We start from the raw sequence: 57,671 nt of genomic DNA, 5'->3' as shown, positions 1-57,671 counted from the left end.
TATCTTGGGCACCGCGCACATCCTGGTGCCTGTCCCCCACCATGACTGCGGCGGACCCGGCGCCATCTGCAAGATCGCCCAGTTCTGAGAGTTCAGTCAATGCGGCAGCAATGATCTCGCTCTTCCCTGCACGGTAGCCAGGCGCACCGGGCATCAGGGTCTCGTCCGCGTGGGAGCCCTTGATCACGGTAAACAGCTGGTCAATCTCATGCAGTGCCAACAGTTTCTTGGCCAGTGGTTCGGGCTTCTGTGTGGCAACAGCCAGTGGAACCCCTGCCGCTTTCAGCTGAGTCAGCAGATCCTTGATGCCCGGATACAGCACAGACATGGCCATACCCTGACGGCCATACCAAACCCTGTATGCGGCAATGACCGCCGGCACGGTGTCCAGCGGTACACCGGCAAAAGTGACCAGCGCGTCAGCGAGCTTGGGCCCGACCATCGCATTGAGGGCGTCCAGTCCGGGACTGGGCAAGTCCATGGTCCTCAGGGCATATTCAATGCCTTGGGTGATCCCTCCGGCCGGGTCAACAAGGGTCCCATCGAGGTCGAAAAGGACTGCGGTGGCAGTTTTGCCACGATTGACGGGCGTAGCGGCGATATTCACGTCCATAGTTTCTCACGACATGCCCCACTACCAACTCATCCATGCACCGGCAGGCATATCTTGAGCGAAGAATTCAACAGCCACCCAGCCCCCGCCCTCCCATCTGTGACGCAGTTGTTGCGGTGGAAAGCGCTTTCTGAGGCGATTTTGGAGCAACAACTGCGTCACAGTTGGGAAGGGGTGACGGGGCTAGACGTTCAGGGCTTCGCGCAGGAACGTGGCGGTGTAACTTTGTTCACTCTTGGCCACCTTCTCCGGGGTTCCCGTGGCAATCACCTGGCCGCCACCGGTGCCGCCGTCGGGCCCCAAGTCCACAATCCAGTCGGCACTCTTGATCACATCAAGGTTGTGCTCAATGACGATGACGGTGTTGCCCTTGTCCACGAGCCCCTGCAGCACCAACAGCAGCTTGCGAATGTCCTCAAAGTGCAGGCCCGTGGTGGGCTCGTCCAGGACGTAAATGCTGCGCCCGTTGGAGCGCTTCTGCAGTTCGGCGGCGAGCTTGACGCGCTGCGCCTCACCACCGGACAAGGTGGTGGAGGCCTGCCCCAAGCGCACGTAGCCGAGTCCGACGTCGACCAGCGTGCGCAGGTGCCGGGCAATGGGGGTGAAGGCTGCGAAGAAGTCGGCGCCTTCCTCGATGGGCATGTTCAGCACGTCGGCAATGGACTTGCCCTTGTAGTGGACTTCCAGGGTTTCGCGGTTGTAGCGGGCGCCGTGGCAGACCTCGCACGGCACGTAAACATCCGGCAGGAAGTTCATTTCAATCTTCAGCGTGCCGTCACCGGTGCACGCCTCGCAGCGCCCGCCCTTGACGTTGAAGGAGAAACGTCCCGGCTGGTAGCCGCGCATTTTTGATTCGTTGGTCTCGGCAAAAAGTTTCCGAATGTTGTCAAAAACGCCAGTGTAGGTGGCCGGGTTGGAGCGCGGCGTGCGACCAATGGGGCTCTGGTCCACGTGCACCACCTTGTCCAGGTGCTCCAAACCATCCACGCGCAGGTGGCGGCCGGCAACCTGCTTGGCGCCGTTGAGCTTGTTCGCCAGCACCTTGTACAGGATCTCGTTGACCAGGGTGGACTTGCCGGAGCCGCTGACGCCGGTCACGGCCGTCAACACGCCCAGCGGGAACTTCACGTCAACGTTTTGGAGGTTGTTCTCCTTGGCCCCGACCACCGTGAGTTCACGCTTTTTGTCGTACTTGCGCCGGGTGGCCGGCATGGCGATGGACTTGCGCCCGGACAGGTAGTCGCCCGTCAGGGAGCGGGTGTTGGCCAGCAAGTCCTCCAAGGATCCTGAGTGCACCACTTCGCCGCCGTGCTCACCGGCGCCGGGGCCAATGTCCACAATCCAGTCGGCTTCCTTGATGGTGTCTTCATCGTGTTCGACCACAATGAGGGTGTTGCCAAGATCGCGCAGGCGGGTGAGCGTTTCAATCAGGCGGCGGTTGTCCCGCTGGTGCAGACCGATGGACGGCTCATCAAGCACGTACAGCACGCCCACCAGGCCGGAGCCGATCTGCGTGGCCAGGCGAATACGCTGGGCTTCGCCGCCGGAGAGGGTGGCCGAGGCGCGTTCCAGGTTCAGGTACTCAAGTCCGACGTCGAGCAGGAACCGCAGGCGGGCCTGGATCTCCTTCAGGACCTGACTGGCAATCTGGGCTTCGCGCCCCGTCAGCACCAGGTTGGAGAGGAAGTCGAAGCAGTCGCGCATGGACAGGGCGGCAACAGCGGAAATGGACTTGCCGTTGATCAGCACGGACAGTGAGGCCGGGTTAAGCCGGGCTCCCCCACACGCGGGACACGGAATCTGGCGCATGTATTCTTCGTAACGGTCACGGGCGGAGTCCGATTCCGTCTCGATGTGCTTGCGCTGGATGTACTGCACGGCGCCTTCAAAGCCTGTGCTGTACTTGCGTTCGCGGCCAAAACGGTTCTTGTACTGCACCACCACCTTGTGGTCCTTGCCGTACAGGATGGCCGTGCGCACTGGGGTGTCCAGCTTGTTCCACGGGGTGTCAAGGTCGAAGTCGAGTTCGGCCGACAGCCCTTCCAGGAGGCGGTTCCAGTACTCAGTGGTGGCGGTGCCCAGCGACCACGGGGCAATGGCGCCCTCACGCAGCGAGAGGAACGGGTTGGGGATGACGAGCTCTTCATCAACTTCAAGCTTGGTGCCAATACCGCTACAAGCGCTGCAGGCCCCGAAGGGGTTGTTGAAGGAGAAGGAGCGCGGCTCAATCTCGTCAATGGCCAGCGGGTGCTCGTTGGGGCAGGCCAAGTTCTCGGAGAAGGAGCGGATACGTCCGGAATCCTGCTCCGGCAGGTCAACCAGCTCGGCCAGCACGCGGCCGTCAGCCAGCCCCAGGGCTGTTTCGACGGAGTCGGTGAGGCGCTGCTGGATGCCGTCCTTGACCACGAGCCGGTCCACCACTACTTCAATGGTGTGCTTGAACGTCTTCTTCAGCTTGGGTGGATCGCTGAGCTGAATCTGCTCACCGTCCACCTTGGCGCGGGAATAGCCCTTGGCGGTGAGTTCCTTGAACAGTTCAACAAACTCGCCCTTGCGGTCGCGGACCACGGGGGCCAGGATCTGGAAGCGGGTGCCCTCAGGCATCTCCAGCAGCTGGTCCACGATTTGCTGCGGGGTCTGCTTGGCAATGGGCTCGCCGCAGGTGGGGCAATGGGGAGTTCCCACCCTGGCCCACAGCAGGCGCATGTAGTCATAAATCTCGGTGATGGTGCCCACCGTGGAGCGGGGGTTCTTGCTGGTGGACTTCTGGTCAATGGAAACCGCCGGGGACAGGCCCTCAATGAAGTCAACATCAGGCTTGTCCACCTGGCCCAGGAACTGCCGGGCATAGGCGGAGAGGGATTCCACATAGCGGCGCTGGCCTTCGGCGAAGATGGTGTCAAAGGCTAGGGAGGACTTCCCCGAACCAGACAATCCCGTGAACACGATCATGGCGTCACGGGGCAGGTCAAGGTCAACGTTGCGCAGATTGTGCTCGCGGGCGCCCTTGACTATCAAACGCGACAAGTCGGGGCGCTGCGGATCGGTTGACGAGTTGTGCAACTGGGCCATTGTTTCCTTCACATTGCTGTCCACTGTGTGGGCGCGGAACGGCCAGAACTCGGCCGGGCTCGCGCGCATTCACTGCTAAGTATAATCGAAAGTTCGTTCGAACGCGCGCCGTTGTTGCCGCACGTCAGCCGCTGACGGCGCGATCCAGGGCGGCGCCCACAATGCGCAGCGCCTGGCTATGGGGCACACCCAAATCACGCGCGACGGCGGCAAAGGCGTCAGCCGCCGCTGCAACTTGGGCCGAAATGGCGTCGCCGCCGGATGCCACGGCGGTGCCGCTGCGTCCAGCCGTCACCACAATGCCTGCCTGCTCCAGTTCCCTGTACGCCCTGGCCACCGTGTTGGCTGCCACGCTCAAATCCGCCGCGAGTGCACGCACCGACGGAAGTTTGCTGCCCACGGCCAGCTCACCCGAGGCTGCCAGGTCCAGGATCCGCAAGCGGATCTGCTCATAGGGCGGCACTGTGGACTCCGAGTCCAGATGCCAGCGGCGCATTAAAATATCCATGGTGTTCATAACTGACTCACCTCTTCCACCAGCGGATCTCCAAACTGGCTCATGTATAGCTCGAAGTAGAAACCCTTGCGTTCAAGGAGCACGTGATGGTTGCCCTGTTCAATGATCTCACCGTTATTCATCACCAGTATCAAATCTGCGTCACGAATCGTGGAGAGTCTGTGCGCAATGACAAAACTGGTCCTGTTGTGGCGGAGTTTGTTCATGGCCGTGCGAATCATGACTTCGGTGCGGGTGTCCACGGAACTGGTGGCCTCGTCCAGGATCAGAATGCCGGGGTTGGCAACCCACGCGCGGGCAATCGTCATGAGCTGGCGTTGCCCCTGACTCAGCCCGCCGCCGTCGTCGCTGAGGACTGTTTCATAGCCGTCGGGGAGCGACATCACAAAGTGGTCCACATGCGTGGCCACGGCAGCCTCGATGATCTCCTCCTCGGTGGCGTCCAGCTTGCCGTACCTCAAGTTGTCCTTGATGGTCCCACCAAACAGCCAGGCATCCTGGAGCACCATGCCCAATTGGCTGCGCAGGTCATCACGGGTCAGGTGGGCCGTGTTGACGCCGTCAATGGTGATGGTGCCCGAATCGATCTCGTAGAACCGCATGAGCAGATTGACCAGGGTGGTCTTGCCAGCGCCGGTGGGCCCCACAATGGCAACCGTCTGGCCAGGTTCGGCCACCAGGGACAGGTCCTTGATGAGCGGCTCCCCCGGCTTGTAGCCGAAGTTGACGTGGTCAAAGACCACCCGCCCCTTAGGTTCGGCCAACACCGCCGGCGGGGTGTGGTCCGGGGTTTGCTCCTCGGCATCCAGCAGCTCAAAGACACGCTCTGCCGAGGCCACCCCGGATTGCAGCAGGTTGATCATGCTGGCCAGCTGGGCCATGGGCTGGCTGAACTGGCGGGAGTACTGAATAAACGCCTGGACACTGCCGATAGTCAGGGCACCCTGGGCCACCTGAATGCCGCCGAGCACCGCCACCACCACATAGTTCAGGTTGGAGATGAAGTTGGTGCTGGGCATGATGATGCCGGAAATAAACTGGGCCTTGGCGCTGGATTCGTAAAGGCTGTCATTGGAGACCCGGAACTTCTCAATGGCTGCCTGCTGCTGGCCAAAGGCCTTGACAATCTCATGGCCGGTGAACATTTCCTCCACATGGCCGTTCAGCTCGCCCGTGCTCTTCCATTGCGCCGCAAACTGCACTTGGGAGCGTTTGGCAATCATCACGGTGATGACGGCAACGATCGGCACCGTGAGCAGGGAGATACCGGCAAGCATGGGCGAGATGGAGAACATCATGCCCAGCACGCCGCACACTGTGAGGACGGCGATGAGAATTTGGGTCAGTGTCTGGTTCAGCGTCTGGGAGAAATTGTCAATGTCATTGGTGACACGGGAGAGCACGTCCCCGCGGGATTCCTGCTGGAAGTGTGACATGGGCAGCTTGTCCAGCTTGGCTTCAATCTCTGTCCTGAGCCGGTACATGGAACGCTGCACAATGCCCGTGGTGATGTAGCCCTGGGACCAGTTGAAGAAGAACGCCACCACATACAGACCCAAAACAATCACCAAGACGCCGCCCAGAGCCTGCAGATCCAGGCCCTGCCCTGGCACCACGTTCATGGCGTTGAGCATGTCAGCAAGTTGGCCCTGGCCGCTGGCACGCAGCGCCGCCACCGCCTGTTCCTTGGTGGTTCCGGCCGGGAATGTGTCCAGCATCTGGCCTACGACGCCGTCGAAAATAATGTCTGTTGCGTGGCCCAAAACCTTCGGGGCTAGCACCGACAAGCCAACGGAGACGGCAGCCATGGCAACCACCGCTGCTATCCGGATTCTGTCGGCCGCCATCAAGGCGAGGATTCGTTTGAGGCTGGGGCCAAAGGCGATGGCTTTTTGTGGCGGGCCGCCAGCGCGGGCCCCTCGCATCATGGTCATTCCGCACCTCCCTTGTTGTCTGACAGCTCGTTGTCTGAAAGCTGGTCATCGGCGCTCATCTGGGATGTCACGATTTCTTGGTAGGTGGGGCAGCTCTCAAGCAACTGCTCATGGGTTCCCTGGCCCACCAACGCCCCTTCATCAAGCACCAGAATATTGTCGGCGTCCTTGATGGTGCCGACGCGTTGAGCCACCACCAACACTGCCGCGTCGCGGGTGACAGGCCTCAAGGCCGCCCGCAATTTCGCGTCCGTGGCGTAGTCCAGTGCGGAGAAGCTGTCGTCAAAAAGATAGAGCGACGGCTGTGCTGCAATGGCGCGGGCAATGCACAGCCGTTGCCGCTGGCCGCCGGACACATTGGATCCACCTTGCTCAATGGGAGACTCCAGCCCGTGGGGCATGCCCCTGACAAAGTCGGCAGCCTGGGCCGTTTCCAGTGCCTCCCAGACTTGATCGTCCGATGCCTGTGGGTTTCCCATGCGGATGTTGCTGGCCACGGTGCCGGTGAACAGGTAGGCCTTCTGCGGCACCAGGCCGATGGAGCCGCGCAGCGCAGCCAGCGTCACACCCTTGACGTTGTGGCCGCCCAGCTCGATCGAGCCTGCGGTGCTGTCCAGCAGCCGGGGTATGAGGTTCAACAGCGTTGACTTGCCACTGCCCGTGGAGCCGATGATCGCCGTCGTGGTACCCGGAGTGGCCGTAAAACTCACCCCCGACAGGACAGGAGCCTGGGCACCGGGATAACTGAAGGCGGCGTCGGTGACCTGCAGTACGCCGTCGAGCTGCTTGACGGAAACAGCGTCGGGAGCATCCACCACGCTGGCTTCGGTGTCCAGGACCTCCATGATGCGTTCGGCGCTAACAGCTGCGCGCGGAATCATCATGAACATGAACATGGCCATCATGACCGACATCAGGATTTGCATGATGTAGCTCAGGAACGCCGTCAACGCGCCAATCTGCATGTCTCCGGCGTCGATGCGCTGCCCGCCAAACCACAGCACGCCAACACTTGTCACATTCACCACAAAGAAGATGGTGGGGAACATGAGCGAGAGCAGCCGCCCGGCCCGCAGCTGGGAGGAGGTCAGGGCGCCGTTGGCCGTGGCGAACCGGTCAGCCTCATAGTCGCGGCGACCAAAGGCGCGGATCACGCTGATGCCGGTGATTTGTTCGCGCAGCACGCCGTTGATGTCGTCAAGCTGCTTCTGAACCTTGCGGAAGGTGGGGACCAAAACGCGCACAATCAGGCCAATGGCCACGATCAGCACGGGCAGGATCACCAGCAGCAGCCCGGACAGGGGGACGTCCTGGGCCATGGCCAGCACGATCCCGCCAATGCACATGATGGGTGCCATGACCATCATGGTGAACGACATCAGGGTCAGCATCTGCACCTGTTGGACGTCGTTGGTGGTGCGCGTGATCAGCGACGGCGCGCCAATGATGCCCACCTCCTGGGAGGAAAACGTCTCCACCTTATCGAAGAGGTCACGCCGGATTTGCCGCCCCACGCCCATGGCCAGCTTGGCGCTGAGATAGGTGGCCGCGATGGCGCACACCACCTGGCCCGCCGTGATGGCAAGCATCCAGCCGCCCAGGTTCATGATCAGGGCGATGTTGCCCTTGACCACGCCGTCGTCGATGATGTCGGCATTGAGCGTGGGCAGGTACAGCGTGGCCAGCGTGGAGAGGAACTGCAGCACCACAATCATGATCAGCTGCGCCCTGTGCGGTGCCACATTGCGGGCTATCAAGCGAAACAGCACGTCAAACTCCTAGGTGCGCATCAAAATTTGGTTCGAACTGGTAACAACTTACTCCTGGGCAGGCGTCTTGTCAGTGTGAACTTCCTGTGGGTTTCCCGTGGCGTTGCTGTCCGGTGAGTGTGCAGATAATGCCCCCTAAATCGATTTAGGGGGCATTATCTGCACACTCACCGGCGGGTCAGGCCGCGCCTTGCTCAGCTATATAGTTCAAAGGCCACTACTCCGCCGGCGGTCACCATCTCGATCTGCCGCCGGGCCTGCGTCTCAACGGGTTCGGGGCTCAAGGCGCGCAGATACTCCTTGTGTTCCGCCAGCGAGGCAACTGCCTTCTCGATATTCTCCGGGTTGACCTTCACAAAATGTGTTGGCTGAGGTGAGCTGATGCCCACCCAGCGAACCTTGTGGCGGCCCAAACCCTCATCGAGGAGTTCGGGGAAAATCCAGTCATTGTCGGCATCGGAAACCGCGTCCAGTACGCTGCGGCCAACAGCCCTGTGGTCGGCGCTGTTCCACCGGCCCGGACCCCAATGATCACAGTGGTTGAGCGTCAGCACAACATCCGGTTTCACCAGGCGCATGTGCCGGGCAAAGTCACGGCGCAGTGCCACACCTTCCTCGATTCGCCCATCCGGGTGGTCCAGGATAGTCAAATTTTCAACGCCCACCTGCCCGCACGCGTTGAGTTGTTCCACGGCACGCAACGGCCCGCTCAGCTCGGGAGTCATCGTGGCAATGCCAGCCTCCCCGTGAGAAGCCAGTAAATAGTGGACTTCCTTCCCGTCTTCAACCCACTGGGCCACTGCCGCAGCCATGCCATATTCGGGGTCGTCGGGGTGGGCAACTATGACCAGGGCGCGCTGCCAGTCTTGCGGAAATGCCTGCAAATCACTCATTGCTTTTCTCCCACCATAAAGATGCGCCGGAACTCAAAGTTGGTACCAAACTCCGTTGCCGGATACGCCTGCCGCAGCAATGCTGCATATTGCTGCTCGAACTCAACTCTATCCACGGGACCCAGGGCAGCCAGAACGGGGCGCAACCCCGTCCCGCGAACCCACTCCAGCACGGGGTTCTCCCCCTGCAGGAGCTGGCTGTACGTGGTTTCCCACACATCGACCCGGGCTCCACCGCGCAGGAACAGCTCCTGATACTCCGCCGGCTCCCCCACCGCATCCCCATGCCGCAGTACACCGTCCAGCTGGTCCCGCCAACGCGTGCTTGCGGCCAATTCACGCATGATGGTGTGCGACGGCGCCCCAAAGTTCCCCGGCACCTGGACGCCCAGCCACCCGCCCGGGCGAAGGGCCGCCAACCAGCCAGCCATCAGTTCTTGATGCCCGGGCACCCATTGCAGGGCGGCATTGGAAACAATCACGTCGGTCTCGCTGGTGGGTGCCCAGCCGGCAATGTCCCCTACGGCGAAGCTCAGCCGCGCACCCGGGTGAGGCTGGACACCTGGCTGGGTGTCGGCGTCGAACATTTCCACCTGTTTAAGCGCGACGGCGATCATGTCGACTGAACTGTCGATCCCCGCAACGCAAGCGGACGGCCAGCGTTGGGCCAGCGTGGCGGTGAGATTGCCCGGCCCGCACCCCAGATCAACCACCCTGGCAGGCGCCGCGGCGCTTATGCGCGCCGTCAGGTCAAAGAACGGGCGGTCGCGAAAATCGCCAAATTCCACGTACTTGACCGGTTCCCATAAAAACGTTTGATCACCCATGGCGTTATCCTGCCACAGCCTTGAGCGCATAAGCTGGGAACACCATGAATCTTCTTGAACAGCTTGCCACCCTGAACCCGCAAACCTCCTCCGATGACGACGTTCTCGACGCGTTTTTGGAATGGACCATGGACAAGGGCATCGAGCTGTACCCCGCCCAGGAAGAGGCGGCGCTGGAGCTGGTCAGCGGCAACAACGTCATCCTGTCCACACCCACGGGCTCCGGCAAGTCGATGGTGGCCATTGCGGCGCACTTCAACGCCATGGCCAGGGGTGCAGCCAGCTACTACACGGCCCCCATCAAGGCCCTGGTGTCCGAGAAATTCTTCGCCCTGTGCGACATATTTGGGGCCGAGAACGTTGGCATGATCACCGGCGATTCCTCGGTCAATCAGGACGCGCCCATCATTTGCTGCACCGCTGAAATCCTGGCCAACATTGCCCTGCGCGAAGGTGAGAATGCCGACGTCGGCGTGGTCATCATGGACGAGTTCCACTACTACTCCGACCCGCAGCGCGGCTGGGCCTGGCAGCTGCCACTCTTGGAGCTGCCCCAGTCCCAGTTCCTGCTCATGAGCGCCACCCTGGGTGATGTCAGCCGCTTTGAGCGCGAATTGACCGAGCTGACCAACCGCGACACCACCACCGTTTCCTCCACTGAGCGCCCCATCCCGCTGCACTACTACTACGTGCAAACCGGTGTGCACGAAACCCTGGAGGAGTTGCTCGCCACCAAGCAGGTCCCCGTCTACGTGGTGCACTTCAGCCAGGCCGAGGCCATCGACAGGGCCCAAAACCTGATGAGCATCAACGTCTGCACCCGCGAGGAGAAAGACAAAATTAACGACCTCATTGCCGGCTTCCGCTTCTCCGCGGGCTTCGGCAAGACCCTCAACCGCCTGGTCCGTCATGGCATCGGCGTGCACCACGCAGGCATGCTGCCCAAGTACCGTCGCCTGGTGGAGCAGCTGGCCCAGGCCGGCCTGCTCAAGGTCATCTGCGGCACCGACACCCTGGGCGTTGGCATCAACGTGCCCATCCGCACCGTGCTCCTGACAGCCCTGAGCAAGTACGACGGCGTCCGCACTCGCGTTTTGCAGGTGCGTGAGTTCCAACAGATTGCCGGCCGCGCAGGCCGCGCGGGCTACGACACCGCCGGAACCGTCATGGTGCAGGCACCGGACCACGTCATTGAAAACACCAAAGCCATGACCAAGGCCGTGGCAAAGTTTGGCGACGACCAAAAGAAGCTGCGCCAGGTGGTCAAGAAGAAGCCCATGGCGGGCTTTGTCAGCTGGGGCGAGCCCACGTTCACCCGTCTGGTGGAATCCGTTCCGGAACCGCTGACGTCGAGCTTCACCATCACCCACGCCATGTTGCTGAACCTACTGGAACGCCCCGGGGATCCCTTCCTGGCCGCCAAAACCCTGCTCACCGACAATCACGAATCGCCGTCCAAGCAGCGCGCCCTGATCCGCAAGGCCATTGGCATGTACCGCGAACTGCTGGGCGCTGGCGTGGTGGAGCGGATTCCTGAGGATGAGCTGGAGGCCGACGGCCGTACGGTGCGCCTGACGGTTCACCTGCAAATGAACTTTGCGCTGAACCAGCCCCTCTCCCCCTTTGCGCTTGCCGCCCTGGACCTGCTGGACCCCGCATCCCCCAGCTACGCCCTCGATGTTATCTCCGTCATCGAAGCCACCTTGGAGAAGCCGCGCCAAATCCTGGCCGCCCAGCTCAAACGTGAACGCACCGAAAAGGTTGCCGCCATGAAGAGCGAGGGCATCGAGTATGACGAACGCATGGCCATCCTCGATGAAGTCACGTACCCCATGCCGCTCTCGGAGCTGCTGTTCGGCGCCTTTGAGCTGTACCGCAAGGCCTCCCCGTGGGTGGGTGACTTTGAGCTGAGCCCCAAGTCGATCATCCGCGACATGTACGAGCGAGCCATGAACTTTGGCGAATACGTCCAGTACTACTCGCTGGCCCGCTCCGAGGGCATCGTGCTGCGCTACCTCACCGACGCCTACAAGGCGCTGCGCCAAACCGTCCCCCAGGACGCCCTGCGCGAAGACCTTGAAGACATCATCTCCTGGCTGGGCGAGCTGGTCCGCCAGGTTGACTCCAGCCTGCTGGACGAGTGGGAAAAAATGACCTCCGGGGACGGCTCCGACGTCGTGACGTTGGCTGAGGAAACGTCCCTCCCGCCCGTCCCGCCCAAGCTCACGGACAACCAGCGCGCCTTCCGGGTCATGGTCCGCAATGAAATGTTCCGCCGGGTGGAGCTCGCGGCTGACGATGACTTCGAGGCCTTGGGGGCGCTCGACGCCGAGCACGGCTGGGATTCGGATCGCTGGGCCGACGCCTTGGACACGTACTGGGACGAACACGAATACATCGAGTCCGGCCCGGCCGCCCGCGGACCTGCCCTGCTGAGCATCACCACGGGTGACGACAGCTGGACGGTGCGCCAAACCATTGTTGACCCCGAGGCCAACCACGACTGGTCAATGACGGCCACCGTGGACCTTGACGCGTCGAACGAGGCCGGGTCCGCCGTCGTAATCTTCAAGGACTTTAGCCGCATGTAAGGTGCGCGCTAAGCTCAATGCATGAGTTTGATACGCACAGCTGCGCCCTCCGATGTCCCCGCAATCCTTGGCATGATTCACGATCTGGCTGTTTATGAAAAAGAGCCGGATGCTGTAAAGAACACCGTGGAGATGCTGCACGCCAACCTCTTTGGCAGTAATCCGCAGATCTTTGCGCACGTGGTGGATTCCGAGACGCCCGGCGAACCCATTGTTGGCTTCGCCCTGTGGTTCCTGAACTACTCCACGTGGGAGGGCACCCTGGGCATCCACCTCGAGGATTTGTATGTGCGCCCGGGGACCCGCGGCGGCGGCCACGGCAAGGCGCTGCTGCGAACCCTGGCCCAGATTGCTGTGGAGCGCGGCTACGCCAGGGTTGAGTGGAGCGTGCTGGATTGGAATGCACCTGCCATCAACTTCTACAAGTCCCTGGGCGCGACGCCGATGGACGGCTGGCACGTCTTCCGGCTGGACGGTCCCGAATTGGACGCCTTCGGTGAGGCGCAGCTGGTGCCGGCGCAGGTGCAGGCATGACCGGCGCTGAGCCTTACTCCATCCGAGGCGTGCGCATCCGCGACCACTGGTTTACGGCACCTGTGGACCACGCCAACCCATCGGGTCCAAGCATTGAACTCTTTGCCCGGGAACTCAGTGACGACCGGGTGAAGTCGGAAGAACTGCCCTGGCTGCTGTTCCTGCAGGGCGGACCGGGCGGGCGTGGCAACAGGCCCACGGCCCTGGGTGGCTGGCTGGCCGAGGCCACCAAGCACTTCCGCGTGTTGATGCTTGACCAGCGCGGCACGGGCCTGTCCACCCCGGCTACGCGGCAAACACTCCCTTTAGTCGGAGATGTTGCCGCCCAGGCCGACTACCTGGCCCACTTCCGGGCCACGGACATCGTCGCCGATGCCGAGCTGATTCGTGCAGCGCTGGGTTCCGGGCCGTGGAGCCTGTTTGGCCAAAGCTATGGCGGCTTTTGCGCGCTGACATACCTTTCTTTCGCCCCCGACGGCGTGAAGGAAGCCCTCATCGCGGGCGGTCTGGGCCCCCTGGATGGGCCGGCCGATCAGGTATATCAGGCTACCTTTGAGCGTTTGCGCCGCCGCAACGCCGAGTACTTCGCCAAGTATCCGCAGGACCGGGCCGTAGTCACCCGGATCATGCGCCACGTGGTGGCCGTGTCCGAGTACCTGCCCACGGGCGAGCGGCTCACCCCGGAACGGGTGCAGATGCTGGGTAACTACCTGGGCGGCAACACACGCTTTGACGGCCTGCACTATCTGCTCGAGGACGCCTTCGTGCCCACGGTGGATGGGGAACGGCTCTCCGATAATTTCCTGGCCCAAGTATCCGCGCAGGTCAGCCGCGCTAGCCAGCCACTGTACGCGCTCATGCATGAGTCCATCTACGTTCAGGATGAAGCCAGTGATTGGGCCGCCGCAAGGGTTCTGGGCGAGCACCCCGACTTCCACCCGGACGTGGCTGAGCCCCTGCTCACCGGCGAAGCTGTGTACCCCTGGTACTTCGAGCAGGACCCAGCCTTGGTCCCCCTGGGCGAGCTTGCCGAGGTGCTGGCGCAGCGCATCGAGGGTTGGGGCCGGTTGTACTCCCGGGAGCAACTGTCTAACAACACCGTGCCGGTGGCGGCCGCCGTCTACACGAACGACATCTATGTGGACCGGGAAATCTCGCTGGCCACGGCTGCCTCCGTCAAGGGTTTGCAGGTCTGGGAGTCAGCCCAGTTCCACCATGACGGCATAGCCGACGACGGCGAGGGCATCTTCGCGAAGCTTCTCGCCTTGGTGCGTGGCCCGCAAGCGTAAAGGCTTTTCGCTCTCCGCCACCGGTTGCTACTGCTTAGGCGTGGCCGGCCTCGCGCATTTGGCGAAGTTCCTTCTTCAGGTCCCCCACCTCGTCACGCAAGCGGGCTGCCAGTTCAAAGTGGAGGTCGGCGGCCGCGCCGTGCATCTGCGCCGTCAACTCTTCGATGAGGCTGATCAGCTCGGCTGCGGGGCGGGAAGCGAGCCCGTCCTTGCGGACAGCCTTCTTGCCGGCCCCGGCTTTTTTGAGCCGCGCCTCCTCCAACAGGGCGGCCGTGTCGGCATCTTCACGCGCCAGCTGGTCGGTGATGTCGGCAATCTTTTTCCGCAACGGCTGCGGATCAATGCCGTGCTTGGTGTTGTAGGCGACCTGAATTTCCCGGCGCCTGTTGGTCTCGTCAATGGCGAACTGCATGGATGCCGTGACCCTGTCCGCATACATGTGGACCTCACCGGACACGTTGCGGGCGGCACGTCCAATGGTCTGGATCAATGACGTGGAGGAGCGCAGGAAGCCTTCCTTGTCCGCGTCAAGGATACTCACCAGGGACACCTCGGGCAGGTCCAAACCTTCCCGCAACAGGTTGATGCCCACCAGCACATCAAAAACACCCATCCGCAGCTCACGCAGCAACTCCACCCGGCGCAACGTGTCAACATCCGAGTGCAGATACTCAACCTTGATGCCGTTGCCCAGGAGATAGTCGGTCAAATCCTCGGACATGCGCTTGGTCAAGGTGGTGACCAGAACACGCTCGTTCTTGGCTGTACGCTTGCGGATCTCACCGAGCAGGTCATTGATCTGGTCCTGGGACGGTTTAACAATGATCTCGGGGTCAATCAGGCCCGTGGGGCGGATGATCTGCTGAACGTAGCCGTCCGACTTGCCCAGCTCATATTTGCCAGGGGTTGCCGACAGGTACACGGTCTGGCCCACGCGCTCCAGGAACTCGTCCCATTTCAGCGGCCTGTTGTCCATGGCTGAGGGCAGCCGGAATCCGTGGTCCACGAGTGTGCGCTTGCGGGACATGTCGCCCTCATACATGGCACCAATCTGCGGCACCGTTACGTGCGATTCGTCAATGACCATGAGGAAGTCGTCCGGGAAGTAGTCGATCAGACAGTGCGGGGCGCTGCCCTGTTCACGGCCGTCAATGTGCCGCGAATAGTTTTCAATGCCGTTGCAGAAGCCCATCTGCTCCATCATTTCCAGGTCATAGGTGGTTCGCATGCGCAACCGCTGGGCTTCTAGCAATTTGTTCTGGCTTTCCAGCTCCTTGGTGCGGCTGGCCAGTTCATCTTCGATCTGCTTCACGGCCCGGGCCATGCGGTCGGGGCCAGCAACATAGTGCGACGCCGGGAAAACGTACATCTCGTTTTCCTCCCGGATGATTTCTCCCGTGAGCGGATGCAGCGTGTAGATGTTCTCTACTTCGTCACCAAAGAACTCCACCCTGATGGCCTGCTCTTCATACATGGGAATGATTTCCACGGTGTCCCCGCGCACCCGGAAGGTGCCGCGGTGGAAATCAATGTCGTTGCGCGTGTACTGCATACTGACGAACTTGCGCAGCAGGTCATCACGGTTCATCTGGTCCCCTCGGGTGAGGGTAACCATGCCGGCCACATACTCCTCCGGAGTGCCCAAACCGTAGATGCAGGACACGGTGGCCACCACAATGACATCCCTGCGGGTCAACAGCGCGTTGGTGGCGGAGTGGCGCAGGCGTTCCACCTCCTCGTTGACAGAGGAATCCTTCTCGATAAAGGTGTCTGACTGCGGCACGTACGCCTCAGGCTGGTAGTAGTCGTAGTAGGAGACAAAGTACTCCACGGCGTTGTTGGGCAGCAGTTCCCTGAACTCGTTGGCCAGCTGGGCCGCAAGGGTCTTGTTTTGCACAAGAACCAAGGTGGGCCGCTGGACCTGTTCAATGAGCCACGCCGTGGTGGCCGACTTGCCCGTTCCCGTGGCACCCAGCAACACCACGTCCTTTTCACCATTGTTGATGCGTTCGGTGAGTTCCTTGATGGCGGCCGGCTGGTCCCCGGCGGGCTGGAATTCACTGATGACTTCGAAGGGGGCCACAACACGATTGATCTCTTGCGCAAGACTCATAGTCTTAACGCTACCCCTGTTGGTGGCGGTACGGGCACGTAGTGAAATAAGTCATGGGTAGGACTCCCCATGAAACATGCACGGTAATTGCCTCACCCCGTGCAAAACTATTATCAGTTAGTCACATCATTCGCCCTTGAGAGGACATCATGACGCAGAACAACCCCGAAGAAAAGAATTCCTACGGCCAGCAGCCCCAGCAGTACGGCCAGCCCGCCTACGGAACCGCACCGTATGGAGCCCCCGCCGAAGATCCGGGCAAGACCTTGGGTATCATCGGCCTGGTCCTGTGCTTTGTCTTCTCCCTGGCAGGACTGATTGTGTCCATCATCGCCAAGAAGAAGTCCACCGAGGCCGGCTTCACCAACACTCCGGCCAACGTTGGCGTCATCCTGGGCTGGATCTTCACCATCCTCGGTGTCATCGGCATCATCATCTACATCATTGCCATCATTGCCTTGGTCAACAGCGGCACCATGACCACCACGTACTAGGCACTGCATATAGACAGCGGGCCCCTTCCCAGGACGGAAGGGGCCCGCTGCGTTTAAGTCGCCCCTAGCCAGTTGTGTCATGCCTCGGGGCCTGCACCACGACAGCGAGGGTGGCTGCCCTGCCGGGATCTGCCGAAACATGCAGCGACCCTCCCCCGCTGGTCCGCCCGGACAGGGGAAATCCCGCAGCAGCCAGGGGCGCCATGGCGGCCAGCAGGTCCTCTGCAGTGCGCACCTGAACTTGCAGTTCCAAAACATCCGGGGCCGGCTGTCCCGGAACGGACGTTGCGCCTATGTGGTCAACGCTCACGGCCAGCTCTCCTACGGCCGTCTTCACCCGTGCCGCCAAGCGCGCCGCCTGGACCGGCCAGCTGGGATCGGCCGGAACATTTTGGGGCGTCAGCGGCCCGGCTGATGGCAGGCCGGCAACAAGATTCGCCACAAAGGGCAGCAGTCTGCCATGCCACAACTCATCAAGGGCAGCGATGGCCTGCTGGGGATCGCCGTCATTGGCAATGACCACGTCGGCGGCCGCCGCCCGTTCGGCGTCGCTGGCCTGCGCATCCATCCGGGCCTGCGCATCCTCCCTGGACATGCCCCTGGTGGCCATCATGCGTGCCACCCTGGTCTCGGCGGAGGCTTGGACCACCACCACCAGATGGAAAGCGGCTCCCTGCCCCGTCTCCACGAGCAGCGGGATGTCTTGGACCACGATGGCACCAGGGCCGGCTTGGTCCTTCATTGATTGCGCTGCGGCCCTGACTCGCGGGTGGATGATGGCGTTGAGCGCCTGCCGTTGGGATGGGTCGGCAAACACCAATGAGCCGAGCCTGGGCCTGTCCAGCGAACCGTCGGGCAGCAGGAAGTTCTGGCCAAACTGCGCCACCACCTGGGCCAGGCCCGGCGTGCCGGGGGCCACCACCTCACGGGCCAGCTGGTCGGCGTCAATGACCACTGCGCCCAGTTCACGGAAACGGGTTGACAGAAGCGATTTTCCGGCAGCAATGCCGCCGGTGAGTCCCAAGGAAAGCATGTCTCCACACTAGACTGAAATGGTGAGCCAAACACCCGAACCCCAGTTGGCCACTCCCGGCGCGAACAGTTACACCACCTTCGCCGCCGGCCAGGACTACCGCCACGAACTGAGCATCAAACGCTCACGGTTCATCACAGTGCTGCGCCGGGTTGAGGACGAGACCGCCGCCCGGGAACTGGTGGCCGAGCTGCGGCGGGAGTTTTACGACGCCCGGCACCATTGCAGCGCCTTTGTCATTGGCCCCGACCGTGGCGTGCAACGCTCCAACGACGACGGCGAACCCTCCGGCACCGCCGGCACCCCCATGCTGGAGGCCCTCCTGAAACGCGAGACCCGCGCCGCGTCCGAAACGGGCGCGGGCAGCGACGGTACCGCCGACCTCAGCGACGTGTGCGCCGTCGTCGTACGCTATTTTGGCGGGATCCTGCTGGGCGCCGGCGGCCTGGTCCGCGCCTACTCCGAATCCGTGAGCTCTGCCATCAACGCCGCGCCCCTGGTGCGGCGCAACAGACTGCGGCTGTTTACGGTGGCGGTTCCCCACGCGCAGGCGGGCCGCCTGGAGAATGATCTACGCAGCTCCGGGTACGTCATGACGGGCAATACGTACGACGCCGAGAACACTCACGTGGGGCTGGCCATGGCCGACGACACGGACGTTATTGTCGCCGCCGTTGAACGATTGGCCGCGCTCACCGCTGGCAGCGCCCGTTTGAGTGTTGTTGGCACTGACTGGGTGGACTCGCCTCGCTAAGCCGAGCCCGTTGCTGGATTGCCGACACAGCAAAAGGCGGGCCCCCACCAAAGTGGGGACCCGCCTTTTATTCACCTAAGCGAGTGAAATGCTTAGCGGAAATTAGTTTCCGGTCAGCTTTTCGCGCAGTGCGGCGAGGGCTTCATCAGAAGCCAAGGTGCCGGCACCGGCGTCGGTTGCAGCAGGCTCGGAGGAGTAGGAAGTCCCTGCGGACTCGCCACCTTCACCGGCGCCATCGGCAGCTGCATCTTCTGCGGCGTGCTCAGCAACCTGCTTCTTGTGTGCTTCCCAGCGAGTCTGGGCGTCAGCGTACTGCTGCTCCCAAACGGCGCGCTGGGACTCGTAGCCTTCAAGCCACTCGTTGGACTCGGAATCGAAGCCCTCCGGGTACTTGTAGTTGCCCTCTTCGTCGTACTCAGCAACCATGCCGTAGAGTGCGGGGTCGAACTCGGTGGAGTCGACGTCAACACCCTCGTTGGCCTGCTTGAGGGACAGTGAGATGCGGCGGCGTTCCAGGTCGATGTCGATGACCTTGACGAACAGCTCGTCACCAACGGAGACAACCTGCTCGGCCAGCTCAACGTGGCGAACTGCCAGCTCGGAGATGTGAACCAAGCCTTCGATGCCGTCTTCAACGCGAACGAACGCGCCGAACGGAACCAGCTTGGTGACCTTACCCGGTACAACCTGCCCGAGGGCGTGGGTGCGGGCGAAGGTCTGCCACGGGTCTTCCTGCGTAGCCTTGAGCGAGAGCGAAACACGCTCGCGGTCCAGATCCACTTCGAGAACCTCGACGGTGACTTCCTGGCCAACTTCGACAACCTCGGACGGGTGGTCGATGTGCTTCCAGGACAGCTCGGAAACGTGGACGAGACCGTCTACGCCGCCAAGGTCCACGAATGCACCGAAGTTGACGATGGAGGAAACAACGCCGGGACGAACCTGGCCCTTTTCCAGCTTGTTGAGGAACGTGGAGCGAACCTCGGACTGGGTCTGCTCGAGCCAGGCACGGCGGGACAGAACAACGTTGTTGCGGTTCTTGTCCAGCTCGATGATCTTGGCTTCGATCTGCTGACCGATGTAGGGAGCCAGGTCGCGCACACGGCGCATCTCGACCAGCGATGCGGGCAAGAAGCCGCGCAGGCCGATGTCGAGGATAAGACCACCCTTGACCACCTCGATGACGGTACCGGTAACGACACCATCTTCTTCCTTGACCTTCTCGATGTCGCCCCAGGCGCGCTCGTACTGTGCGCGCTTCTTGGAGAGAATCAGACGGCCTTCTTTGTCTTCCTTCGTGAGGACCAAAGCTTCAACCTGATCGCCAACGGAGACAACGTCTCCGGGATCAACGTCGTGCTTGATGGAAAGCTCGCGGGAGGGGATGACGCCTTCGGTCTTGTAACCGATGTCGAGCAGAACTTCGTCGCGATCAACCTTAACAACGATACCTTCGACGAGGTCTCCGTCGTTGAAGTACTTGATGGTTGCATCTACTGCGGCGAGGAATTCTTCAGCAGTACCAATGTCGTTGATGGCAACAACGGGAGTGGTACTAGTCTTCTCGGGGGTCGTGATGGTCATGTAGTAGGGGCTCCGATGTGGATAGTTGGTTTCGCCGAACCCTAGCAAATGCACGCATGGGGCGCCTCTTGCTGGACAGGGTCCGGAATTATTATGGTTGCAGGGGTTCCTGCGGATAATTCATGCACATCATGAGTAATTTCTTTGCGGTTGTAACCACTCGAATCCACGCATGACATGCCCATTTAGTCTAGTTGCTTGGGCCATGGAGCGCAAAACCCGTGTTCGACGGCGATAATTGCGTTTGTGGACAATTCAACCCTTTTGCGGCTGGGCCCCAGCACGTGGGTTCTGTTGGCGGTTTTCCTGCTTCTAGCCGCGGTTCTTTGGCGCACGGCGCTGGACCGCTCCCCCGCCCAGATGCTCGTTGCCGGCGTTCGGGCCCTGGTTCAGCTGGCTGCCGTGGCACTGGTGATCGCGTGGTTATCCAACGCGGGTGCGTGGGCTTTTGCGTTCGTTGCCCTCATGTTTCTCGTTGCTGTCTGGACTTCGGGGCGGCGGGTTGCTGCCGACGGGCGGTGGTGGATGGCCGCGATTCCCTTGGCAGTAGGGGTGATTCCACCGGCGGCGCTGATGTTTGCCGTTGGCGTGCTGCCGTTCAATGCGCTGGCCATCATTGCCATCCTGGGCCAACAAATTGGCGGTGCCATGTCCACGGTGACCCTCAGTGGGCGGCGGATCCGTGACGAACTGGTCCTTCGGCACGGTGAGGTGGAGGCGGCCGTTGCGCTGGGTTTCGAGTGGCACGCGGCCCGTGCCCTGGTGGCCAAACCAGTCGCCGGAGAGGCTGTGTTGCCCAGTTTGGACCAAACCCGGACGGCAGGGCTTGTCACGTTGCCGGGTGCTTTTGTGGGCATGATCATAGGCGGCGCCACTCCCCTGGACGCCGGCCTCATCCAATTGCTGGTCCTGGTCTCCCTGCTCCTGGTCACTTCCAGTGCAGCGGCCGCCACATTGTGGCTGGGCTGCCGGGGCGCCTGGACCCGGCCGGCCCGATCTCACTGACGGTTTATATCTGCGGTTTCCCGGCTTGTCGGCGTTGCAGCGGCTTGTCAGCGGTTCGGGAACCGCCGACAAGCTGCCCGGGCGCATTTATGCGAAGAATGTTGTCCGGCGGGCCGGCAATGTGGCGCCCGCACGGAGCAATGCAGCCCGAATTCTTGCTTCCAGGGCTGCGGGATCATTCAAATCGGACCAACTAATGCGAATAAAGCTCCAGCCCAGTTCCATGAGGTCCTTTTCGCGCTGGCGCTCCAGGGCAATCGCCTCGGCGGTGGGCCGGTAGTCGAAATACTTGCCCCAGCCGTCAAACTCCAGGATCAACCGGAACTCCCGCCACGCAAAATCCGCCCGGTGCACCCCATGCCGGGTGGTGATGGTGACTTGCAGTTCCGGCATGGGCAATTTTGTGGCGGCCAGGAACACCCGCATGCGGGACTCCCCTGCCGATTCACTGAGTGGATCCAAGAAGTCAAGTGTCCGTTTGGCCCGGGCCGAGCCCCGCTTGACCTCACTGGCCTCAAGGAGCCGCTGCAAGTCAGGAATCAAGAGGCCCTTCCTGACCGCATGGTCACCGATGATGACAGCGTGCTCGAGGCGGAACAGACGTGCGCAATCGAGGACGGTTTGGGCCATGGATGTCACGGGGACTTGAACAGGCCCGATTCGCTTCATGACCACGTGCCCGGCATCGAGCGCCTGCTGGTGCACGGAAGTACGGGCCCCGCCGTTTGCATGGCCGGGGGTTTGTCCATGGGTGACATGGACAGTGGCTCCACAACCCCATGTCCGTAGACCGTGAAGCCGGGCGGCGCTCGAATGGCTGTATACACCACTGCTGAGTGACGCCAGTACGTGTGCAATGAGTGCAACATCGTCCCGCGCCCACGGTGTCAAGTTCCACCATTCGGTGCCTTGGACGTAGGCGCCCCGGTGGAGACGGACAACAAGCTGCCGGGCAACAGCTGCCGTCAAAACCTTGTGTGTCAGACCCGCCGCTTCCAACATCCTGTTGGTTGCCACGCCACGAACAGCCTTAGCCGGCCACCGTGAGGCCACCATGTGTGCAAGTTGATTGTTGTCCATGCCCCATCGTTGCGCGGTCCGGGCGGTATTGCGCGGGTGAAAACAGGGATTGTGGACAACTTCCGGCCCTAGGAGCCGTGTGGGGGAAAGAATAGTGCACACTGTCCGGTGGCTCACTTCACTGCAACTGCGGCTGGGCGGCTTGTGGGCGGTTTGCGAACCGCCCACAAGCCGCCGAACCGCAGGCAAGCCGCTAGGGCGCAGCAATGTTTCTGGGTGGCTAGAAGCTGGTCATGCAGTGGGCGGATTCCGGCGCCGCGAACAAGGCGTCGAAGACCGCCACGGAACCGCTTTGCATTTCCCGCACACGGCCGGCGGCCAACAACACCCTGGCGGTTACGCCGCCCAGATACAGGCTGGACAGTTCACTGACGCCCATGCTGAGCTCCGCTTCCACGGATCCGTCCTCGGGGCAGCGGGTCACGGTGGCTTTCCCATGGACAACCTCTATGCGGAAGATCCCGGAGGCATGGCCCAGGGGATCACCAACATGGATCACCAGGGAGCCGTCACTGGCGTATTCACGGGCGGCCAAGGAGCCGGGGGTGTCCAGGATGCGCAACCAAAGATGGTCCTCGGTGGCCGTGCGCTTGTAGTGGCGCTTGGCTGCAATGGCCCATTCCAGCGGATCCACCACGGGGGCCATGTCCCAGGTGATGACGTCAATGAGGTCCAGCGAACCCAGGTAGTTCCACAGGGCCAAATAAGCTGCATCCGTGACGGCGAGGAGGTCAACAATCTCAACGGCCGAGCGGTTCTTGTCGTCGCTGGGCTTGTAGGTGACGTAGCCATCCACCGCCCCGCTGGCATCATAGTGGAGCGCCGCACGAACATTCTTCAGCGGCTCGACGGCGCCGTAATTTCCCAGCCCTGTGGCGGCCAGCCGGTACATGTCGTGGCGGCCAATGGAGCCGTAGGACGTGGCATGGACGCGTTCAAAGATCTCATTGTGCAGGTCCCGCACGGTGCCCACGGGAGCTATTTCCACCACGCCAACCGACGCCGCGGCAGGCACAAGGAAGTCCAACCCGCCCTTGACGGTCACCTCGATGGTGCTGGTGTGGGTTGCCACACCGAAGCCGAACCGCCCGTAAATGGTGGCTTCCGACGCCGTCAGCGCAGCCATGGGGATGCCCGCGGCTTTCGCCTGGGCAAGGTCGGAGTCCATCATGGCCCGCAAGAGACCACGACGGCGGTGGCTGGGGCGCACTGTCACGGCAGTGATCTGGTGGACAGGCATTAGCGTCCCGGCACCCACGTTCAGGTTCTTGCGATGGTACGCATAGGTGGATACGGGGTACTGCGCATCCCACGCACCCACCGGCGCCTGGGCATCGCTCAAGTAGGCGCCGGTGACCATCCGGCCATCGACTTCCTCGCAAGCAATGTAGAACGCCAGCGCATCCTCGGTCATGGCGTCGCCGTGGAATCCCAGCGCAACAGCCTCGGCCCACTTGCTCAGTTCCGGGGAGATCTTTCCGTCAACACGGCGCACCGGAAAAGTGCGCAGCTCATAGGGGAATGACCGGGTTGCCCGGCTGATGGCGGGTTCATAACTCTGTGGCACGGCGATACCTTTCGTAAACGAACAACGGCTGTGTGGGGCCCCTCGGGCGTGTGGTTAGTGCCCGGCGTCGTTCCAGCTGGCGCCCAGGCCCAGCTGGACTTCCAGCGGAACCAGCAGATCCGCTGCGGATCCCATCTGCTCCACGACCAGGGCCTTGACGGTCTCCAGTTCCCCGGGCCAGATTTCCAGGATCAATTCATCGTGGACCTGCAGCAGCATGCGGGATTTGAGGTCCTGGCGCTGCAGCTCTCCCGCCACACCCAGCATGGCGTGCTTGATGATGTCTGCCGCGGATCCCTGAATGGGTGAGTTCAAGGCGATGCGTTCGGCCAGCTCGCGCAGCTGGCGGTCGGCGCTGGAGAGATCGGGCAGGTAGCGGCGACGGCCCTCGATGGTGGAGGTGTAGCCGTCAACGCGGGCTTGCTCCACTACGCCGCGGAGGTAATCGCGAACCCCTCCGAACCTGTCAAAGTAGTCCTTGACCAGTGTCCGGGCTTCATCCACGGAGATTTCCAGCTGCTTGGACAGGCCAAAGCTGGTCAGTCCATAAGCCAGGCCGTAGGACATGGCCTTGACCTTGGAACGCATGGCGGAGGTGACGTCCGCAGGTGCCACACCAAACACGTGGGAGCCCACGTAGCGGTGCAGATCCTCGCCCTCGGCATAGGCCTGGATGAGTCCGGCGTCGCCGGAGAGGTGGGCCATGATGCGCATTTCAATCTGGGAGTAGTCGGCGGCGAGCAGGCATTCGTAGCCTTCGCTGACAACAAAGATGTCCCGGACGCGGCGCCCCTCTTCGGTCCTGACGGGGATGTTCTGCAGATTGGGGTTGTTGGAGGACAAACGGCCCGTGGCTGCCACGTTTTGTGCGTAGGTGGTGTGGATGCGGCCGTCCTCGGCCACCGACTTCTTCAGTGTCTCCACCATTTGCTTCAGCTTGGACGCTTCACGGTGCGCCATGAGCTGGGCCAGGAACTCATGACCGGTTTTCTCCAGCAATGCCTTCAGGGAGGCGGCGTCGGTGGTGTAGCCGGTCTTGATCTTCTTGGTCTTGGGCAGACCCAGTTCCTCAAACAAGACTTCCTGGAGCTGCTTGGGCGAGCCAAGGTTCACCTCGTGGCCGATGGCTGCAAAGGCGGCTGCCTGGGCGGCGTTCATGGCTGCCGTGAAATCGGCCAGCAGGACTGCAAGACGTTCCTGCGAAATGGCAATGCCCGTCAGTTCCATCTGTGCCAACACAGCTGCAAGCGGCAGCTCCAACTCGCGCAACAGCACCGCAGCGCCACGCTCAACCAGCAGCGGGGCAAAGTGCTCACTGAGCAGCAGCGCCACGTAGCCGCGCTGTACGGCATCAGCGAAGGAAGTGTCCTCGCTCAAACCCAAATCAAGCTGGCCGCTGGACTCCTGCACGCTGTCTTCGAAGCCGACCTTCAGGTGGACCTTGCTTAGTTCAGCCAGTTCGTAGCTGCGGCGATCGGGCTGGATCAGGTAGCCGGACAAGGAGGTGTCGTCCTGGACTCCAGCCAGGGACAAGCCACGCACGGACAACGCCTTCAGGGCTTCCTTGTACTCGTGGACAACCTTCGTGGCGTCGGAAGCGAGCCAGCTAGCCAACGCCGATTCCAGCGCTTCGTCGGCCGTGCGCAAATCCACCACAACAGCAGAATCCGCACGGACCAGCGCCACGCCGACCGCCTCGTGCGCCAGGCCCAGCTTTTCGCTCAACACATCCACGGCGCATACGCCGTCAACGGCAAGCCACGCCTGCAGCGCTGCGGCCTCGGTGACAACACGGTGGGCGGGCACCTGGTGGGCCTCACCGGCGTCGTCCGTCTCAGCCTCCCCAAAGAGGTCAAACAGGCGTTTGCGCAGCTGGTTGAATTCCAGCGAGTCGAACAATTCCTCCACGGCGTCCCGATCCGGGGCTTGCAGCAGGGTCTGCTCCAGCGGAACGGGCAGCTCCATGTCACGCAGCAGGTGGTTCAGGCGGCGGTTGCGCTTGACGTCATCCACGTGCGCCCGCAGGGACTCGCCCACCTTGCCGCCAATGGCGTCCAGGTTCTCCAGGATGCCCTCGAGTCCGCCGTACTGGTTGATCCACTTGGCGGCCGTCTTGGGCCCGACGCCGGGTACCCCGGGAAGGTTGTCCGCTGTTTCACCCACCAGGGCCGCAAGGTCGGAGTACCTGTTGGGTGGCACAAAGTACTTGGCCTCCACGGATGCGGCATCCATGGGCGGAATCGCGGAGATGCCCTTGGTGGGGTACAGCACCGAAACTTTGTCGGTGATGAGTTGGAAGGCGTCGCGGTCACCGGAAACCACCAGCACGTCCCAGCCGGCGGCCTCGCCCTGGGCGGCCAGCGTGGCGATGATGTCATCGGCTTCGAAGCCGTCCACTGAAATGGTGGGAATGTTCATGGCGGCCATGACCTTGATGATCAAATCAATCTGGCCGTAGAACTCCTCGGGCGTCTTGTTACGCCCGGCCTTGTACTCGGTGTACTCCAAGGACCGGAAAGTGGGCGTGTCCAAATCGAAGGCCACCACCACGTGGGAGGGCTTACGCTCCTTGATCATGGTCAGCAGCATCGCCGTGAACCCGTGGACGGCGTTGGTGTGCTGGCCCGCTTGCGTAACAAACTTGTCCACTGGCATGGCGTAAAAAGCCCTGAAAGCCATGGAGTGGCCGTCAATGACCAAAAGTCGCGGCGTTGCGTCTTCCGACAGTCCGGATTCGGGGGTGGTTGGTGCGTTGGACTGGGGGGCCGTTTTGGCAGATTCACTCACAAGTGCCAGCCTAGTCATCATGAGCGAAAATTTCACACCGCATCTCCTGGCCGATGAACTATTGGCTGCAGGGGTTCCCCAAGAAATCCACCCGATGCTGGGCCGCCATGGCGTGGGGTCGCTGGTGGTGAAGATGGGCATTGTGTTCACCCACATGTCCGTGGAGTCCATGGTAGCCACCATGCCAGTGGACGGCAACACACAAGTCACGGGGTTGTTGCACGGCGGCGCGCACGTGGTTTTGGCCGAGACGCTGGGCTCCTTCGCCGCAGCTTTCCATGCCGGACCGGGCAGCAAGGTGGTGGGTATTGAGATCAATGCCACACACCACAGGGGCGTCGCCGCGGGCCTGGTCACGGGCACAGCCACACCGATTCACCTGGGCCGCACGCTGGCCACCCACGAGGTGGTCATGACCGATGAGCAGGGCCGCCGGCTCTCCACCTGCCGCATCACCAACATGATTTTGGCCCGATAACCGTTAACCGTACGACGCCGGCCACGTACCCTCCGCTGTGTGCGAAAGGTACGTGGCCGGCGTCGTACGTTAGACGTTTCTTAGAACAAGTGCTCCAGCATGGCGAAGAACGGCTCGTTCAGGTGCGGCACGATCAAGATGATGGCCAGCACAACAGCCACGACGCAAAAACCGAAGCACACGTAGGAGCCCCATTTGGCGGTCTGGTTGACGTGCTCGGCGTCGTCGCTGCTCACAGCCGTCAGCCGCACGCCCAGTGAGTACATGACAACCACGAACCCGGCACCCACCAAGGTGGTTAGGGCCACCGTCAAAAATCCGAACCAGTCGATCATGGCATCTCCTTCGTGGCGGCAGTCTCATCGTCAACCCCGGGAACGTCAGTATCCCCGGGAGCCGGCGGAGCCTTCACCTTGGGCTTGGGAGCGGCAGCCGACTTGACCCGGGCCTTGGGCGGCTCGGCGGCCTTGGTCATGGCCTTCAGGACGGCTGTGTCGGCCTTGTCCAGTGCGGTCTGGGCCGTGGCACGAATCGCAGCAGCCTCGGCGGCACGCTTGGCGGCCTTCTCTGCGGTTTTTTCCGCGGCACGGGCCTTGGCGGCCAGACGCTCACGTTCCTTCCTGCTGGGAATGTGCAGGGCCTCGCCCACAGCATCCACGTCGCTGATCGCATTGCTGTGGTCAACGGTTTCGCGCTGGGAAACGATGAACATGAAGATGATGGCGCTCAGCCCCAGTACGGCAACAATGACAATGCCAACGGTGCCGGTGCGGATCAGCAGGGCAGCCAAGCCGCCCACCAAGGCCGCAGAGGGGAGCGTCAACAGCCACGTGATGCCGATCTTGCCAATGGCGCCCCAGCGGACAGTTGCGCCCTTGCGGCCCAGGCCCGAACCAATCACGGAGCCGGAGGCTACATGCGTGGTGGAGAGCGCGAAGCCCAAGTGGCTGGAGGCCAAAATTGCGGCTGCCGTGCTGGTTTCGGCCGCGAAGCCCTGTGCGGGCTTGACGTCTGTCAGACCGGATCCCAGGGTGCGGATGATGCGCCAACCGCCGGCATAAGTACCGGCTGCGATGGCAATGGCACAGGTGGCAATGACCCAGAAGTGCGGACCGGTGCCAGCCTGCTGGAGGCCCGAAGCAACCAGAACCAAGGTGATGACACCCATGGTCTTCTGGGCGTCGTTGGTGCCGTGGGCCAAAGCAACCAGCGAGGAGCTGAAGACCTGGCCGCGGCGGAAACCGCCGCGCTTCTGGGTGAGTTTGTCACCGGAATCCGGGTCTGAACGCTTGGTGATGGAGTAGGCCATCTTGGTGCACAGGAAGGCCACCAGACCGGCGATGGCGGGGGCCAGCAGTGCTGGCAGCAGCACCTTGGAAACAACCACCATGAAGTTCACTGCGCCGAATGACCAGGTGCCCACAATGGCTGCACCAATCAAACCGCCGAACAGGGCATGTGAGGAGCTGGAAGGGAGGCCAAGAAGCCACGTGAACAGATTCCACAGCACAGCACCCATCAAGCCGGCAAAGATCATCTCGGGGGTGATCGCAACGCCGTTGGGCCCGCCCTCATTGATGATGCCGCCGGAGATGGTCTTAGCTACTTCCGTGGAGAGAAACGCACCCACAAGGTTAAGAATCGCGGCCAGTGCCACGGCTGTCTTGGGCTTGATGGCGCCTGTGGCAATGGGTGTAGCCATCGCGTTGGCGGTGTCATGAAAGCCGTTCGTAAAATCAAAGAAAAGGGCTAGTGCTATGACAAGCACAACCATGAAGGTGAGATCCACCCGCGGTCCAATCTAAAGAGGGCAATTGTGGACTGAAAAAGTCTAAGGGAAACAACTGCACAAGTCTGCTGCAGCGCACAAGGCATCCCAGTGAAATATTTAGACAACTTTACGAGTCTACGATGATTTAGCTCGAGCCTACATTCCTTTTCTGTGCCGCACTTATGCGTCGCAGGACAATTTCTCCGTGCGTTCCCTTGGCCAAGCACTAGGCTTGTGGCATTGAGTGCCCGCTTGCTCACTAGTCGCTGCAGTATGAAGGAGTCCCATGAGCAACTTGGAAGCGGCACCGCCGGAACTGACCTGCCCCAGCATTCCCGGCACCATGGAGGTTCTAAAACCCCGTGAAGTACCCCTTGGTGGCCCCCGCGCCATGCCAGTGAGGCGGACACTGCCCCAGCGGGAGCGTTCCCTCATCGGCGCCTGGTGCTTCCTGGATCACTACGGCCCGGACAATGTCGCCGCCACGGGGGGCATGGCCGTGCCGCCTCATCCGCACACCGGATTGCAAACAGTCAGCTGGCTGTTCACCGGCGAAATTGAGCACGCCGATAGTGCTGGATATCACGCCATGGTCAGGCCCGGTGAGCTGAATCTGATGACGGCCGGGCGGGGCATCAGCCACTCCGAATACTCCACACCGGCCACCACCCTCCTGCACGGAGCACAACTGTGGGTGGCATTGCCCGAGCATGCCCGTTTCACGGATCCCGGTTTTGAACACTACGCCCCCGAGGCATTGGCACTGCCCGGGGCCGAGCTGCGGGTCTTCCTGGGCGAGTTGGCTGGGCAAGCCTCCCCCGTTGTGACCTTCACGCCGCTGCTGGGCGCAGAAATCCTGCTCGACGCCGGTGCCACCCTCACACTGGCGGTGCGGGAAGACTTTGAGCACGGCATTCTGGTGGATCAGGGGGCCGTGCGCGTTTCTGGAACGCCCTTGTCCTACGCCGAGCTGGGCTATGTGGGTCCGGGGCATGCGACGCTGACCCTGGTGGCGGGGTCAGATCCGGTGCGCCTGCTGCTCATTGGCGGGACGCCGTTGGGTGAGTCCATTGTGATGTGGTGGAATTTTGTGGGCCGCACACACGAGGAGATTCTCGCGTTCAGGCGCGCGTGGCAGGGCGAAATCGGCGCCGAAACGGGTGGCCAGGATGGCACGGGCACTGACGCGGGCGACGCCGAACCCCGCTTTGGCCTTCCGGCCCACCCCACGGACGCTCCCCTGCCCGCGCCGGTGCTGCCTGCCGTCCGGCTCCGGCCCCGCAGCAATCCACGCTAAGGCAGGGACCGCCCCTTGGCGCGACTGACCAGCCGGTCAGTGCGTAGATAACGCCCTCAAAAAGCATCTTGAGGGCGTTATCTGCACACTCACGGCAGCAGGAGTCGACAAGTCCGCGGCGGGTTTAGCCCTGGCGGAGGTTCTCACGCACCATGGGGGCCACCTTCGTGGCATAGAGTTCAATGCTCTTCATCATGGCCTGGTGCGGCAGGGTGCCGTGGCTGTATTTCATATCAAAGCGCGACAGGCCCAGCGACTTGGCCACGGTGGTGATCTTGGTGGCCACCGTTTCCGGCGAGCCCACCATCAGGGCGCCGCGCGGACCGGCGGTGGCCTCAAACTCCGCGCGGGTGATGGGCGGCCAGCCGCGGTCACGGCCAATGCGGTTGTGCATGCCTTCGTAGTGCGGCCACAGTTCGTCCTTGGCCTGCTGGTCGGTGTCGGCGATGTGGCCCGGCGAATGCACGCCGATGGGCTGCTCCGGCTGGCCAAATTCCTTCAGTGCCCGGTGGTAGAGCTCCGCGAACGGTGTAAACTGCTGCGGTTCACCGCCAATGATGGCCAGCATCAGGGGCATGCCGTAGTGGGCTGCCCGGACCACCGATTGCGGGCTGCCACCCACGGCAACCCAGGACTTCAAGGTTCCCGACTCGGTGTGCGGGTACACCATCTGTTCAGTGAGGGCCGGGCGGGTGTTGCCGCTCCAGTTCACGGGACCCTGCTGGCGCAGTTCATTGAACAGTTCAAGCTTCTCTTCAAAGAGTTCCTCATAGTTGGCCAGGTCGAAGCCAAAGAGCGGGAACGATTCCGTGAAGGAACCACGGCCCAAGATGACCTCCGCGCGGCCGTTGGATACGGCGTCGAGCGTGGAAAAGCGCTGGAACACACGGATCGGATCGTCCGAGCTGAGAACCGTCACGGCCGAGCCCAGGCGAATCCGCTCAGTCTTGCCGGCGATGGCGGCCAGCACCATGTCCGGGGCGGAGACAGCAAAGTCGTCCCGATGGTGCTCGCCCACGCCAAAGTAGTCCAGGCCCAGCTTGTCGGCCAGCACGGCCTGCTCGACGACGTCGCGAATCACGTGCGCTGCCTGCTTGGGTGCGCCGTGCTCATCAACCGTGATGTCACCGAAAGTGTCCAGGCCCAGCTCAATAGTGCCGTTTGCCACGGGAATACCGTCCATTTCTGTCGAAATACGCGGGGCATCCAGCGCCCCGGCAATGAATATGCGTTTGCATCTACTTTCAAAACCGAGGGCCGGTGGATTCTATTCCCGGGAGGCTAGTGTGTGAGCTGCTCGGATTTGCTGCGGTAGACGGCCAGGAAGGAGGAGATGCGCCGCACGGCCTCCTCAATGTCGCCCACGGAGGGCAAAATAACGAAGCGGAAGTGGTCCGGAGTGGGCCAGTGGAAGGCTGTGCCATGGCTGACGAGAATCTTCTGGTCCTCCAGAAGATCGATCACGAACTTTTCATCGGACTCGATGGGGTACATCGCCGGGTCCAACTTCACGAACAGGTACATCGCCCCGGCAGCCGGCACGCAGGACACGCCGGGCAGGGCGTTGAGGAGCTTTGAGGCGAGGTCGCGCTGCTCGCGCAGCCGTCCGCCGGGCTTGGTGAGGTCGTTGATGCTTTGGTAGCCGCCCAGGGATGTTTGGATGGCGTGCTGGGCCGGCACATTGGCGCACAAGCGCAGCGACGCCAGCAGTTCCAGTGACTCCTTGAACCCTGCCATGGCGGCACGGGGGCCGGACAAGGCCACCCAGCCGGCCCGGTAGCCGGGCATCCTGTACGCCTTGGACAGGCCACTGAAGGTAAGCGTGCAGACGTCCTTGGACATGGCGGCCATGTGGATGTGGGTGCGGCCGTCGTAGAGGATCTTCTCGTAGATCTCATCCGAGAAAATCACCAGGTCGTGCTTGCGGGCCAACTCCACAAACGCCTCCAGAATGTGGCGCGGGTACACGGCACCGGTGGGGTTGTTCGGGTTGATGATGACGATGGCGCGCGTCTTGGGCGTGATCTTGGCTTCGACGTCGGCCAGGTCGGGCCACCATTCGTTGTCCTCATCACAGAGGTAGTGCACGGGGATGCCGCCGGTGAGCGTGACCGAGGCCGTCCACAAAGGGTAATCGGGTGCGGGAATCAGGACTTCGTCGCCATTCTCCAGGAACGCCTGCAGGGTCATGGAAATGAGTTCGCTGACGCCGTTGCCCACAAAGATGTCATCCACCCCAATAGTCATCAAACCCTTGGTTTGGTAATACTGGGAGATGGCCGTGCGGGCGGAGAAGATGCCCTTGGAATCGCTGTAGCCCTGGGCGCCGCGCAGGTGGTGGATCATGTCCACCACAATGGACTCCGGCGCTTCCAGGCCAAAGGGTGCCGTGTCGCCAAGGTTCATGCGCAGGATCCGGTGGCCCTCCGCCTCCATCTTCTGGGCAGCGTGCAGGATGGGTCCGCGGAGTTCGTAGCGAACGTTGGCTAATTTGGAAGAAAATTGCATGGGGCGCATGCCTTCAATCTTCACATATTCAACGCAACAAACGGCGGTACGGTCCACATTTTGGCCGGTTTGGTGCCGCGATGGGGACGTCGGCTTGTTTATTCTTGGATGACGCTGAGCACGTTCCCGGCCGGATCCTTGAACCAGGCTATGAGCGGGCCGCCGCTGCGGAAGATACCCTTGGCGTCGGTCTCCATGGGGGTGCCGGCATAATGCTCAAGCTCGACGCCGGCAGCGGCCAGTGCGTCCACCGCACCTTCAATGTCCGGCACCGGAAAATTCAAAACCGTGAACGACGCCGGCTCATGGCTGTCACCCTTGGGGTAGACCAACACTGTCCCACCGCCTGGCAGGTGCAGGGTCAGCATGCCGTCCTGTTCAGCCACGTCCAGGCCCAGCGTGGTGCCGTAAAAATCACGGGCCGCTGGAATGCTGTCCACGGAGAATCCACTAAATGCCTTGCTGTTTTCCAACATGATTGCTGCTTCCCTTCGTCGTTGGCCCCCCGCCACTGTCCAGCCTAGGCCTGCGGTGGCGCGAGCAACAGAGGTGGCTACGGTCAGAGTATGGGCAGCACCTGTTCTTTGACCTGCTTGCGCAAGATCTTGCCCAGCATGGAACGCGGCATGTCAGCAACGGCCACAATCCGGACGGGAACCTTGTAGCCCGCCATGCGCTCACGGCAGTGCGCGCGCAGGGCTGCCTCGTCCAGGCTGGTGCCTGCCTGAAGCACGACGGCGGCAACCACCATTTCCCCGCCCCGTTCCAAGGGCTTGCCAAAGACCGCGACGTCGGCCACGTCGTCGTGCAGGCGAAGAACGGCCTCCACCTCGGAGGGGGAAACGTTGAAGCCGCCCGTGATGACCAGTTCCTTCATCCTGTCCACGATGGTGGTGAAACCGTCCGGGTCCACCGTGACGATGTCGCCCGTGCGCAACCAACCGTCCTCGGTGAGCGCCTTGGCCGTTTCCTCAGGATTGTTCCAATAGCCCGCGAAAACCTGCGGGCCCTTCAGGAGCAGTTCCCCACGCTCACCCTGGGGGACGTCCACGCCGGGATCGTCGACGTCGGACACCCGCATCAAGGTGGACGGGAACGGCACGCCGATGGTGCCGTTGCGCCGCGTGGGGTGGAAGGGATTGCCCAGCGCCACGGGCGAAGATTCGGTCATGCCGTAGCCCTCCACCAGCAAACCGCCGGAGACCGATTCCCACAGTTCCACCACATGGTCGGGCAGATTCATGGCGCCGGAGATGCTGTATTTGCAGGAGCGCAGGGAAACGCCCTTCTCCTTTGCCGCCAAGGCTGTGCGTTCATAGATGGGCGGCACCGCACAGTACACGGTGGCCGGTGACTTCTTCATGGCGGCCAGCACCAGATCGGTGTCAAACTTGGGGAACAGCACCAGCAGGCCCTGTTTGCGGATGCCAAACGTGAGGTAGAGGGTCATGCCAAAGGCGTGGAACATGGGCAAAATGGCGTAGAGAATTTCCTTGCGCTCCTGCGCGCCGTGCATCCATGCCTCGCCTTGAAGGGCGTTGGCGTAAAGGTTGTAGTGGGTGAGCATGGCGCCCTTGGGGTTTCCCGTGGTGCCGGAGGTGTAGCCGATCACGGCCAGGTCCTGCACTCCGGGGCGCGGGTGGGTGGAGCTGATCCTGCCGTGGGCCAGCAGATCCTTCCACGCCATGGCTCCCGGCGCCGGGGCACTGAGCGCTGCCCGCGTTTCCCGGAGCTTTTTCAGCGGCAACGCCAAGGCCAGACGCTTGGCGACCGGGAATGCGTTTAAGAGGTTCACGGCCACAATGTGATCAATGCTCACGTCGGCGGGGAATGCTTGAACGGCTGCCACAGCTTTGTCCCAGGCGATGACCACTCGGGCCTGATGGTCCTCAAATTGATGCCGGAGCTCGCGTGAAGTGTACAGCGGGTTGTGTTCCACCACCACGGCCCCCAGACGCAGGACGGCATAAAAGGCCACCACGTGCTGTGGGCAGTTGGGGAGAATGAGAGCCACCCTGTCCCCCGCCCTGACGCCCAGCCGGCGCAAACCCTCAGCCGCCCGCTCCACCTGCTCCCCCAATTCGCGGTAGCTGGTCCGGCGGCCAAAGAACTCCATGGCCGGGTGCTCGCCCGCTTCCGCAACGGAGCGCTCAAACATGGCCACCAGGGACTCCGTGGGCAGCTCAATGTCTGCCGGGACGCCCGGCTGGTAGTTCCTCACCCACGGCTGGGTGGGGATGTTCTGCGCTTCGCTGCTGGACTGCTCTGTGCTGGACTGCTCGGTGCTGGACTGCTCAATGTTCGCCATGCCACCATTTTGCCGCCAACGGTACTGGAGTGTCGAATGCCGACGGCGGGGGGCCCACGGCCGGGAGCCAGCCGCCCATCGTGAGGGGTCCGGCGTCGACCGTCAGGAACAAAAGGGGCAAAATCGGCTAAATCAGTGGATTTTTGGGCTGTCGTGTTTCTCACAATAAAAAGTTTCTGCGCTCCCCTAGCACACCCCCGGACGGCCCATGGACCGGCGAAGATTGCTAAGCTAAGAGGTCGGACATGGCCCCCTGCCGGGCAGCTACCGCCAACACTCTCATTCTTCATAAGGAGAACAACGCCTCAATGACATCCGTGGCCACTGAATCACTGCGTGACCAGCTTTGGAATCGCCGTTACGACGAGAACATTGCACCCATCACCGAGCTCTGCGACACCCTGGCGGAAGCCCGGCCCGAGCAGCAGGTGGCCTATGTAGACCCCGTTCACGATGTCGACGAGTGCAAGATCATCAGCTTGTTCTCCAACGTTGGCGAGATGGACGAGTCAGGTTTCATCACCGCCGGCGACGAGCAGGCAGCCACCCGCCTGCTGGGCATCCACTGGCAGATTGGCCTGCGTCCCAGCCTGGTCATGCCGTGGAACGTACACCCCTGGTTCACGCCGGGCGAGCCCAACGGCCGCCTCACGGCACCGCAGATTGAGCAGGGCCTGCGCCCGCTGGTGAAGTTCATGACCCTGGTCCCCCGCGCGTCAGCACTGGTGGCACACGGCACCGAGGCGCACCGACTGGCAGACCAGCTCCTGAAGGCACAGGGCCCCATGCTGTACAAGCGTGGATTCGGCATTTACAAGGTCCGTTCACTCTCAGGCCGCAGCTTTGCCGGCTCGCCCGAACGCCAGGAGCAGTGGCTGCTGGAATCGGCCAAGGCCTACGCCGAGTCAATGACCCGCAACGGCATCCCCGTCAAGGGCCGCTAACTTATTCCAACTGACCCGCAGAAAACGCCGAAAAAAGACGATTTTGATCGTTTTTCCGGCGTTTTCTGCGGGTCAGTTTGCTTTAAGGCTCGACGGCGGGGCCCTCCCCTGAAACTTGCCCCTGCGGTAGGCTCGGCGCATGAGTCACTGCGCAGCGCGGCTCGGCGAACGGAGCCGCCCCAGGAGCAACCGGATTGTCCTGGCTGCCGCTTGTTTCACGACAGCGTTGTCCATGGCCGCCTGCACATCAATCACCCCTGCCCCCGGGCCAAGTACCCCAGCAGCTGCGGCAGGCGGAACCGGCGACGTTGCGACGGGACTTGATGCCCCGTGGTCCATGGCGTTGCTGGCGGACCGTTCACTCTTGGTCAGCGAACGGGACACGGGCCAGATTGTAGAAGTGTCGGCACAAGGGGCCACGCGAGACATGGGAACGATACCCGGAGTGGTCGCTTCCGGCGAAGGCGGCCTGCTGGGTCTGGCTGTGCGGCTGGGTGGCTGTGACGGAAACCCAATACCGGACACGGGCTGCCTGATGCTGTACGCCTACTTCACCGCCGAAAGTGACAACAGGATTGTGCGGATGCCCGTGCTGGGAGCAGCCGGCGACAGGAGCCTGGGTGCTCCCGAAACTATCATCGCCGGCATTGCCAAAGCGGGCAACCACAACGGTGGCAGGCTCGCGTTCGGCCCGGACGGCATGCTCTACGTCACCTCCGGCGACGCCGGGAACGCAAACGCTGCCCAGGATCCCACGTCCCTGTCGGGAAAGATTCTGCGATTAACGCCCGACGGCGGAATCCCCGCCGACAACCCGTTCCCGGGCAGCCCTGTGTGGTCTTTGGGGCACCGCAACCCCCAAGGCATTGCCTGGGATGGCCAGGGCAGGATGTGGGCCTCGGAATTTGGCCAAAACCAGTGGAATGAGCTCAATGAGGTCAAGGCCGGGGCGAATTACGGCTGGCCGCTGGTGGAAGGAATAGGGGACGACAAGCGCTTTGTTAATCCGGTGCTCCAGTGGTCCACGGACGAGGCCAGCCCCAGCGGAATCGCGATCAACGGCACCACCCTCTACATGGCTGCGCTGCGCGGACAACGCCTGTGGGTTATTGATCTAGCCGGCACTCCCGCATCAAACGAAACCCTCGTGGGTGAACTCGGCAGGCTCCGCGACGTGGCATTAACCGCAGACGGCCGCCTGCTTGTTCTGACGAACAATACAGACGGCCGCGGCAGCCCAAGGGATGGCGACGACAGAATCGTGGCGATCGTGCTCGGCTGAGAGCGGCGCCGAACCCGGCATTTTCGACAACGCGGGCGCGCAGCGGATTTGGGGGCTGGAGGCGTGGTGGGCGTCGCCGCGGACACACCGACGAAGCCGTGTGTGGCGCGGTGCGGGCACCAGCCCCCAAATCCGTGAAGCGCCGATCCTCCGCCGGAGGTGAACCTAGACGCTTGTCAGGGCCAGGTGCGGGGCCACCCATTCGGCGTAGCGGGCCTTGACGGTGTCGATGACGTCCGCGTAAGGCTGGGCCCAGATGTCCTCGTTGAAGATTTCCACCTCAACCACACCGTCGTAGCCAGCCTCGGCAACCCAGGCACCGATCGAGGCGAAGTCGATCACGCCGTCGCCCATGAACCCGCGGGACAACAACGCGTCGGCGGCGATGGGCAGGTTGAAGTCGCACACCTGGTAGGAGGCGATGCGGCCCTCGGCACCTGCGCGGGCAATCTGCTCGCGCAGCGACGGGTCCCACCAGACGTGGAAGGTGTCCACCACCACGCCCACGGCCTCCACTGGGTGCGGGGCAGCCAAATCCAGGGCCTGGCCCAACGTTGAGAGGACAGCCCTATCCGCGGCGTACATGGGATGCAAGGGCTCCAAGACCAGACGCACCCCGTGCTTCAGGGCGAACGGGACCAGCTCGGCGAGCCGGTCGGCAACGCGCTGGCGGGCCAGCACAATATCCTTGCCACCAGCAACTGCCGCGGCCGAGCCCCCGCCATCAACGGCCCCCGGTGAGACGCTGAAATCGGGCAGTCCGCCCACCACCATGATGATCTCGGTGGTGCCCAGGGCCTTGGCTTCCAAGATGGCGGCCTGGTTGTCGGCCAGTGCAGCGGCCTGGCCGGCCGGGTCGGCGGCGGTCAGGAAGCCGCCGCGGCACAAGCTTGATACTTGCAGACCGGATGAACGCACCATCTCAACGGCGCGCTCCAACCCCACTTCGGCCACTTTGTCGCGCCACAATCCAATGTGCGTCAGGCCCGCGGCTGCCGTCAAGGACAGGGCTTCGGCAAGCGAGGCCTTCTTGATGGTTGCTGTGTTGATGGACAGCTTCTCGAAGTTGCTCACGCGTGGGCCCCTTCCAGCACAACACACTCGACACCTGCGGTGTTCAGAAATCCGGCCATGCGTGTCGCGGCAAGCTCCGGCGCAAGCAGGAGGCCGGCCGTGTTGGCCAGGCGGAACAGCTTGACCAGGTGGTTGAGGTCGCGGCCGGCGTGCAGGCCGCCGATCATCTGGAAGCCTGGCTGGAAGCCGTTGAGCCACGCCAGGAAAGCAATGCCTGTCTTGTAGTAGTACGTGGGCGCCTCGAAGATGTGCAGCCCCAAATCCCGGGTGGAATCCAGGATGGCGCGGGCCTCGGCGGGGCGGCCGGCGTCGTACTCCTGCAACGCCGTGGACGCGGCCGGTGCAATCGCGGCAAAGATGCCAAGGAGCGCATCGGAATAGTGTGAGCCGTCGCCGTCGATGAGCTCGGGGTAGTTGAAGTCATCCCCCGTGTAGAGACGCACGCCCTCGGGAAGGGACGCGCGCAGCACAACTTCGTGTCCGGCGTCGAGCAGGGAAACCTTCACGCCGTCAACCTTCGCAGCATGCGTCGCAATGAGCTGCTGGAACGTGGCGGTCGCGGCGGCAACGTCTTCGCTGCCCCAGTAGCCGGCCAGGGCGGGGTCAAACATGGTGCCCAACCAGTGGAGGACGACGGGTTCCTTGACCTCGGAGAGCAGCGTGCCGTAGAGGGCGAGGTAATCCGACGGGCCGGCGGCCACCTTGGCGAGGGCGCGCGAAGCCATGATGATGACCTTGGCACCGGAAGCCTCGACGACGGCGATCTGCTCGCGGTAGGCGGCCAGCACGGCCGCCAGCCCTGCCTCGCCGGGTTCGACGTCGGCCGGGTCCAGCTGGTCTGTGCCGGCACCGCAGGCCAACAGGTCCCGCACGGTCCGTTCGGGCGTCGCGATGAGAGCGGCCTCGGCGGCACTGCGGTTGATGAGCTGCTGGGTGGCGGCCCAATCCAGGCCCATGCCTCGCTGGGCGGTGTCCATGGCATCGGCAATGCCAACGCCCCAGCTCCACAGCTCGCGGCGGAAGGCCAAGGTGGAATCCCAGTCAATCTCGGCCGGGGCGCCCGGTACATTGTTGCCCAGGACCTTGGGTGTGACGTGAGCTGCCGCGTAGACCTTGCGGGAGCTGATCAATCCGGTGGGCTTGCGCCACGGTCCGGTTTCATTCAAGGTGAGTGCTTCCAGCGCGCCGTCTGGGCGTGGAAGTGTCAGTGAAATGGTCATGGTTACAGCTCGATTTCGGGGATGTCCAGGGTGCGGCGCTCGGCCGAGGACTGCAGGCCCAGCTCGGCAAGCTGCACGCCGCGTGCTGCGGAGAGCAGACCAAAGCGGTGTTCGCGGCCGGCGATGGCGTCGCGCAGGAATTCTTCCCACTGCAGCTTAAAGCCGTTGTCCAGATCCGCATTGGCGGGAACTTCGGCCCACTGTGCGCGGAAGGATTCGGTGACGGGAAGATCCGGGTTCCAGACGGGCTTGGGGGTGTGGGCACGCTGCTGGGCCACGCACTTGTTCAAACCGGCGACGGCGGAGCCGTGGGTGCCGTCGATCTGGAACTCCACCAGCTCGTCGCGGTAAACACGCACGGCCCAGGAGGAGTTGATCTGGCCAATGACCTGATCTCCGGACGGAGTTTCGAGCTCGAAGATGCCGTAGGCGGCGTCGTCGGCCGTTGCCTTGTATTCCTTGCCCTGCTCGTCCCAGCGTGCCGGGATGTGGGTGGCGGTCTTGGCGTTGACGCTCTTGACCTTGCCGATGATGCCTTCAAGGACGTAGTTCCAGTGGCAGAACATGTCGGTGGTCATGCCGCCGCCGTCTTCCTTGCGGTAGTTCCAGGACGGACGCTGGGCAGCCTGGTGGTCGCCCTCGAAGACCCAGTAGCCGAATTCGCCGCGGATGGAGAGGATGCGGCCGAAGAAACCTTCGTCCACCAGGCGGCGCAGCTTGACCAGTCCGGGCAGGTACAGCTTGTCATGGACAACTCCGGCCGTTATACCGGCTGCCTGCCCGATGAGGGCCAGCTCGACAGCCTCTTCCAGGGTCTCCGCCGTGGGCTTCTCGGTGAAGATGTGCTTGCCGTTGGCCATGGCCTTCTTCAAGGTGGCAGCGCGCAGGCTGGTCATGGAGGCATCAAAGACGACGTCAACGGTGGGGTCCGCGATCACGGCGTCAAGGTCCGTGGACCAGTGCTCAACGTTGTGCAGTTCGGCCAGCTCGCGGACCTTGGCCTCGTTGCGGCCAATCAGGATCGGTTCAATGGCAACCTTGGTGCCGTCTTCCAGGATCAGGCCCGAGTCGCGCAGCGGCAGGATGGATCGCAGCAGGTGCTGACGGTAGCCCATGCGTCCGGTGATGCCGTTCATCGCGATGCGGATGACCCGCTGGTTTCCGTTGGACGGCTTGCTGGCAACAGTGTCAGCAAGGGTGGCTTGAGCGGCGCTCTGATCGGCGGTGGCTGTCATAGTCACGATATTCTCCCGAAAGTGGTTGTAAGTGCAGGCCAGGAAACCCGGCGTGGTTAGTCGTTAGGAAAGCGCTTTCCAATATATGCTGAAGATTGCATCCAGGTCAAGGGCACTTCGTGATCCGCCCCACACTATCCATCGAGCGCAAGGAACATTAGCGTGCCCGTTAAACTCTCAGAAGTTGCCCAGCACGCCGGCGTCTCTTTAGCTACGGCCTCACGCGTACTCAACGGCTCCAGCCGGACACCCGCTGCCGACATTGCCGAGCGCGTGAAGTCTGCCGCCGAGGAACTGGGGTACGTGGCCAACGCCCAGGCCCAGGCACTGGCCCGTTCCACCACAGGGCTGGTGGGCCTGGTGGTCCACGACATTGCTGACCCGTATTTTTCCGCCATAGCCCATGGGGTGCAGCAGGCCGCGTTGCAAACGCGCCACCAGGTGCTGCTGGCCGGCACGGATATTGTTGGCGACGGGTCCCCCGGCGATGCCGAACTCGCTGCCGTCAACGCGTTCATTTCGTACCGCACGGATGCCATCATTTTGGCGGCCTCGCGGCTTTTGGACGAAGATCCCCGGCTGGCCAAGGCACTCTCGCAGTACATCAACAATGGCGGGCGGGTGGTGACATTGGGGCCATCTGCCATTCCGGAGGCTCGCGTCCTGACGGTGGCCAACCGCGAGGGAGCCACAGCCTTGGTGGCGGCGCTCGTGGCGCAGGGCATCAAGCGCTTTGTCATCTTGGCGGGCCCGCATGAACGCAACACGGCAAGGGTGCGTGTGGAAGGTTTCCTGCACGGGTTGGCCGAGGCGAACCTTGAGCCTCTCGCCGTCGTTCACGGAGCATTCACCAGCAAGGGCGGCTACGACGCCACCGTGGAGTACCTGAATTCCCTCGGCGACAATGCCCAGGCGCTGTCCGTTTTGAAGGACGACGCCGAGTCCCCCGTCTGCATCTTGGCCGCCAACGACGTCATAGCGCTTGGCGCCATGACAGCTTTGCGTTCCCGAGAGCTGGGCATTCCGACTGATATTCAAGTCGCTGGATTCGATGATATTCCCACGCTGCGCGATCACTCCCCCGCGCTCACCACCTACCGCCTGCCTTTGGAGGACATGGGCAAACTGGCTGCCGAGATGGCACTGAACCCGGCAGCAAAGCAGTCCGGCAGCGTCACCGGAACAGTGATCCTGAGGGAAAGTGCCGGGCACCACCAGCCCGCCTAGCAACGGAAAGTTTGGTGTCCATTTTGGTCTCGGTGGGGCATAATCGCAGCATGAGCACTGATGAGCGCCCCGGCGAGAATATGTCCACCGATGAAGCATGGAAGTTTCTGGAGAACACGAGCTTTGGCAGACTGGCCCTCAGCGTGGCCAACCAGCCCGACATCTTCCCCATCAATTTCCTCGCTCATGAGCAGAAACTGTTGATCCGGACCAACCCCGGAACCAAGCTGGCCGAACTGACCATCAATGACACAGTTGCCTTCGAGATTGACGGCCTCGCCGAGGATCAGGCGTGGAGTGTTGTCCTCAAGGGGACTGCACGAGTCTTGGAATCGCAAACCGAGATCGACGCCGTCATGGACCTGCCGTTGACGCCTTGGCTGCAAACCCTCAAGTACACCTTTGTGGAAATCACGCCCAGCAGTGTTCGTGGGATCCGCTTCCCCCTGGGCTCGGAACCCGAGCGCTACTAGCTCGCCGAGTTCTGCCCGGCCACAAAAGTGCCGCCGTCGTTCCTGAAAATACGGGAGCAACGGCGGCACCAAAGGGACCTACCACTGATGGGCCACATCCAGCACTATCCGGGTCGTGTTCCCCGGGCCGTTCAGGAAGAATACCCTGAACGGCAGCCTGGCCCTCACCCCCACACCGATGTGGGTGTAGCCTTCGTAGCTGCCGGCCATGGCCACCTGGCGGAAGGTTGCAAAGCCAGCGGTGTTAACCAGCTCGTTCCTGTTGGCCGGATTGTAGGTGGACAGCCCGGTGTTCTGGTCGTAGGCCGGCGCCAGAACAACTACGTGCAAATCCGCACCGCCCCGGAGCGGCACGGGAAATCCGCTGCCCGGCTGGGAAACCGATGCAACGTACTGCACGCTGAAGCCGTTGGCATGGCCCTGAAGGTCAATGACCATGCGGTCATAGCACGCGTGCCGGCCGGCACGAACATTGGTGACGGAAGCACCGGTAAGGCTGCCGGACGCCTTCGCCAGCGAGCCCCACGTGATGCCGCAATACGGTGTTGAGGCGGCCTGGGCAGGCGCCGGAGCAACCACAACAAACGCCAGGAGCAACCCCACAATTGCCAACCAAGTTTTGACGATTTTCATGAAAAACACCCTCTATGGGAAATGATGGATGCCCTCTTTGTGAGGGTTGTTTAACGCTATTCCTGCAGAGCCCAGAGCGCATCGCCCAGGACGCAAAATCGGCCAAAGCGATACGGCGACACTCGGCGCGGCTGTGAACGTTACCCATATTTCCGTAGTCGCCTAATCGTGACCTTGGGCATCACAGTGAATCAGTTGCGCCAAAGTTCCGGGGACGGGCGCCTCGGAAGACGGAAATTCGAACTTCTGTGCCCACCCCTTGACCCGGGTGGGATTTAGGCCTGCAATAGGAGTATGGCGACACGCCACGTGCGCCAGCAAGGAGTGTCCGGGCGGGGCCGTCGGGACCACGTCCGTCGGAGGTGCCGGTTATGGTTGTCCTAGTACTTGCGGCGCTGGTCTGTCTCACGGCAGCGGCTACCGTTTGGCTGATTCGAACACGCGCCACGGCGGAAAATGATCCTGACGCAACGTTTTGGTACGCCTTTGCCGGCCTGTGCGTGGCGGCGCCCCTGATTTTGATTCCGGCGCTCACCAGCAGCTTCACGTCACTGGCACTTTTTGCCGTGGCCCTTGCCACTACCGTAGCCACCCATAAGCTCGTGGTGCGTCGCCAGATCACGGCCGCAGCCACCGACCGCCGCCGGCAGCTCAGCCTTGCCCTCAGCACCGCCAACCATGAGCACGACGCCCTAATGACTCGCTGGGGCCGCTATGAACTGGACCCGGCCGCTGCCATCGACTTCCCCGCCATGAGCGATGTCCGGGTGCCCGAAACCTCGGCCCTGGCCAAGGCCGCCCGCGCCGCAGCTTCACTTCGACACGGACCAGGGTGCCTCACTCGGATGTCCCTCACGGGGGATGTTCCCGCGGACGACGGCGTCGCGGAGTACCAGCGGGCCGTCGCCATGTTGGCGGAAGCCTTGGAGACAGCCGAAAAAGCTGCCCAAGGCTGCCTGGCCCGGCAGTAACTTACTTGAACCGGTAGCTTACTGAACCACCAGCACCGGGCACGGTGCGTGGCTGACCACGGCATTGCTGACGGAACCCAGCAGCAGACCCAGCAGCCCGCCTTGGCCTCGTCGTCCAACCACCAGCATGCGGGCGCCTTCAGAGCATGCCGCCAGCGTCTTGGCCGGGTGGCCTTGGACTAGGCGTGCCGAGACTGTGGTGGGGACGTCGGCGCCAAATGCTTGAAACAAGGCATCGTTGAGTACTTGGCAGGCACCGTCTTCAAAGCTTCCGATCCCCAGCGCCTCGTAGGTGGCATGCCTGCTGGGCACCTCCCACACGGCAACGGCATCAACCACCCCGCCTAGTTCGGCAGCGAACCTGGCGCCTTCTTGCAACGCTTTTACTGACGCGCTGGACCCGTCAACGCCAACCACGATGCGGACCACTGGTGTAGCTTCAGACACGAATTCGCTCCTTCAGGCAACGGGCCCATCCCGTTGCTTTGTATTCTTGCTCAGAAAACGTGCTGTCCATAGTTGGGACACCCCCATGGCTGCCACAGGTGGGCTTTTTACGGCGCAGGCTGTGCCGGCGTTGACGGCTGTTCAGCCGCTGGGGGCGGGAGGGTTGCCTCGGGCTCGGTCGTGGGCTGCGGCGGAACGGTTGCTTGAGGCACCGCAGGGACCTGGGGGCTTGGGTCTTGGGGCTGCGCGGGAACTTGAGGTGTTACGGGCAACGATTCCGCGCCGGACTTGGGGTCATTGAACCCCGCCACCAAGGGTGCCGTGGAGGCGAGCATCTCTGCTGGCGGGTTCACCAACTCCGAAGCGGTGTATTCAGGGTTGGCGGCTGCGGCGTTCATGACTGCTGCCCACTGGCCGCCAGCTAGGTCGGCACCGTCAACGCCAGCGTAGTACTTGCCGTTGATCACGATGTCTTGGTTCACAAATTCGGCACCGTTGCCCTTGTAGCTGCCAAAGAATGATGCGGTAACCACTCCACTATTGCCACCAATGGTCCAGGTTTCAATGTTGCCGTCAGTTGTACCGGTTTTGGCGAAGGAGTTGTTCTTGTCGTCCAGGGGGATGTTCCAGCCGGAGCCGCGCTGCAGGACGCTGCGCAGTGCGTAGGTCACCCCGGCCGCCACGTCGGCACTGATGGTTCGCTTGCAGTCCGCGGCGGGGACAGGGTACTTGGTTCCGTTGGCTCCAGTGATGGCCGTCAAGGCAATGGGGTTGCAGCGCGTACCCCCGCTGGCGAAGGTGGCAAACGCCGTTGCCATGTCCAAGGGAGCCACATTCTTGGTGCCGAGCAAGTTGGCAATGCTGGAAAGGTCATAGGGTTTGTTGGTCCCTCCGTCTTTCACCCCGGCTGCTGTTGCCATTTTTTGGATGTTGCAAAAGTCCAGGGCTGCGGCGGTTTGAAAGGTGACGGTGTTGATGGAATTGTAGAGCCCTTCGTAGGCGCTCATGGGGTAGTAATGGTTGGGGTCATCATTGGGTAGCAGGATGGTCCCTGCAGCAGGATCATAGTTTCCCGTGGTGGTTCCGCAGGAATTGGTCCACGGGTAACCGCTGGGGTAGCGCCGGACGGCGCCATTGATGGAGGTCATCATGGAATGGCCGCTGTTGAGCCATTCAGCGAACACAAACGGCTTGAAGGTTGAACCGACAGGGAAACCACCGGCACCATGGAGCGGCTGGCCATTGGCGTCATTGACCGGAACGGCAAAATTTCCCATGTAGTTCCCGGGCGCCTCGGCCGGATTGTACACGGTGTTTTGCGCCATGGTCAGGACCTTGCCCGTCCCCGGCTGCACACTGACAATCGCCGCACCACGCTGCAGCGGGTCGGTGGCACTCATGGTGGCGGTGGCTTGCTCCTGGGCCACCTTTTGCAGGGCTGAATCCAACGTGGTTTGCAGGGTCAGGCCGCCCTGGTAGAGCACCTTGGTCCGCTCCTCCAGGGTGGCACCGTAGGCCGGGTCGTTGAGAAAAAGCTGCTGCACATAGTCGCAGAAATAGGCGGCGGTGGCTGCGGCACAACCCTGAGAGCTGGTGGTTACATGCAGGTCCAGGGGCGCCTGGACGGCAGCGTCATGGTCCGCCTGGCTGATCTTATTCTGATCCAACAACTTGGCAAGAACTGCGTTGCGCCGGGTGACAACATTCTCCGGCTGGGTGATGGGGTCGTAGTAGGTGGGCCGGTTGACCACCCCAGCCAAGGCTGCGGCCTGTGGGAGGGTAAGATCCTTGGCCGTGGTGTTGAAGTACAGTTTCGCGGCAGCTTCAATGCCGTAGGCTCCGTTGCCAAAGTAAATGATGTTCAGGTACCCGGCCAAGATCTCATCCTTGGACAACTTCTTTTCCAGCCCAATGGCCAGCTGAATTTCGGTGACCTTGTCGGCCACCGTCTTTTCCATGCCCAGCTTGGCTTCATCAGTCTTCCCATCCGCCACCAGCTGTTCGATCAACATGTTGTTGACGTACTGCTGGGTGATGGTTGAGGCACCTTGGCGCCCGCCATTGATGGTGGCGACCAGGGCCCTGACAATGCCTGTGGGATCCACCCCGCCGTGCTCGTAGAACCTGGCGTCCTCAATGGCAACCACGCCGTCCTTGATGAAGGGCGACATGCTGTCAAAATCCACGACCTTCCTGTCTTGGGCGTACAGGGTGGCAATCGTGGAACCGTCGGAGGCGAGCATTGTGGTTGCCTGCGCGGGTGCCTGAAAGTCCATCGAGCTCGGAACAGTGGTCAAAAAATCGTTGACACCGGCCACAGCCACCTTGGCAAAAGCTGCCGCGGGCACGAACATGCCAGCCACCATCACCCCGATGACTGAACTGATCAGCAGCATCCGCAGCAGTTGCGAGGAAGTCGTGGTGCTTCCCCCGTTGGCAGCAGTCGCTAGATAGTGGCTTGCCTTGGGCTGCCTTGGTGAACGCTCTCCCATGGAAGACCTTCCTCTAAAGTGCTCATGCGCCGGGGCCATTTGATGCGCAGCAGCCCTGGCGCATACGTCCTTTTTAGCGTCCCCCCAATATATGGGAGTTAGCTGGACGTGGCACCCCGAAACCGCTGGAAGCAGGGCAGCACTCCGGTGCACGTCACAGTGAAGTGGCACAATGGCCCCAGGGAGCGTGCGGGAGTCGTATGCTCATTTCATGGCAAAATTCTTCGACATTCATCCAGACGATCCCCAGCCGCGTTCGGTCAGCCAGATCGTGGCCATCCTGCAATCCGGCGGGCTCATCGCCTACCCCACCGATTCCTGCTACGCGCTGGGTGCACAGCTGGGCAACCGCGAGGCTCTGGATCGGATCCGGTCCATTCGCCGACTGGACAGCAAACACCACTTCACCCTTGTCTGCAAGGACTTTGCACAGCTGGGGCAATTTGTCATGGTGGATAATGACATCTTCCGCAGCATCAAGGCCGTCACGCCCGGGCCGTACACCTTCATCCTCCCGGCCACCAAGGAAGTACCCAAACGCCTGGCCCACCCGAAAAAGAAGACTGTTGGCGTGCGCATCCCCGACAGCAGCCTGATCCAGGCCATTCTGGCAGAGTTGGGCGAGCCCATGCTCTCCAGCACCCTGCTGCTGCCTGATGAACAGGAGCCGCTGACGCAGGGCTGGGAAATCAAGGAGACGCTGGACCACGTGCTGGACGCCGTGATCGACGCCGGTGATGTTGGCGCCGAGCCAACAACAGTTGTTGACTTTTCCAGCGGCTATGCCGAAGTTGTCCGGCGCGGCATGGGAGATCCCAGCCGTTTCGAATAAACCGTAGAAGGGCCGCCGCTGTGCTCCATTAAAGGAGTGCTCCAATAAGGAAGTGCGACGGCGGCCCTTGCCTTGCGCTAGTGGGCGCGCCCCGCCATCAGAAACTATCCACCTGTGACACGCGGCTGCACGGGAACAACTCCCGGAACGTGGGTGTTCCGGGTGAACTGGTGCCGGACACCTCTAGACCTTCTTCGAAGATGTGGTTACCGTGAGAGCAGATCGGGCACGTTCCGGTCCTGCGAAACAAGGAAACAGCTAACCAGAGCGTTGATACGAAGGAGTTTCACATGGTTGTTAAGAGGACAGCTCACGCGGGATACACGGTTCCTGGCTTATCACTTCAGGATGGCCACAAGGTGGGCTCATTGCTCCAATCAAGGCTCCACGCCCTCAACGACCTCCAGCTGACGCTCAAGCACGCACATTGGAATGTGGTGGGCAGGGACTTCATCAGCGTGCACGAGATGCTGGATCCCCAAATTGACGTGGTCCGTGCCATGGTGGATGAAACCGCCGAACGCATCGCCACCTTGGGTGTCTCCCCCAACGGTTTGCCCGGAGCCTTGGTCGAGGCCCGATCGTGGGATGACTACGCCATTGCTCGGGCCGGTACCGCGGCGCACCTTGCTGCCCTGGATGTGGTGTACAAGGGCTTCCTCTCCAGCCACCGCAAAACCCTGGCCGACGTTGCCGAGCTGGACCCCATCACCGAGGACATGCTCATTGGCCAATGCGCCAAGCTGGAACTGTTCCAGTGGTTCATGCGCGCCCATCTCGAGGACGACGACGGCGACCTCCTCACCGCTGGCGCCAAGACCGAACGCTCAGCCGCCAACAAGGCAAAGTAAGAGCGGCTGTGACGGGCTCTGGAACAGTTTCCACTTACCCCAAAACGGCCATAGTCACCGGTGCCGATCGCGGCATTGGCAAAGCCATAGCGATCGCCTTGGCTCGGGACGGCTTCGATGTGGGCTTCACCTGGCATGACGATGAGGCGGGTGCCAGGGACACCGCTGCGAGCATCGAGGAGCTGGGTCGGCGCGCAGCCTTGTTATGGCTGGACACCAGCGACCTTCCCAGCTGCGCCCCTGCCGTGGAAAAGCTGGCCACGGAGCTCGGATCACTGGGAGTCTTTGTCAACAACGTTGGCGTGGGGCTGCTCAGCTCGGTGGTGGACACCGAGTATGAGGACTGGCAGCGGATACTGGACATCAACCTCAACGGCGCTTTCCTCTGTCTGCAGGCCGCTGCGAAACTGTTGATTGCCGGCGGTTCCGGTGGGCGGATTGTGGTGATCACCAGCATCCACGCCCACCAGCCAAGGTTTGGCTTCGGGGCTTACTGTGCCTCCAAGTACGGCCTCAACGGACTCGCCAAGACACTGGCCGTGGAACTGTCCGGGCACGGGATCACCGTGAACACGGTGGCACCAGGTGAAATCGCCACTCATCTGCCTGACTCCGAGCTGCGGCACCCTCACCAGATTCCGCGTCCAGGCATTCCGCTGGGACATGCCGGGACCGCGGAGGAGATAGCCGGCGTCGTCACTTTCCTGGCCTCCCCTGCGGCCAGCTATGTGACGGGAGCCAGCTGGGAGGTCGACGGCGGAATGGCTCAGGTGGGCGCCCAAGCCAGTTCGCATTTGGCCTCAAATGAGTGGCGGCAGGCGACAAGGAAGGGCACCTCCTAGGGCGACTGACACCCACCTTGTCCTTTTGGCTAAACACTGGCCGGTAGCATAGCCCCGCCCGTAGCGCAGATCTAGCATTTGCAGTGTTGAATGTGTTGAATGATTTGCGTGCGGGCGGGGCTCCTGGTGGAAGAAACGGGAGGCCCGGCGAGGTGGCCTGCGGGGCGCCCCACCCACAATTTCTTGATGACGGAACCCATGCACTGAGCGGTCCGTGTGGGAGGGCCGCGCGCTCACGGAGGGCACCACCATGGCCACTTTGGATATTCACGAACTATCGGCAACCCTTACCTCGGCAGAGGCTCGTTGGAGTCCCCGCATCACGCCTCAGTCGCTGCTGAGCGACGAGGCCAAGAGGGCCCTATTGGGCGTCATTTTCACCCCGGCCGACGTCGCCATGCGCGCGGCAGGACCTCAGGAAGCCGCCGGACTGGCAGCCAGGGCCTTTGCCCCGGAAGTTGACTGGCGCAACAAGAACGGCAACCACGTCACTGCTGTGCGGGACCAGCAGTATTGCGGTTCCTGCGTATCGTTTGCGTGCACTGCGGTGGTTGAGTCCATGGCCTCCATTGAGCACGGTCAGCTCCTTGACCTGTCCGAGGCCGATTCACATTTCAATTCCAGCCATGGCCCGTCCTGCGGCGGCTGGAATTCCCATGCCTGCATGGCACAGTTGCAGGCCCGGGGGCAGGTCAGCGAGACGGCCCTGCCGTACTCGAGCGCCTTTGACAGTCCACCTGTGATCGACCCGGCCACCAATCTTTGGAAGCCGTATGTGCGGCCCACCCCAAACCGGGCCGACAGCCAGGTCTCCATCACCAACCACGGCCTGATCGGTGACATCAACGAGCGCAAGAGCTACCTGGACAGCACCGGCCCGTGCGCCGCATCCTTCGACGTCTACGACGACTTCTACAGTTACGCCACGGGCGTGTACCAGCACGTCACGGGCAACTACGTTGGCGGGCACTGCGTTGAGGTAATCGGCTACTCCGAATCCGAGCAGTGCTGGCTGGTGAAGAACTCCTGGGGAACCGGGTGGGGCATGTCGGGCTACTTCAAGATCGCCTACGGTCAGTGCAACTTTGACGTATACGCCTTCTCCACCGCCCAGGGTGTGCAGCTTCCGCCCAGCCACGGCTGGAGCGGTTGGGAGTCTCTGGGCGGAATCATCACCTCCAAGCCCAGTGCCGTCTCCTGGGGACCCAACAGGATCGACGCCGTGGCCCGCGGCACCGACTCCGCCATCTGGCATAGGTGGTGGGACGGCTCAAGTTGGAACGGCTGGGAATCGCTGGGCGGCGGCTGCCAGAGCGGCCCGGCCATCTGCTCCTGGGAATCCGGGCGGCTGGACATGTTTGTGGTGGGCACCGACCACCAGCTTTACCACAAGTGGTTCGACGGTGGTTGGAGCGGTTGGGAAGCCCTTGGCGGCTTGCTGTCCTCCGACCCCGCAGCAGTTTCGTGGGGCCCCAACCGCATTGACGTCTTTGCCCGCGGCATGGACTCGGCCATGTGGCACCTGTGGTGGGATGGCAGCAACTGGGGAGGTTGGGAAAGCTTGGGCGGGGTGTGCGATTCCGCCCCTGCCGTTGCTTCATGGGGCGACAACCGGCTCGACACCTTTGTCAAGGGCACCGACAGCCAGCTGTACCACCAGTACTGGGCAGGGGCCGGATGGAGCGGCTGGGAAGCTCTGGGCGGCTACGTTGGCGGTGACCTCTCCGCAGCCTCCTGGGGACCGGACCGGATTGACATGTTCTACCCCGGCGCCGGCTTCAACATGATGCATAAGTGGTGGGACGGGTCCTGGAGCGGTGAGGAAAACCTTGGCGGGCTGCTGTCCTCCGGAACCGGGGTGTCCACCTGGGCGCCCGGCCGGCTCGACTGCTTCGTGGAAGGCACGGATTCTGCCATGTGGCACAAGTGGTATGCCTGATCCTGAACTAGGCAAGATGCGGCCCTTGACATGAGCCTGCCACGGAGGAGAGTTGAGTGGTGATCACAGTCCGGGCAGGCGAGATGTTCAGTGTTGAGTTCCCCGCCACCCCGGCCACCGGCTATCAATGGTCGGTGGCCGGGGTGCCGGCCGGGCTGGAGCTTGTGGACAAGTCCTTTGCCCCGGATTCGCAACTTGCCGATCCTGCACCGATACCGTCCCCCGGAACACAGAAATTCCATTTCATGGCCGGTGAGCCCGGACGCATGGAATTGCTGTTTGAGCTCAAGCGTTCCTGGGAGAGCCAATCAATCCAGGAGCGCACCGAGACCGTGGACGTCCTGCCTTGAGGTTCTGCCGTGGGAGCGCAAGCGATCACATCCGGCTTTTCACCCTTGCCGTGGCAGGTGCGCTCCAGGGGTCCTCGGGCCACGGATGCTTGGGGTAACGCCCACGCATCTGTGCCCGGACCTGGGCGTAGGGACCGGACCAGAATGACTGCAGGTCATCCGTCACGGCAAGCGGCTGCCGGGCAGGTGAGAGCAAGTGGAAGAGCACCCGCACGCGGCCATTGACCAGGAGCGGTGTTTGGGCCAGCCCAAAGCATTCCTGCAATTTCACGGCCACCACGGGAGGGCCGTCGCTGGAGACGTCCGGGTAGTCAATCCTGATCCGTGAACCGCTGGGAACGGCAAGTGTCTCCGGCACCAACTCCCCCAGCTGTGAAGCCTGCGGCCATGGCAGGAGGCGTCGCAGCGGATCGGTTAGAGAAAGTGCAGACAGCGCGCTTCCAGCCGCCACGGATTCGAGTTCCGGTCCCAGCCAATCCTGCAGTCTGGCCAGGAGGGCGGCGTCGCTGACATCCGGCCACGGCTCACCCAGCTCACGATGCAGCAAGGCCAGTCTGCGCCGCAATGCGTCGGCCGGAGCGCTCCAGGACAGCATTCCCACACCCTCGCGCGCCAGCGCGGCAGCCACGGCGTCACGCCCCTGTGCGGCGGATGCCTTGACGGGTGTTGAGGAGAGCACAATGGCTCCCAGCCGCCGCTCCCGGCGGGCGGTGACCTTGCCGTTGACGAACTGCGCCACCACGGAATCCCGCAACAGGTGGGCGGACACCTGCTCGGCGATTTCTTGACTCAAGGGAGCAGCGGCGCGGATGATGGCCCCGGTGCCTGCGGCGTCACGCCCCTGGGCGCGGGCCACATCTGCCACAGCCAACCACTCGTGTCCGGCCAGGGCGCTTCCCGCTGGCAGCCCCGCACGGGTGCCGGAGGACAGTAAATATTGGTGGCCCGCGGCGTTGGCCACCAGCCGTGCGACCCTGTCCGGGAAGGCCAGCCCCACCACGAACCCCACAACGTCCGGCGCATCAACTGTCGTGGCACCAGTGCGGACGTTGGGTGCGGCATTCTTGCGCGCAAGCTGTTCCAGCCGGCGCACTTCCTGGCCCCAGCGGCGTGCGCCGGGGTCGCGGCCGGCACGCAGTGAGCTCAGCAGCGCGGTGAGATCCGCGCCCTGCGCCCTGCTGTCCCCTGCCACGACGCCAACAATCTCGGCGGCCGGTTTGGGGCCTACCATGGCCGCGCCGTCGAGCAGTGCCCTGGCCAGGCGCGGCTCGGCGGGGATGGCTGCCAGTGTCTTTCCAAGCGCTGTTGCATGGCCCTGGGCATCCAAGGCACCCAATTCAGTCAAAATCTCAACGGCTGCGTTCATGGCCGCCACTGGTGGAGCGTCCGGGAGCAACAAACCTTGCCCTGCCGGAGCGCCCCAACAGGCCAGGAGCAGGGCAGCGGTGCTGAGGTCGGCCACGGCGATCTCAGGCGTGGGGTGGGCCGGGGCTGCCGCAAACGTTTTTTGTTCGTAGCAGCGCACCACTTTGCCCGGTCCAAGACGGGCCGCACGTCCTGCGCGCTGCTCCGCCGAGGCGCGCGAAGAGGTCACTGTCACCAAGCCGGTCATGCCGCGGGCGGCATCCCTGCGCGGCTCCCGCGACAAACCCGAATCAATCACCAGGCGCACGCCGGGAACCGTCAACGAGGACTCGGCCAGGGACGTCGAAACAATGATGCGCGGCAATCCGCCCGGCACCCTGGCCGAAACTGCCTTGTCCTGCTCGCGTGCCGGCACCTGGCCATGCAATTCAAGAATTTCCGTACCGGCACAGGCAGCCCGCAGACGTTGGGCAATGTGGCCCACTTCCCACGCACCGGGAGCAAAGACCAGTGCATCCACTGCGGGATTGCCGGCCACGGCTGCCGCATGCGCTGCAGCGGCCGTGTCGGCCACATGATCCAGGAATGCCCGGGAAATGCCGCGCTCATCCACCCGGGACATCGACGCCGGCGCCCAGTCAACCTCTAGGGGGTACAGCGCGGAGGGGCAGTCGATCACAGGAGCCGGGGACCCGGCGTCGTCCGCCAGCAGGCGGGAAAACCGCTGGGCGTTGAGGGTTGCTGACATGGCCAGCAGGGTCAGATCGCCGCGCAGCGCCCGCACTTCTGCCAGCATGCCCAGCAGGAGGTCGGTTTCCAGGCCGCGTTCGTGGACCTCATCCAGCACGACGGCGGACACCCCTTCCAGCCCGGGGTCACGCAGCAGGCGGCGCAGGAGAATTCCGGGGGTGAGGAATTCGATGATTGTTTCGTGGCTCGTGTGGTTCTCACCGCGCACGGTGTAGCCCACCTTGGTGCCGAGCGTGCTGCCATCCAGGGTGGCGAGCCGCCTTGCCGCCGACCGTGCTGCCACCCGCCTGGGCTGGGTAACGAGGATCCGCTGCCCTGCCTGGCCGTGGCTGAGCACATTGGCCACCAGGGGCGGCACCAAGGTGGTTTTTCCTGTCCCGGGCGGGGCCTGGACCACGGCAACGGCACCGTCCGGCTGCGAAAGGGCCAGGACGTGCGCCAGCTGGGGCAGGGACTGGGCAAAAACCAGTCCCTGCCCCAGTGTGTCAAGGCTGAAGGGGCCGCTTGGATACCCCATGGCGGCCGTGGCGGGCATGTGTATTAGTCGATCTGCAGCTCGCCCATGGCATCCCAGGAGTCGCCGTCCACCTTGCGCGAGACGATCTTGGGCGTCGCGACCAAGACGGGGCGCATGGCGTCAAGACCGGACTTGAAGTGGTCGCTGGAGACGTGGGCGCCGGCAGCGTCGTCGTCCAGGAATGCTTCCACCAGGACAAACTCGTTGGGATCGTCAACGCTTCGTGACCAGTCGAACCAGAGATTGCCCGGCTCGGCGCGGGTGGATTCCGTGTAGGGACCAACCAGGTCCATGAACTCCTCGGCGGATTCGGGCTGGACCTGAAATTTCACAACAATAAAGTACATGACTCCAGCTTAAGCGGCCATAAGTGCGCAACGCTAGTTGTGAGGCGCAGGCCATACTTTCGGCGCAGTTACCAGCCGCGTTCGCGCCAGTCAGCCAGTGATGGCCGTTCGGCGCCCAAGGTGGTCGCGTCACCGTGGCCGGGCAGCACTATGGCGTCGTCTCCATAGTTCGTAAAGAGCCGCTCCTGCACGTCATCGAGAAGTTGCGCGAAGCGCTGCGGATCCTGCTCAGTATTGCCAACACCACCTGGGAACAAGGAGTCGCCGCTGAAGATCAGCGTACTTTCCTGCTCGCCCGAACCACTGCGGAGAACATAGGCGATGGAACCGGGTGTGTGGCCGCGCAGATGCACTGTTGCCAGCTCAATGCCGTTTACCGCCAGTTTGCCGCCGTCGCCCACGGCGTGGTCAGTGGTAACGCCGCATTCAGAAGCAATCCCGGCAGCATCCTGGGCTCCGGCAGCTGTCGGGGCACCCGTCTGGGCCACCAATGCGGCCAAGGCGCGCACATGGTCCCAATGCTGGTGGGTGGTGGCAATCATGGCCAGCGTCGTGGGGCCACTGGAGTCCGCGGCGCCGTCGTGCAGGAGTGAATTGATGGCGGGCAGATCATCCGCGGCATCAATGAGAACTTGGGCACCAGTGGATTTGGCGGTGATCAAATAGACATTGTTTGCCATGGCGGAGACGACCGCGCGGCGCACTGTGTGCTGCGGCAGATCGTGGATCAAAGTGGAGTCAATAGTCATTGATCCAGCCTAGTCCGTCTGCCTGGAAGGATCTCTCGGTATGGGCAAAGTTGGACTCCATTTCACCGCCAGCTATAGCCTTGGGTAAATCCTTACGCCAGCAAAGAGAGCTCTTGAATGATCACCCGTGCAGATGTTGACCAGGCAGCCCTCCGCATCGATGGGCTGGTTCGCCGGACGCCGGTGCTCAAAGTGGATGCCGACCACTCCCCCGGCGATGTCTGGCTCAAGTGCGAGTTTCTCCAGCACACAGGCACCTTCAAGGCTCGTGGGGCTTTCAATCGCGTGATTGGTTGCCAGGAGCGGGGCGAACTTAACCCGGCGGTGGGCATAGTGGTGGCCTCCGGGGGCAATGCCGGGCTGGCCAATGCCTACGCGGCTTCCACCGTGGGCGTGCCCGCCACCGTTTATGTCCCGTTGAGTGCTCCGGCGGTGAAGGTTGCCAAACTGCGCAAGGCTGGCGCCACCGTGGTGCAACAAGGCGCCGAATACGCTGAAGCGTATGAGGCTGCCATCGCGTTTGCCACGGAAAAGGGTGCCGTGTACTGCCACGCCTACGACCAACTAGAGATTGCCGCCGGCGCCGGCACCATTGGCCTTGAATTGCTGGAGCAACTGGGCAGCATGGACACTGTCCTCGTGGCCGTGGGCGGGGGCGGCCTGATGGCAGGGATCGCTGCGGCACTGGAGGGTCACGCAACAATTGTTGCCGTGGAGCCCGACAACGCGCCAAGCCTGAACGCGGCGCTGGCAGCAGGCCAGCCCGTGGATGTTGCCGTTTCAGGCATTGCCGCTGATTCTTTGGGGGCTCGCAGCATTGGCGACATCGGCTTCGAGGTGGCCGTGCGGACAGGCGTTCAGAGCGTGCTGGTCAGCGACGAGAGCATCAGCGCAGCAAGGACGTTCCTGTGGGAGAACTATCGCATGGTTCTGGAGCACGGCGCAGCCGCGGCCTATGCGGCCCTGGCCTCTGGGGCGTATGTGCCGGCTGCGGGCGAACGCGTTGCCGTCATTCTATGCGGTGCCAACACTGATCCCACCGGGTTGTAAGAAGCCCGGATATCTCCAACGGCGCTTCCCCGGGCTTCTCGAGCGGGAAGAAATCTTCTGGAACATATATTCTAAAAAGTCTTCCCTTGAAGTCGTTCAGCGCCTAAAATTGGAGTATGGGCACCGCCAATTGGCCCGGCAGCAACAGGGTTTCCACCCCTGCCGGACAGCCGTTTCTGGATCAGGCTCCCGACCACTGGTCGGAGGCCGCTGACGGCGGATGTGCGGATGCCGAGTTCGCCAGGCTGATGGCCAGTGACCCTTTCGCCGATGACCCCCACATGAAAAACGTGACGTGGGTGGGCCCATCCCGGACGATCTCGGCGGATGAATGGGCCACGCTGGTCCAGACGCTTGACGGCGACGGCGGCTCCGCGGGCGCCCCAGGCGATGTCGCCGGGAGCGGCGCGGGGAGTTCCGCGGGTGTAGCCGGGAGCGGCCCAGGTAGTTCCGCGGGTCAACTGCTTTCATTGCCTGGCCTTGAGGCAGATTCCCTGGTGCAAGTGATCAGGGCCTCGGTTCCAGACCATCCAAAGGCGCCAAGAAAGAACAATCCTGCAGGCGTGACATGGACACCGGCCACCGGCGCTGAGGCGTTGACACGGCTGGAGCCGGACACGTTGAGCGATAACGACTTGCTGGACTACCTACACGCGGCGAACCGATTGGCGGCGTTTGCCCAGGCCAGGGAGATGGAGGCACTGGCCGAGTTCGCTACCCGCCGCCCGCCCATCAACGAGGAAACTTGCGGAGGCCGTGACCCCGAAGTGTCACTGTGGGCCGCAGGGGAACTCATGGCCGTGTACGCGATCAGTGCGGGCACTGCCCAGCATCGCCTCGATGACGCCGCAACGTTGGCAGCGTTGCCATCCACCGGGACACTGTTCAGGGAAGGACTGCTGGATCAGACCCGGATCCACGCCATCCGTCGCGGCCTGGAAAACGTCCCCGAGGACCTCTTCCCGGTCCTGGAACCGCTGTTCCTGACCGGGGCATCCCGGATGAATCCGGCCGGACTGACCCGCAAGATCCGGCGATTGGCACAAAAGCACAACCCTGAATCCCTGACCGAACGTTTTCACAGGGCCCGCGCGCAAAGAAGGGTCTGGTTCACCCCACTGCCCGACGGCATGGCAAAACTGGGCGCCATCCTGCCCGCCACACCCGCCCTGGCCTTGTTTCAAACCTTGGAAACGTGGGCCCTGCAAGCCCAGCGTGACGGCGAGCCATCTACCGCGCTGACCCCCACCGGGCGGCCCTCCC

Annotated in this window: 48 protein-coding genes (1 of these 48 running past the window's edge); 20 read left to right on the top strand and 28 right to left on the bottom strand. The window is 62.6% G+C overall.

Going from position 1 to position 57,671, the window contains the following annotated elements:
• The 7 genes from CVS28_RS16675 to CVS28_RS16645 form a co-directional block, all read right to left on the bottom strand.
• Positions 1-607: the 5' portion of an HAD hydrolase-like protein gene (locus CVS28_RS16675; protein ID WP_243399941.1), read on the bottom strand. Its footprint begins 149 nt before the window's first position; 607 of the gene's 756 nt are visible here — the first part of the coding sequence; its start codon is at positions 605-607; the stop codon falls past the left edge of the window.
• Positions 608-796: 189 nt separating this feature from the next.
• Complete coding sequence (gene uvrA, locus CVS28_RS16670) at positions 797-3,685, bottom strand: excinuclease ABC subunit UvrA (protein ID WP_103466831.1); 2,889 nt, start codon at positions 3,683-3,685, stop codon at positions 797-799.
• A 124-nt stretch (positions 3,686-3,809) separates the two neighbouring features.
• The gene (locus CVS28_RS16665; RefSeq protein WP_243399940.1) at positions 3,810-4,202 is read right to left on the bottom strand and encodes a GntR family transcriptional regulator; all 393 of its coding nucleotides are present in this window, start codon (positions 4,200-4,202) and stop codon (positions 3,810-3,812) included.
• Entirely contained in the window at positions 4,199-6,136 is a 1,938-nt protein-coding gene (locus tag CVS28_RS16660) for an ABC transporter ATP-binding protein (protein WP_103482207.1), read from the bottom strand. Before CVS28_RS16660 ends, CVS28_RS16665 begins: the two co-directional genes overlap by 4 nt.
• Positions 6,133-7,905 (bottom strand): ABC transporter ATP-binding protein, encoded by a 1,773-nt coding sequence (locus tag CVS28_RS16655; protein WP_103482206.1) that lies wholly within the window; start codon positions 7,903-7,905, stop codon positions 6,133-6,135. Before CVS28_RS16655 ends, CVS28_RS16660 begins: the two co-directional genes overlap by 4 nt.
• 194 nt (positions 7,906-8,099) lie before the next feature.
• The gene (locus CVS28_RS16650) at positions 8,100-8,798 is read right to left on the bottom strand and encodes a PIG-L deacetylase family protein (protein WP_207797242.1); all 699 of its coding nucleotides are present in this window, start codon (positions 8,796-8,798) and stop codon (positions 8,100-8,102) included.
• The gene (locus CVS28_RS16645; RefSeq protein ID WP_103482205.1) at positions 8,795-9,625 is read right to left on the bottom strand and encodes a trans-aconitate 2-methyltransferase; all 831 of its coding nucleotides are present in this window, start codon (positions 9,623-9,625) and stop codon (positions 8,795-8,797) included. The genes CVS28_RS16650 and CVS28_RS16645 overlap by 4 nt, the downstream gene beginning before the upstream one ends.
• Before the next feature lie 44 nt (positions 9,626-9,669).
• Between CVS28_RS16645 and CVS28_RS16640 the strand changes: the two genes are divergently transcribed.
• Genes CVS28_RS16640 through CVS28_RS16630 form a run of 3 tightly spaced genes read left to right on the top strand, consistent with a single transcriptional unit; the run spans position 9,670 to position 14,039 of the window.
• Complete coding sequence (locus tag CVS28_RS16640) at positions 9,670-12,216, top strand: DEAD/DEAH box helicase (RefSeq protein WP_103482204.1); 2,547 nt, start codon at positions 9,670-9,672, stop codon at positions 12,214-12,216.
• 21 nt (positions 12,217-12,237) lie between these two features.
• Positions 12,238-12,750 carry a GNAT family N-acetyltransferase gene (locus CVS28_RS16635; RefSeq protein ID WP_103466826.1) on the top strand — a complete coding sequence of 171 codons (513 nt, stop codon included), beginning with the start codon at positions 12,238-12,240 and terminating at the stop codon, positions 12,748-12,750.
• Positions 12,747-14,039, top strand: coding sequence for an alpha/beta fold hydrolase (locus CVS28_RS16630; RefSeq protein WP_103482203.1), 1,293 nt, complete (start codon positions 12,747-12,749; stop codon positions 14,037-14,039). The genes CVS28_RS16635 and CVS28_RS16630 overlap by 4 nt, the downstream gene beginning before the upstream one ends.
• Before the next feature lie 34 nt (positions 14,040-14,073).
• Here the strand turns inward: CVS28_RS16630 and uvrB are convergent, their stop codons facing one another.
• On the bottom strand, positions 14,074-16,152 hold the full coding sequence (gene uvrB / locus CVS28_RS16625) for an excinuclease ABC subunit UvrB (protein WP_103466824.1): 2,079 nt from the start codon (positions 16,150-16,152) through the stop codon (positions 14,074-14,076).
• Between the two features lie 149 nt (positions 16,153-16,301).
• On the opposite strand from uvrB, the gene CVS28_RS16620 reads away from it, so the two are divergent.
• Positions 16,302-16,646, top strand: a complete 345-nt coding sequence (locus tag CVS28_RS16620) for a DUF4190 domain-containing protein (protein WP_103466823.1) — start codon at positions 16,302-16,304, stop codon at positions 16,644-16,646.
• Positions 16,647-16,710: 64 nt separating this feature from the next.
• Here the strand turns inward: CVS28_RS16620 and coaE are convergent, their stop codons facing one another.
• Positions 16,711-17,679, bottom strand: a complete 969-nt coding sequence (gene coaE / locus CVS28_RS16615; RefSeq protein ID WP_103482202.1) for a dephospho-CoA kinase — start codon at positions 17,677-17,679, stop codon at positions 16,711-16,713.
• 22 nt (positions 17,680-17,701) lie between these two features.
• On the opposite strand from coaE, the gene CVS28_RS16610 reads away from it, so the two are divergent.
• A complete protein-coding gene (locus CVS28_RS16610) occupies positions 17,702-18,433 on the top strand; it encodes an IMPACT family protein (protein WP_423716418.1) in 732 nt (243 codons plus the stop codon).
• Between the two features lie 102 nt (positions 18,434-18,535).
• Here the strand turns inward: CVS28_RS16610 and rpsA are convergent, their stop codons facing one another.
• Complete coding sequence (gene rpsA, locus CVS28_RS16605; RefSeq protein ID WP_103482200.1) at positions 18,536-20,017, bottom strand: 30S ribosomal protein S1; 1,482 nt, start codon at positions 20,015-20,017, stop codon at positions 18,536-18,538.
• A gap of 246 nt (positions 20,018-20,263) precedes the next feature.
• Between rpsA and CVS28_RS16600 the strand changes: the two genes are divergently transcribed.
• Entirely contained in the window at positions 20,264-21,022 is a 759-nt protein-coding gene (locus CVS28_RS16600) for an ABC transporter permease (RefSeq protein WP_207767546.1), read from the top strand.
• Positions 21,023-21,109: 87 nt separating this feature from the next.
• Here CVS28_RS16600 and CVS28_RS16595 read toward each other — a convergent pair whose 3' ends face one another.
• The 3 genes from CVS28_RS16595 to polA all read right to left on the bottom strand — a co-directional run bounded on the left by CVS28_RS16595 (position 21,110) and on the right by polA (position 26,474).
• A complete protein-coding gene (locus tag CVS28_RS16595) occupies positions 21,110-22,102 on the bottom strand; it encodes a hypothetical protein (RefSeq protein ID WP_103482199.1) in 993 nt (330 codons plus the stop codon).
• A gap of 220 nt (positions 22,103-22,322) precedes the next feature.
• Positions 22,323-23,669, bottom strand: coding sequence for a GNAT family N-acetyltransferase (locus CVS28_RS16590; RefSeq protein ID WP_103482198.1), 1,347 nt, complete (start codon positions 23,667-23,669; stop codon positions 22,323-22,325).
• 54 nt (positions 23,670-23,723) lie between these two features.
• Positions 23,724-26,474 (bottom strand): DNA polymerase I, encoded by a 2,751-nt coding sequence (gene polA, locus CVS28_RS16585; RefSeq protein ID WP_423716421.1) that lies wholly within the window; start codon positions 26,472-26,474, stop codon positions 23,724-23,726.
• A 1-nt stretch (position 26,475) separates the two neighbouring features.
• Between polA and CVS28_RS16580 the strand changes: the two genes are divergently transcribed.
• Positions 26,476-26,934 carry a hotdog fold thioesterase gene (locus CVS28_RS16580; RefSeq protein WP_103466816.1) on the top strand — a complete coding sequence of 153 codons (459 nt, stop codon included), beginning with the start codon at positions 26,476-26,478 and terminating at the stop codon, positions 26,932-26,934.
• An 80-nt stretch (positions 26,935-27,014) separates the two neighbouring features.
• On the opposite strand, the gene CVS28_RS16575 is transcribed toward CVS28_RS16580, so the two are convergent.
• Entirely contained in the window at positions 27,015-27,269 is a 255-nt protein-coding gene (locus CVS28_RS16575) for a hypothetical protein (protein ID WP_103466815.1), read from the bottom strand.
• A complete protein-coding gene (locus CVS28_RS16570; protein WP_103466814.1) occupies positions 27,266-28,723 on the bottom strand; it encodes an inorganic phosphate transporter in 1,458 nt (485 codons plus the stop codon). The genes CVS28_RS16575 and CVS28_RS16570 overlap by 4 nt, the downstream gene beginning before the upstream one ends.
• 268 nt (positions 28,724-28,991) lie before the next feature.
• Between CVS28_RS16570 and CVS28_RS16565 the strand changes: the two genes are divergently transcribed.
• A complete protein-coding gene (locus CVS28_RS16565) occupies positions 28,992-30,002 on the top strand; it encodes a pirin family protein (protein ID WP_103466813.1) in 1,011 nt (336 codons plus the stop codon).
• Positions 30,003-30,126: 124 nt separating this feature from the next.
• Here the strand turns inward: CVS28_RS16565 and CVS28_RS16560 are convergent, their stop codons facing one another.
• The 4 genes from CVS28_RS16560 to CVS28_RS16545 form a co-directional block, all read right to left on the bottom strand.
• Positions 30,127-31,185, bottom strand: coding sequence for an LLM class flavin-dependent oxidoreductase (locus CVS28_RS16560; protein ID WP_103482196.1), 1,059 nt, complete (start codon positions 31,183-31,185; stop codon positions 30,127-30,129).
• Positions 31,186-31,283: 98 nt separating this feature from the next.
• Complete coding sequence (locus CVS28_RS16555; protein ID WP_103466893.1) at positions 31,284-32,519, bottom strand: pyridoxal phosphate-dependent aminotransferase; 1,236 nt, start codon at positions 32,517-32,519, stop codon at positions 31,284-31,286.
• An 89-nt stretch (positions 32,520-32,608) separates the two neighbouring features.
• Positions 32,609-32,986, bottom strand: a complete 378-nt coding sequence (locus CVS28_RS16550) for a VOC family protein (RefSeq protein ID WP_103466811.1) — start codon at positions 32,984-32,986, stop codon at positions 32,609-32,611.
• 83 nt (positions 32,987-33,069) lie between these two features.
• The gene (locus CVS28_RS16545) at positions 33,070-34,818 is read right to left on the bottom strand and encodes a long-chain-fatty-acid--CoA ligase (RefSeq protein WP_103466810.1); all 1,749 of its coding nucleotides are present in this window, start codon (positions 34,816-34,818) and stop codon (positions 33,070-33,072) included.
• A 308-nt stretch (positions 34,819-35,126) separates the two neighbouring features.
• On the opposite strand from CVS28_RS16545, the gene CVS28_RS16540 reads away from it, so the two are divergent.
• Both CVS28_RS16540 and CVS28_RS16535 read left to right on the top strand, forming a co-directional pair.
• A complete protein-coding gene (locus CVS28_RS16540; RefSeq protein WP_103466809.1) occupies positions 35,127-35,762 on the top strand; it encodes a uracil-DNA glycosylase family protein in 636 nt (211 codons plus the stop codon).
• 139 nt (positions 35,763-35,901) lie between these two features.
• A complete protein-coding gene (locus CVS28_RS16535) occupies positions 35,902-37,044 on the top strand; it encodes a PQQ-dependent sugar dehydrogenase (protein ID WP_103482195.1) in 1,143 nt (380 codons plus the stop codon).
• 165 nt (positions 37,045-37,209) lie between these two features.
• Here CVS28_RS16535 and CVS28_RS16530 read toward each other — a convergent pair whose 3' ends face one another.
• Genes CVS28_RS16530 through CVS28_RS16520 form a run of 3 tightly spaced genes read right to left on the bottom strand, consistent with a single transcriptional unit; the run spans position 37,210 to position 40,474 of the window.
• Positions 37,210-38,118, bottom strand: a complete 909-nt coding sequence (locus CVS28_RS16530; RefSeq protein WP_103482194.1) for a sugar phosphate isomerase/epimerase family protein — start codon at positions 38,116-38,118, stop codon at positions 37,210-37,212.
• The gene (locus CVS28_RS16525; protein ID WP_103482193.1) at positions 38,115-39,338 is read right to left on the bottom strand and encodes a dihydrodipicolinate synthase family protein; all 1,224 of its coding nucleotides are present in this window, start codon (positions 39,336-39,338) and stop codon (positions 38,115-38,117) included. Before CVS28_RS16525 ends, CVS28_RS16530 begins: the two co-directional genes overlap by 4 nt.
• A gap of 2 nt (positions 39,339-39,340) precedes the next feature.
• Complete coding sequence (locus CVS28_RS16520; protein ID WP_103482243.1) at positions 39,341-40,474, bottom strand: Gfo/Idh/MocA family protein; 1,134 nt, start codon at positions 40,472-40,474, stop codon at positions 39,341-39,343.
• Positions 40,475-40,735: 261 nt separating this feature from the next.
• Between CVS28_RS16520 and CVS28_RS16515 the strand changes: the two genes are divergently transcribed.
• Positions 40,736-41,800 (top strand): LacI family DNA-binding transcriptional regulator, encoded by a 1,065-nt coding sequence (locus CVS28_RS16515; RefSeq protein ID WP_103482192.1) that lies wholly within the window; start codon positions 40,736-40,738, stop codon positions 41,798-41,800.
• A 50-nt stretch (positions 41,801-41,850) separates the two neighbouring features.
• Positions 41,851-42,273 carry a pyridoxamine 5'-phosphate oxidase family protein gene (locus CVS28_RS16510; RefSeq protein WP_103466891.1) on the top strand — a complete coding sequence of 141 codons (423 nt, stop codon included), beginning with the start codon at positions 41,851-41,853 and terminating at the stop codon, positions 42,271-42,273.
• A gap of 78 nt (positions 42,274-42,351) precedes the next feature.
• Here CVS28_RS16510 and CVS28_RS16505 read toward each other — a convergent pair whose 3' ends face one another.
• Positions 42,352-42,906, bottom strand: coding sequence for an AMIN-like domain-containing (lipo)protein (locus CVS28_RS16505; RefSeq protein WP_103482242.1), 555 nt, complete (start codon positions 42,904-42,906; stop codon positions 42,352-42,354).
• Positions 42,907-43,277: 371 nt separating this feature from the next.
• Between CVS28_RS16505 and CVS28_RS16500 the strand changes: the two genes are divergently transcribed.
• Positions 43,278-43,877, top strand: coding sequence for a hypothetical protein (locus tag CVS28_RS16500; protein WP_103466804.1), 600 nt, complete (start codon positions 43,278-43,280; stop codon positions 43,875-43,877).
• Between the two features lie 18 nt (positions 43,878-43,895).
• Here CVS28_RS16500 and CVS28_RS16495 read toward each other — a convergent pair whose 3' ends face one another.
• Both CVS28_RS16495 and CVS28_RS16490 read right to left on the bottom strand, forming a co-directional pair.
• On the bottom strand, positions 43,896-44,324 hold the full coding sequence (locus CVS28_RS16495) for a universal stress protein (RefSeq protein WP_103482191.1): 429 nt from the start codon (positions 44,322-44,324) through the stop codon (positions 43,896-43,898).
• A gap of 107 nt (positions 44,325-44,431) precedes the next feature.
• A complete protein-coding gene (locus CVS28_RS16490) occupies positions 44,432-46,816 on the bottom strand; it encodes a transglycosylase domain-containing protein (protein ID WP_243399939.1) in 2,385 nt (794 codons plus the stop codon).
• Positions 46,817-47,027: 211 nt separating this feature from the next.
• Between CVS28_RS16490 and CVS28_RS16485 the strand changes: the two genes are divergently transcribed.
• The 5 genes from CVS28_RS16485 to CVS28_RS16465 all read left to right on the top strand — a co-directional run bounded on the left by CVS28_RS16485 (position 47,028) and on the right by CVS28_RS16465 (position 51,630).
• Entirely contained in the window at positions 47,028-47,648 is a 621-nt protein-coding gene (locus CVS28_RS16485) for an L-threonylcarbamoyladenylate synthase (RefSeq protein WP_103482190.1), read from the top strand.
• A 290-nt stretch (positions 47,649-47,938) separates the two neighbouring features.
• Complete coding sequence (locus CVS28_RS16480; protein WP_103482189.1) at positions 47,939-48,499, top strand: Dps family protein; 561 nt, start codon at positions 47,939-47,941, stop codon at positions 48,497-48,499.
• Between the two features lie 8 nt (positions 48,500-48,507).
• Complete coding sequence (locus CVS28_RS16475) at positions 48,508-49,341, top strand: SDR family oxidoreductase (protein WP_103466800.1); 834 nt, start codon at positions 48,508-48,510, stop codon at positions 49,339-49,341.
• Between the two features lie 250 nt (positions 49,342-49,591).
• The gene (locus CVS28_RS16470) at positions 49,592-51,280 is read left to right on the top strand and encodes a DUF8189 domain-containing protein (protein WP_133159176.1); all 1,689 of its coding nucleotides are present in this window, start codon (positions 49,592-49,594) and stop codon (positions 51,278-51,280) included.
• Between the two features lie 56 nt (positions 51,281-51,336).
• Positions 51,337-51,630 carry a protease inhibitor I42 family protein gene (locus tag CVS28_RS16465; RefSeq protein WP_103466798.1) on the top strand — a complete coding sequence of 98 codons (294 nt, stop codon included), beginning with the start codon at positions 51,337-51,339 and terminating at the stop codon, positions 51,628-51,630.
• Between the two features lie 25 nt (positions 51,631-51,655).
• On the opposite strand, the gene hrpB is transcribed toward CVS28_RS16465, so the two are convergent.
• The 3 genes from hrpB to CVS28_RS16450 form a co-directional block, all read right to left on the bottom strand.
• On the bottom strand, positions 51,656-54,280 hold the full coding sequence (gene hrpB / locus CVS28_RS16460) for an ATP-dependent helicase HrpB (protein ID WP_103482187.1): 2,625 nt from the start codon (positions 54,278-54,280) through the stop codon (positions 51,656-51,658).
• Between the two features lie 5 nt (positions 54,281-54,285).
• Positions 54,286-54,609: a putative quinol monooxygenase gene (locus tag CVS28_RS16455; RefSeq protein ID WP_103482186.1), complete on the bottom strand. Its 324-nt coding sequence runs from the start codon at positions 54,607-54,609 to the stop codon at positions 54,286-54,288.
• 68 nt (positions 54,610-54,677) lie between these two features.
• Positions 54,678-55,358 carry an MBL fold metallo-hydrolase gene (locus CVS28_RS16450; RefSeq protein WP_423716417.1) on the bottom strand — a complete coding sequence of 227 codons (681 nt, stop codon included), beginning with the start codon at positions 55,356-55,358 and terminating at the stop codon, positions 54,678-54,680.
• A gap of 117 nt (positions 55,359-55,475) precedes the next feature.
• Between CVS28_RS16450 and CVS28_RS16445 the strand changes: the two genes are divergently transcribed.
• Together CVS28_RS16445 and CVS28_RS16440 are read left to right on the top strand one after the other, a co-directional pair.
• The gene (locus CVS28_RS16445; RefSeq protein WP_103466795.1) at positions 55,476-56,408 is read left to right on the top strand and encodes a threonine/serine dehydratase; all 933 of its coding nucleotides are present in this window, start codon (positions 55,476-55,478) and stop codon (positions 56,406-56,408) included.
• Positions 56,409-56,524: 116 nt separating this feature from the next.
• A partial coding sequence (locus CVS28_RS16440) for a DUF222 domain-containing protein (protein WP_133159175.1) occupies positions 56,525-57,671 on the top strand: 1,147 nt, incomplete at its 3' end.

The organism is Arthrobacter glacialis, from assembly GCF_002909415.1.
Classification (GTDB): domain Bacteria; phylum Actinomycetota; class Actinomycetes; order Actinomycetales; family Micrococcaceae; genus Specibacter; species Specibacter glacialis.
This window is presented reverse-complemented; position numbering and strand designations above follow the sequence as displayed.

Excerpts from the sequence above, each read along its gene's own strand:
- uvrA (WP_103466831.1), bottom strand. The coding sequence starts at position 3,685 with ATGGCCCAGTTGCACAACTCGTCAACCGATCCGCAGCGCCCCGACTTG.
- CVS28_RS16665 (WP_243399940.1), bottom strand. The coding sequence starts at position 4,202 with ATGAACACCATGGATATTTTAATGCGCCGCTGGCATCTGGACTCGGAG.
- CVS28_RS16660 (WP_103482207.1), bottom strand. The coding sequence starts at position 6,136 with ATGACCATGATGCGAGGGGCCCGCGCTGGCGGCCCGCCACAAAAAGCC.
- CVS28_RS16650 (WP_207797242.1), bottom strand. The coding sequence starts at position 8,798 with ATGAGTGATTTGCAGGCATTTCCGCAAGACTGGCAGCGCGCCCTGGTC.
- CVS28_RS16645 (WP_103482205.1), bottom strand. The coding sequence starts at position 9,625 with ATGGGTGATCAAACGTTTTTATGGGAACCGGTCAAGTACGTGGAATTT.
- CVS28_RS16640 (WP_103482204.1), top strand. The coding sequence starts at position 9,670 with ATGAATCTTCTTGAACAGCTTGCCACCCTGAACCCGCAAACCTCCTCC.
- CVS28_RS16635 (WP_103466826.1), top strand. The coding sequence starts at position 12,238 with ATGAGTTTGATACGCACAGCTGCGCCCTCCGATGTCCCCGCAATCCTT.
- CVS28_RS16630 (WP_103482203.1), top strand. The coding sequence starts at position 12,747 with ATGACCGGCGCTGAGCCTTACTCCATCCGAGGCGTGCGCATCCGCGAC.
- uvrB (WP_103466824.1), bottom strand. The coding sequence starts at position 16,152 with ATGAGTCTTGCGCAAGAGATCAATCGTGTTGTGGCCCCCTTCGAAGTC.
- CVS28_RS16620 (WP_103466823.1), top strand. The coding sequence starts at position 16,302 with ATGACGCAGAACAACCCCGAAGAAAAGAATTCCTACGGCCAGCAGCCC.
- coaE (WP_103482202.1), bottom strand. The coding sequence starts at position 17,679 with ATGCTTTCCTTGGGACTCACCGGCGGCATTGCTGCCGGAAAATCGCTT.
- rpsA (WP_103482200.1), bottom strand. The coding sequence starts at position 20,017 with ATGACCATCACGACCCCCGAGAAGACTAGTACCACTCCCGTTGTTGCC.
- CVS28_RS16595 (WP_103482199.1), bottom strand. The coding sequence starts at position 22,102 with ATGGACAACAATCAACTTGCACACATGGTGGCCTCACGGTGGCCGGCT.
- polA (WP_423716421.1), bottom strand. The coding sequence starts at position 26,474 with ATGACTAGGCTGGCACTTGTGAGTGAATCTGCCAAAACGGCCCCCCAG.
- CVS28_RS16580 (WP_103466816.1), top strand. The coding sequence starts at position 26,476 with ATGAGCGAAAATTTCACACCGCATCTCCTGGCCGATGAACTATTGGCT.
- CVS28_RS16575 (WP_103466815.1), bottom strand. The coding sequence starts at position 27,269 with ATGATCGACTGGTTCGGATTTTTGACGGTGGCCCTAACCACCTTGGTG.
- CVS28_RS16565 (WP_103466813.1), top strand. The coding sequence starts at position 28,992 with ATGAGCAACTTGGAAGCGGCACCGCCGGAACTGACCTGCCCCAGCATT.
- CVS28_RS16560 (WP_103482196.1), bottom strand. The coding sequence starts at position 31,185 with ATGGACGGTATTCCCGTGGCAAACGGCACTATTGAGCTGGGCCTGGAC.
- CVS28_RS16555 (WP_103466893.1), bottom strand. The coding sequence starts at position 32,519 with ATGCGCCCCATGCAATTTTCTTCCAAATTAGCCAACGTTCGCTACGAA.
- CVS28_RS16550 (WP_103466811.1), bottom strand. The coding sequence starts at position 32,986 with ATGTTGGAAAACAGCAAGGCATTTAGTGGATTCTCCGTGGACAGCATT.
- CVS28_RS16545 (WP_103466810.1), bottom strand. The coding sequence starts at position 34,818 with ATGGCGAACATTGAGCAGTCCAGCACCGAGCAGTCCAGCACAGAGCAG.
- CVS28_RS16540 (WP_103466809.1), top strand. The coding sequence starts at position 35,127 with ATGACATCCGTGGCCACTGAATCACTGCGTGACCAGCTTTGGAATCGC.
- CVS28_RS16535 (WP_103482195.1), top strand. The coding sequence starts at position 35,902 with ATGAGTCACTGCGCAGCGCGGCTCGGCGAACGGAGCCGCCCCAGGAGC.
- CVS28_RS16525 (WP_103482193.1), bottom strand. The coding sequence starts at position 39,338 with ATGACCATTTCACTGACACTTCCACGCCCAGACGGCGCGCTGGAAGCA.
- CVS28_RS16520 (WP_103482243.1), bottom strand. The coding sequence starts at position 40,474 with ATGAACGGCATCACCGGACGCATGGGCTACCGTCAGCACCTGCTGCGA.
- CVS28_RS16510 (WP_103466891.1), top strand. The coding sequence starts at position 41,851 with ATGAGCACTGATGAGCGCCCCGGCGAGAATATGTCCACCGATGAAGCA.
- CVS28_RS16505 (WP_103482242.1), bottom strand. The coding sequence starts at position 42,906 with ATGAAAATCGTCAAAACTTGGTTGGCAATTGTGGGGTTGCTCCTGGCG.
- CVS28_RS16500 (WP_103466804.1), top strand. The coding sequence starts at position 43,278 with ATGGTTGTCCTAGTACTTGCGGCGCTGGTCTGTCTCACGGCAGCGGCT.
- CVS28_RS16490 (WP_243399939.1), bottom strand. The coding sequence starts at position 46,816 with ATGGGAGAGCGTTCACCAAGGCAGCCCAAGGCAAGCCACTATCTAGCG.
- CVS28_RS16485 (WP_103482190.1), top strand. The coding sequence starts at position 47,028 with ATGGCAAAATTCTTCGACATTCATCCAGACGATCCCCAGCCGCGTTCG.
- CVS28_RS16480 (WP_103482189.1), top strand. The coding sequence starts at position 47,939 with ATGGTTGTTAAGAGGACAGCTCACGCGGGATACACGGTTCCTGGCTTA.
- CVS28_RS16470 (WP_133159176.1), top strand. The coding sequence starts at position 49,592 with ATGGCCACTTTGGATATTCACGAACTATCGGCAACCCTTACCTCGGCA.
- hrpB (WP_103482187.1), bottom strand. The coding sequence starts at position 54,280 with ATGCCCGCCACGGCCGCCATGGGGTATCCAAGCGGCCCCTTCAGCCTT.
- CVS28_RS16455 (WP_103482186.1), bottom strand. The coding sequence starts at position 54,609 with ATGTACTTTATTGTTGTGAAATTTCAGGTCCAGCCCGAATCCGCCGAG.
- CVS28_RS16450 (WP_423716417.1), bottom strand. The coding sequence starts at position 55,358 with ATGACTATTGACTCCACTTTGATCCACGATCTGCCGCAGCACACAGTG.
- CVS28_RS16445 (WP_103466795.1), top strand. The coding sequence starts at position 55,476 with ATGATCACCCGTGCAGATGTTGACCAGGCAGCCCTCCGCATCGATGGG.